The organism is Neisseria subflava (assembly GCF_024205745.1).
Classification (GTDB): domain Bacteria; phylum Pseudomonadota; class Gammaproteobacteria; order Burkholderiales; family Neisseriaceae; genus Neisseria; species Neisseria flavescens_B.
This window is the reverse complement of sequence record NZ_CP073117.1, coordinates 1,783,405-1,841,075: the sequence shown is the minus strand read 5'-3', so window position 1 is coordinate 1,841,075 and position 57,671 is coordinate 1,783,405. Positions and strand designations below refer to the sequence as shown.

Sequence of the window (57,671 nt, the reverse complement as noted above, 5' to 3'; positions counted from 1 at the left end):
AGCATGAAAAGCCAAATTATCGCTTCAGGCTACATTCCCAACGACGAAAGCATGGAAATGTTGGAAGAAATCGACGCCGTGTTCAAAAGCGGGCAAAGTATGCTGATTTTCCCCGAAGGCACGCGCACAGGTTGGGACGGACAGGTTAAAATGCACCGCGGCGCCGTATCGCTCGGTTTGCGCAGTGCATCAGTCATCACACCCGTGTGCATCAAGATGACGCCGCCCAATTTTAAAAAGGGGCAACCGTGGTACAAAATCCCGCCACAAAAAATTCATTATGAAATTACCGTCGGCGATGACATACTGCCGGAAGAATGGCTGGCAGAAAAACCCCTGCCCATCGCCGCACGACGTTTAAACGAATACCTGCAAGACTATTTTACAAGGAAAACCACATGAGCAATTTAGAAAACCAAATCAAACAATTAATCATCGACAGCTTAGGTCTGGAAGACATTACCGTTGCCGACATCGGCAGCGAAGATCCGCTTTTCGGCGACGACGGCCTGGGTCTGGATTCGGTTGATGCATTGGAACTTGGTTTGGCCGTACAAAAAACCTTCGGCTTCCAGCTCGATGGTGAAAACGACAACCTGCGCGAAAACTTCGCCAACGTCAAAACTCTGGCCGAGTTCGTCAAGAGCCGCCAAGCATAAGGGAGAAAGAAGATGACCGAACAAGAAGTACGCACCCTGCTGACCGATGCACTGGTTAACCTGTTTGAAATCGAACCGGAACGCATCAAACCCGAAACCAACCTCTACGAAGATTTGGAAATCGACAGCATCGACGCCATCGACCTTATCGACCACATCAAACGCGAAACCGGCCGCAAACTGCAAGCCGAAGACTTCCGCAATGTGCGTACCGTAGAAGACGTGGTTCAAGCGGTTTTGAAAGTACAACAAGATTCCTGATTCCGCTTTGAATCAGCATATTTTCAGACGGCCTTGTCAATCGGCAAGGCCGTCTGAAAATCAATCGCGACCATGAAAATACTAGGAAAACTCCTACTGACCCTTGCCAGCCTCGCCTATCCGCTCATATGGTATTACGGCAGGGAAAACGGCGCATTTTTCTGGCTTGCCGCGGTCATGTGTGTGTTATGGCTGATACGCGCCGCCATGTCGCAAACTGCAGCCCAACGCATTACGGCGATTATCCTTGCCGCTTTTTTTGCGGCGGTACTGGTTTTCAGACGGCCTGACTCGATGTATTGGTATCCCGTCGCCGTCAACGCGCTGATGCTTGCCGTTTTCGGTGGCAGCCTATTTGCCAAACAAACCGTCATCGAACGCATCGCCCGACTGCAACACCCTGACCTGCCGCCCGAAGGTGTGCACCACACTCGACGCGTTACGCGAATCTGGTGCGCGTTCTTTATCTTCAACGGCGCAACCGCCGCCATTTTGGCAGGCTTGCAATATTACGATTGGTGGGCGGCTTATACAGGCATCGTGTCGTATGTGTTAATGGGAATCTTATTTGCCGGAGAGTGGATTTATCGGAAATTGGTTTTGAAGGTTTAATCTATCTCTAAAATTATCAACTAAAATATATACTTAACCTTATTTCTACATTGGAGAACATAATGCTGAAAACTATATTATCTACGACATCAATACTGATTATTACGGCTTGCTCAACAACTCCAATTACAGTAAGTAATGGAAGCATCGTTCCTGAACATCTAATTTATGAAAAAAATATAGTTAAACAGAATGATGACCCATCAAAAGGAAATATCACAATACTTCGAGATGCCGGCTTTACCGGTGCAGCATGCTCATACGATATTACTCTAAATAATAAAAAAATTTTCAGTATTCAACAAAATCAATATTTAACTATTGCGCTTGAGCCTGGTGAATATTTTCTTGGTGCATCAACTGGAGGGGGATTATGTCCCAATACTCAATTGACGCAAGATGTGAATCTAAAAGCAGGAGAAAATAGAGAATACAGAATTAGTATTAGTTCAAACTTCCAACATATGTTTACAAGACAAAAATAACTTATGTACCTAACCCGAATCCTATCCCCCGACCTACCCCAACACGACATTATCGCCGCCCATCCGAATTGGACGCGTGCTGATTTCAACCGTGCGGTTTTCCATCTGTCAGGCCGTCTGAAACAGGCAGGCGTGCAAACTGCCGCGTTGTGGTTTGACGATGCCGCGCTGTTTGCCTGTTCCGTGTTGGCAGTGTGGCATTCTGGCGGAAAGGTTTTATTGTTGCCCAATTTGGCGCAAGACAATTTGGATTGGGGCAAAACGGCAGAAGTATTTTTAACGGATTCAACAGATAAAAAGCTGTCTTCAGACGGCCTGAACATCTGGCACTTGCCTGATGTATTAGCTAAAACAGATTTGGAAGGGCTACACACCTATCCTGAAAACCATCTGATTCCCGATCATGCCGAAGCATGGTTAAAAACATCAGGCTCCAGTGGCGAAGCGCAGATTATTGTGAAAACCGCCGCGCAAATGCAGGCAGAAACCCTGACTTTGGCAAATACGCTACCATTTGGACAACATGGTGAAACCGTGATTGGCAGCGTGATTCCGCAACACCTTTACGGCTTCACGTTCCGCTTCGCACTCGCGCTGACAATGGGTTGGACTATGGAACGACAGCAGGCTGTTTATCCGGAAAACCTGCTTTCCAGCACGGCCGCACATGATAAAGTGGTTTGGATTGCCAGTCCGGCCGTACTCAACCGCTTAGGTGAAAACCGCAACTGGCAAAGTATCGGCCATAAAATTGCAGGCATTGTCTCGGCCGGTGGTGCATTGCCCGCAGCCACGGCGGATTTGCTGCAACAGGCTGCCGTCCGCCCGTTTGAAGTCTATGGCAGTACCGAAACCGGCGTGATTGCCTCACGTTGCGAACGCCAAGAATGGCAGCCGTTCGAAGGCGTGGAAATCGGACAAAACGAAGAAGGCGCACTGTGGGCTTCTTCGCCTTGGTCGCCCGAGCGCCGTCAAACAGCCGATTTGATCGAGCCGCAAGATGACGGTTTTCTGTTACTCGGTCGCCAAGACCGCATTATTAAATTTGAGGACAAACGCGTGTCGCTGACCCAAATCGAACACGAACTTTTACAACACCCTTGGATTGCCGACGCCCACTGCGGCCGCCATCCGCAACATCAACGCATCGCCATATGGGCGGCATTGAACGCGGACGGTATCGCCGCCTTGCGTGAGAAAGGCCGTGCTGCGGTTGCCGATACGCTCAAACGCCATCTGGCCGCCACGCAGGACACCATCGCCTTGCCGCGCTACTGGCGTTTTACCGATGGCCTGCCGCGCAACGCCCAAGCCAAAATCGCCGCGGCGGATTTTCAGACGGCCTTTACCGTTGCCCAAACTTCGCCCGTTTGGTCGAAAACTTCATCTGACGATGAAACCAATACCGAAATTTTTATCGGGCGCGTGCCTTTGGATTTGGTTTATTTCGGCGGCCATTTTGCCACCTTCCCGCTGGTTCCCGGCGTGGTCGAGCTACAATGGGTGCGCAACCTGATCGCGCCCAAGCCATGGAGTAAACAGCGCGTCATCCGCATCGAAAATCTAAAATATCAGCAGTTTATCCGTCCTCACGATGAAGTGTCGGTAGAGCTGAAATTTGATGAAAGTAAAAACAAACTGAGCTTTAAAATCAACAACGGAGAGTATCCGTGTGCATCAGGACGGATCGTGTTTGAGGCCGTCTGAATATACTTATTAACTTTTTAGTGGAAAACCAACAATATGCAACTCTTCCCTGCCCTAGAACAACGCTATTCCCACGAACACCAGTCCGCAGGCGAGGCTCAACGTCTGGCTCAAGAAATCGCTTTTGCACCGATTGTATTCCAAGTTTCCCGCCTGATGGTGAAATTTGGCATTCTGGACTTGCTGAACGACCATCCAGACGGCCTCACTCAAGCCGAAATTGCTGAAAAAGCGAAAATCAGCAACTACGCGGCACAAGCCCTGCTGGAAGCCTCGCTGTCTATCGGCACTGTCTTGACTCGCAATAACCGCTATTTCATCAGCAAGGCCGGTTGGTTTGTCCTCAAAGACAAAATGGCCCGCGTCAATATGGATTTCACGCAGGAAATCTGCTACCAAGGCATGTTTGATTTGGAAAAAACCCTGCAAACCGGCAAGCCCGAAGGCCTGAAAGTATTCGGCGACTGGCCGACCATTTACGAAGGCTTGTCTTCATTGCCAAGCATCGCGCAGGAAAAATGGTTTGCATTCGACCATTATTATTCCGACAATTCCTTCGCCGAAGCACTGAACACCGTGTTCGCCAAACCGGTTAAAAAACTGCTCGATGTCGGCGGCAATACCGGCCGCTGGGCGGAGCAATGCGTCAACCACAATGCCGAAGTCGAAGTGACCATCATGGATCTGCCGCAACAAATCGGCTTGATGCGCGAAGCGACCAAAGGCAAAAACGGTGCGGACCGTATCCACGCCCATCCGGCCAACCTGCTTGATCCTGAAATTCCGTTCCCAACCGGTTTTGACGCGATCTGGATGAGCCAATTCCTAGACTGTTTCACCGAGGAACAAGCCACCAGCATTCTTCAACGCGCCGCTGCGTCTATGAGCGAAAACACCAGCCTCTACATCATGGAGCCTTTCTGGGACAGACAACGCTACGAAACCGCCGCCTACTGCCTGACCATGACCAGCCTGTATTTCACTGCCATGGCCAACGGCAACAGCAAAATCTTCCACTCTGAAGACCTGATCCGTTGCGTTGAAAAAGCCGGATTGAAAGTAGCGGAAATTTCAGACGGCATCGGCCGCGGCCACAGCATCTTGCGCTGCGTTAAGGCCGTCTGAACATTATCTTTTAAACCCTAAAAAGAAACCGACCCCAACAGCCATTTCAGCTATCGGGGTCGGTTTGTTTTTAGGTATCAGCCTTAATGCATCAGCCACGCAACATCCATACTGCGCACACCAAAGCAATCGCCACCAACAAAGCGGCAAACAGTTGTCCCATTCCGGCCAATTTAGGCTGCTGGGCATCGATGGTTTTAAAGCCGTTAATCATCGGCGTAATCAAATCCTGTTTTTTCACAAAGCGATACAGCAAAACAGCCGCGATATGTACGCCTGCTAAAACAGCTAAGACATTAAAGAAATTGACATGGATTTTTCGCGCCAGCGTACCGGCGTGTTCGCTGACCAAATGATTCAAAAAGCCGGAATTGGTAAACGTATTTTCATCGGCGGCAAATAAGCCTGTGGCCGTCTGAAAAAACAACGCGGCCAATAAAGCGATGACCATCAGCGCACCCAAAGGATTGTGGCCGACCAATTCGTCTTCAGACATTTGGCCTTGCGTATAGCGGCGGATTTCGGGAAACGGACGCACAAATCGGCTGAATTTTGCCGTATCGCTACCCCAAATTCCCCAACACAAGCGGAAAACCACCAAAGCCAGCATCAACAAGCCGCCACGCAAGTGCCATACCAGCATATCGCCGCCTTGGGTTGCGCTGTACCACATAAAACCCATCATTAGCACCAAGAGCCAATGGAACAGGCGCGTAGGTGCGTCCCAAACTTTTATTTTTTGCTTCATTACCTTTTACTTTCTGATTTAAAATTAAATTTCTTATCTTGGAAGGTTACGCCATGCAGCCCATCTACACGCTTCCCGAATCGCTTCAAGCTTTTCAGACGGCCTTAGCATTTCCCGACGTATTCCGCCCCCGCGCCCAAGAATCGCACAAAGGCACATACGGCACGCTTGCCATTATCGGCGGCGCAATGGGAATGAGCGGCGCGGTCGTTTTGGCAGCCACAGCCGCGATATATCTAGGGTGTGGCAAGGTTTGGGCAGGCTTCAACCAAGCCACGCTGCCCTTTGCCATTATTCCGGAACGCCCTGAAATTATGCTCGCCACTGCGACCCAACTGATGGAGCGCAACGATGTCAGCGCGCGGGTAATCGGCTGCGGCTTTGGCTTGGACGGATTATCAGAGCAGCTTCTGCCCCAAATCCTGTCTACACACCATAACCAGCCTTTATTGCTCGATGCAGATGCTTTGACACTGCTTGCCCGCTCTTCCGAATTGGCCGAACGCCTCAAATCGTACAAACATATCGTCCTGACACCTCATCCAGCCGAAGCCGCCCGCCTGCTCAGCACCGATACCCAATCAGTTCAAGCCGACAGGCAAAAAGCCGTAACCGAAATCAGCCGTAAATATGGCGCGACCGTTGTATTGAAAGGCCATCATACATTAGTGGCCACGGCAGACGGCATAGTCTATACCAACACCAGCGGCAATGCCGGTTTGGCCACCGCAGGCAGCGGCGATGTCTTGAGCGGCATTATCGGCAGCCTGCTGGCACAAGGCATTCCAATATTCCAAGCCGCCTGCGCTGGCGTATGGCTGCACGGAGCGGCAGCCGATGTCATCAAACACAGCGGCCAAATCGAAACCGGCATGCTTGCCGGAGAAATTGCACCCGCCGCCCGATGGCTGCGCAATATTTTATCAAAAGAATAATGCCGTCTATATAGCAAATACAAATCACAGGCCGTCTGAAAATCAATTCTTATCTTCAGACGGCCTTATTTATTCTAATCCATTTTGCAAATTAAGGTTAAGGCGTGTATCCTTGGTTTCCCTTAAAAACAACTTCACAACATATCATCATGAATACCCTCAACAAAATCAGTGATTTTATCGGAAAGACCTTTTCCCTCTGGGCCGCGCTCTTTGCCGGCATCGCTTTTTTCGCACCCGACACCTTCAAATGGGTCGGCCCTTACATTCCTTGGCTACTGGGCGTCATCATGTTCGGCATGGGCTTGACCCTCAAACCCTCCGACTTTGACATTTTGTTCAAACATCCCAAAGCCGTCATTATCGGCGTGATTGCCCAATTCGCCATCATGCCTGCGACTGCCTATCTGCTGGCGAAACTATTGAACCTGCCTGCCGAAATCGCGGTCGGTGTGATTTTGGTCGGTTGCTGTCCGGGCGGCACGGCCTCCAATGTAATAACCTATTTGGCGCGCGGCAATGTGGCTTTGTCGGTTGCCGTTACATCGGTTTCCACCCTGATTTCCCCATTGCTGACTCCTGCCATCTTCCTGATGCTTGCCGGTGAAATGCTGGAAATCCAAGCGGGCGGCATGTTGATGTCCATCGTCAAAATGGTTTTACTCCCCATCGTTTTGGGCTTGATTGTCCATAAAGTCTTGGGCAACAAAACTGAAAAACTGACCGATGCTCTGCCGCTGGTTTCCGTTGCCGCCATCGTGCTGATTATCGGCGCGGTTGTCGGTGCCAGCAAAGGCAAGATTATTGAAAGCGGCCTGTTGATTTTTGCCGTTGTCGTACTTCACAACGGCATCGGCTATCTGCTCGGCTTCTTTGCCGCCAAATGGACCGGCCTGCCTTATGATGCACAAAAAACGCTGGCCATCGAAGTCGGTATGCAAAACTCAGGCTTAGGCGCCGCGCTTGCCGCCGCACACTTTGCCGCCGCTCCGGTTGTTGCCGTTCCCAGCGCATTGTTCAGCGTGTGGCACAATATCTCCGGCTCGCTTTTGGCAACTTATTGGGCAGCCAAAGCCGATAAAAATAAAGAATCCTAAACGTCTTTAATCATAAGGCCGTCTGAACAGATTCCGTTCAGACGGCCTTTATTTTGAAATCAAGCAGAATTATTGTTTCACGGCTTCGATTTGAATATTGATGTTTACTTTTTTGCTCATACCGGCACCTACCAAATAATCCAAGCCCCATTTGGTGCGGTCGATGGTGGTATTGAAGTCGCCGCCACACACTTCTGCTTTTGCCATCGGGCTTTGGTAGCAGTTGAATTTATCGGCTTTGAGTTTTACCGGCGCAGTTTTGCCGTTCATGGTCAGATTGCCGTCAACAGACAGCAGTTTTTTGCCGTTGAAATTGAATTTGGTGGATACAAAACGGATTTCAGGGTATTTGTCTGCATTGAAAATATCGGCAGATTTCAAGTGTTGGGTAAAGTGGTCAGAACCGGTTTGCAGTTTGGACAAAGGCAATACGATATCGATAGAGCCTTGGCGTTTGGCACGGTCAAATTCCAAATTGCCGGTCAAACCATAAATACCACCGACGTTGGTGCTGGTGTTGAAATGGTCGATGGCAAAGCGGGCATTGGTGTGGAATTCGTCCACTTTATAAACAGCGGCAGACGCAGCAGAAGCCAACATGGCCGAACACAATGCAAACATGATTTTTTTCATCGTCTTATCCTTAAAAATGTGAGAAGTTCCCTATCATATCACTTTTTGATGCCAACATCTTTTGCAACTGAGAAAGACAGCGTTTCATTTTAAGAAAACTTCAGGCCGTCTGAAGGATTGAGCAGCAAATTCAGGTGAAGCAAATACAGTTTAGTTTTATTACAAAATAGCGTGCTTCATCGCTCGTAATTGGTATAAAATACCGAGTTATTTCTACAACGGGCCGCCAACCAACCAGCCTATTTCAGACGGCCTCAGCATAAAACAAAGGAACAAAAATGCCTGAATACCGCTCCAAAACCTCTACCCACGGCCGCAATATGGCAGGCGCGCGCGCATTGTGGCGTGCGACCGGCGTAATGGAAACCGACTTCGGCAAACCGATTATCGCCATTGCCAACTCTTTCACCCAATTCGTCCCAGGCCATGTGCACCTGCACAATATGGGTCAACTGGTTGCCCGTGAAATCGAAAAAGCCGGCGGCATTGCCAAAGAATTCAACACCATCGCCATTGACGACGGTATCGCCATGGGTCACAGCGGTATGCTCTACTCCCTGCCCAGCCGCGACCTGATTGCCGACTCCATCGAATACATGGTCAACGCCCACTGCGCCGACGCGCTGGTGTGCATTTCCAACTGCGACAAAATCACCCCGGGCATGCTGATTGCCGCTATGCGCCTGAACATTCCGACCATCTTCGTTTCCGGCGGCCCGATGGAAGCCGGTAAAGTTATCGGCGTGGCCAATATTCAGCCTGAACGCCGTTTGGACTTGATTGATGCCATGATCGAATCGGCTGACGACAATATCACCGACAAACAAGTAGAAGAAGTCGAACAAAACGCCTGCCCGACTTGCGGCTCCTGCTCCGGCATGTTTACCGCCAACTCCATGAACTGCCTGACAGAAGCACTCGGCCTTTCCCTGCCCGGCAATGGTTCATACTTGGCGACCCACGCAGGCCGCAAAGAATTGTTTCTCGAAGCCGGCCGTATAATTGTCGAAATCACCAAACGCTACTACGAGCAAGACGACGAAACCGTATTGCCACGCAGTATTGCCACTAAAAAAGCGTTTGAAAACGCCATGACCATGGACATCGCCATGGGCGGCTCTACCAATACCATTTTGCACCTGTTGGCCGTTGCCAACGAAGCCGGTGTCGATTTCAAAATGGCCGACATCGACCGCTTAAGCCGCGTTGTGCCTTGCATCTGTAAAACCGCGCCAAACAACCACGACTACTACATGGAAGACGTGCACCGCGCAGGCGGTATCTTCGCCATCCTGAAAGAATTGGACAAAGCGGGCAAACTGTACACTGATGTGTACACCATCCACGCGCCGACACTGAAAGACGCGATTGAAAAATGGGACGTAACCAACCCTGAAAACACCCATGCCATCGAGCGTTTCAAAGCGGCTCCCGGCGGCGTACGCACTACTCAGGCGTTCTCGCAAAACCGTATGTGGAAAACCCTCGACCTCGACCGCGAAAAAGGCTGTATCCGTGATGTCGAACATGCCTACTCGCAAGACGGCGGCTTGGCAGTATTGTTCGGCAACATCGCCGAGCGCGGTTGCGTAGTGAAAACCGCAGGCGTAGACGAGAGCATCCTCAAATTTACCGGCCGCGCCCGCGTATTTGAAAGCCAAGAAGACGCAGTAGAAGGCATTTTGGGCAATCAAATCGTGGCTGGCGATATCGTCATCATCCGCTACGAAGGCCCTAAAGGCGGCCCGGGCATGCAAGAAATGCTGTACCCGACTTCTTACCTGAAATCCAAAGGTTTGGGCAAAGCCTGCGCCCTCCTGACCGACGGCCGTTTCTCCGGCGGTACTTCCGGCCTGTCCATCGGCCACGCTTCGCCTGAAGCGGCAGAAGGCGGCGCTATCGGTTTGGTACACGAAGGCGACACCATCGAAATCGACATTCCAAACCGCAGCATCCACCTTGTCATTTCCGATGAAGAGCTTGCCGCACGCCGTGCCGAAATGGAAGCACGCGGCAGCAAAGCGTGGAAACCGGAAAACCGCGACCGCTACGTCTCCGCGGCCCTGCGTGCCTACGGCGCGATGGCAACTTCCGCCGACAAAGGCGCAGTCCGCGACGTATCGCAAATCGAACGTTAATTAACCTGACTTAAGGCCGTCTGAACGCTTTCAAGTGTTTCAGACGGCCTTCATTCAAATGGACAAATATGGACAAATTCATTTTAGCGATGATCGGCATGGCCATTGCCCTGTTGATTATTATTGGCGGCGGATTTATCGCTGTCGAATATTTCAAATCCCATCCTGAAGCATTCCAAGTCAAGCCGCTATCAAAATGATCATTTAACGGCATGAGTTTCAAGGGAAAAGAGCCGTAGCTCAAGGCCGTCTGAACGCAGTACATATAATGAAACACATTCTTTACTGGCTGGGTGGTTTTGCCGTCGCCCTCGGCATATTCCAATACTATGAAACCCATCGCTATTCCGAAGACCAGCTCATCTATGCCCAACCGCCGCAAAATCGTTCTGCCGTTGCCGATTTTGATGCTTTGGCGTATTTAAACTTCATCCGCGCCTCAGCCAATCTGCCCGCACTGGCGCACTCGGCAACACTCGAACGCGCCGCACGCAATCATGCCCGCTATCTGCTGCAAAACCCTGACGACGGACATGACGAACACAATACGCGCAATCCCTTTTATACAGGTCCACGCCCATCCGACCGCACGCGCAAAGCCGGTTATGCCTATAAAGGTGTGCACGAAAACGTCAGCACTAGCCAGCATCCGCCAAACGAAAAAATCAACGACCATCTACCTGCCCAACATCAGCTGGACAACCTAATGACGGCGATTTACCACCGTCTCTCCTTACTCGATCAAAATATCGACGAGGCCGGAGCCGCATTTGAATCGCAAGGCAAACAAATCGCGCTAAGCATCAATCAGGGCGACAGCAGATTCAACAGCCTCTGCCAAAAAAACCGCCCCCTATCCGATCTCAGCCGTTCGTTTTATCAAGATGCCTGTCATGGCCATGCCATTGTTTATGCGGATGAAATTTCCAACCGCAAAACCCGGCCTTACATCACCTATCCGCAAGGCAACTTCGCTTCGCCGGTTTTCCACGGCGAACGTCCCGACCCTATGCCACATTATGAAATGACCGGCAATCCGGTCAGCATCGCCTTCTCAGAACAATCGCCTCCGGTCAAAATGCGTTCGTTCAAACTGTATCAGGACACAAAAGAAATCAGAGACGTCAAAATCTTAGATAAAGATAATGACCCAAACCGCCTCTTGACCGAACGCCAATTTGCGCTGTTTCCTTTACAGCCATTGGAATACGACACCGACTACCGTGCCGTGTTCGAATACCGTCAAAACGGAAAAGACAGAACGGCCGAATGGACATTCAGCACGCAAAAACCCGATTACCCTTACTTCATCGTCAAAGGCGGCGAAACACTGGCTATCGAATCCGGACAAAAATATTTTATCCATTGGCAGGATTTTTGGTGCTTGAAGCAATGTGAACGCTACAACTACCGAACGAACCGCGACACACAAATCGACATTATCGAGCGGCAGGCGGGCGGCATCATTATCCGTGTCAACGGAAGCAAAGGCAGCAGCATCCGCTTAATGCCCGAAGGCGAAGACAGGCGTGCCATTACACTTTATTTATGGAAATAAAGCCGTTTTCAGACGGCATGAAGCACCAAAAAGCTGATAAAATACCGCCTCACCACCCTACGGCAAGCTATCCAATATGACCAAACATCCGCAAACAGCAGCCAATACCCGCTATGCCTTTGCCAGCATTGCCGCCATGTTGGCCACGTTTTTACTATTCGTGGCCGTGATGTTGCTGCCTTTGGGGCTGACGGCGGACACGCAAGTGATCCTGATACGGTTTTCACTCTACGCAATCGTGCTGTTTGCCGTACTTGGCGGTATTTTTTCTGTACGCGTTGCCTATTTGCGTAAAAAGAACGGAGCATGACATGACCCAAGCCGATAAAATTCCACAAGAAATCCGTCTCCAGCAAGAGCGGCGCGTACTGACTTTGGTCTATGTTGACGGTGCCAAAAGCCTTCCTGCCGAATACCTGCGCGTGTACTCGCCCAGCGCGGAAGTGCGCGGACACGGTCCAGGTCAAGATGTTTTGCAAACAGGCAAAGCCGAAGTCAGCATTACCGATTTGGACCCCGTCGGCCAATACGCATTGAAAATTACTTTTTCAGACGGCCATGACAGCGGCCTTTACGATTGGGACTATCTCTACCGACTGGCGCATAATCAAGATGCGCTTTGGCAAGACTATCTTGACCGCCTTGAGAAAGCCGGTGCGTCCAGAACGCCAAGTGCCGAAGATTTAAAACCCAAACACACACATTCCTGCGGTAGCGGCGGTTGCGGCGGAAAGGCCGTCTGAAAAAAGGCGAGACCGTAATATTGGACGACGGCAGAATCATTGACGGCAAAGCATTCCTTTCCCCGCCCAAAAAAGGATGGGGAGCGGCCATCTTCGGCGATACTAAGACCTGTCTGCAGGCAGTGCACGCCGCACAAAACGCAGACGTTTTGGTGCATGAAGCAACCTTTTCGGCAGGCGATGAAGAGACAGCTCCATTCAACCGTATCCGATGCAGCCAAGCTGGCTTTGCAAGCCAATGTGAAACAACTTTATCTGACCCACATCAGCGCACTTTATACCGAAGAAGAGCAACGCCTGATGCTGGAGCGACAGGCACAAACTATATTTCCCGCGTCGAAAGTGGTTGGCGATTTCGACGTATTCGATATCTGAATCCGTATTATTTTAAGAAGGCAGACACTATGAGCGACCACAAAACCCATTTCGGCTTCACGACTGTTGACGAAGACGAAAAAGCAGGCAAAGTTGCCGAAGTCTTCCACTCCGTGGCAAAAAACTACGACATTATGAATGACGTAATGTCCGGCGGTCTGCACCGTGTTTGGAAACATTTCACCATCAATACCGCCCGCCTGAAAAAAGGCGACAAAGTATTGGATATCGCCGGCGGTACTGGCGATTTGTCCCGAGGTTGGGCGAAACGTGTGGGCAAAGAAGGCGAAGTTTGGCTGACAGACATCAACTCCTCCATGCTGACGGTCGGCCGCGACCGCCTGCTCAACGAAGGCATGATTCTGCCCGTATCGTTGGCAGACGCTGAAAAATTGCCGTTCCCCGACAACTATTTCAATCTAGTTTCCGTCGCATTCGGTCTGCGCAACATGACGCACAAAGATGCCGCGCTGAAAGAAATGTACCGCGTATTGAAACCGGGCGGCACCCTGCTGGTGTTGGAATTCTCCAAAGTGTACAAACCTTTGGAAGGCGTGTACGACCTCTATTCTTTCAAACTGTTGCCGATTATGGGTAAACTGATTGCCAAAGATGCCGACAGCTACCAATACCTCGCCGAGTCCATCCGTATGCACCCCGACCAAGAGACCTTGAAACAAATGATGCTGGATGCAGGCTTCGACAGCGTGGATTACCACAACATGAGCGCAGGCATCGTCGCCCTGCATAAAGGCGTGAAATTCTAAGGCCGTCTGAAACAAACACAAAGGGCGTGATTGATAGACACGCCCTTTGTTTTTAAACCTTCCAAGCCAATCTGAGACAAACCAAAGGCCGTCTGAACAGCCGTAAAACGAAATCAAGCATTTCGATTACACCATTCAGACGGCCTTAATACGTTCAAATCAGCTTATGTCCCTGCTTTCACGCTTTGCCATTGACGGACCATAAATTTCAACGCCGCAGGTTGGATAGGCACCATGATAAAGCTGTTTTTCAAATCCTCATCGGTCGGGAAAATCGTATTGTCGTTTCTAAACTCTTCATCCATCAGCTCCTGAGCCGGTTTGCTGGACGGCGCATAAGTAACAAAATTGCCGTTTTTCGCCGCAACTTCAGGATCTAAGAAATCATTGATATACGCATGGGCATTGGCCACATGTTTGGCATCTTTCGGAATCACAAACGAATCCACCCAAATCCCCACGCCTTCTTTCGGCATCATCACACGGATTTTTTCTTTGCCGCCTGCTTCTTCGGCACGGCGTTTGGCAATGTTCAAATCGCCGCCAAAACCAATCGTTACGCAAGTATCGCCGCGCGCCAAATCATCGATAAAACCGGACGAGGTAAAACGCTTGATGTACGGACGGTTTTTCTTCAAGACTTCCGTAGCCGCCTTAATATCCGCCGTTTCGCTGCTGTTTGGATTTTTACCCATATAGTTCAACACCATAGGATAAATCTCCGCCGCGCTGTCCAAATAGCTGATGCCGCATTGTTTGAGTTTGGACGTGTATTCGGGGTTAAACACCAAATCCCATTGATTGTCCGGCAGCTGATCCGTGCCCAAAGCCTTTTTCACACGCTCGGTATTGATGGCGAAAGTATTGGTACCCCAATAAAATGGCACCGCATATTCATGCCCCGGATCGACGCCTTCCATCAGCTTCATCAACTGAGGATTCAAGTTTTTATAGTTGGGAATCAGGGATTTGTCTATTTTCTGATACGCACCTGCCTTAATCTGCCTACCGACAAACGCATTGGAAGGACCCACGATGTCGTAACCCGACTTGCCGGTCAATACCTTGCTCTCCAGCGTTTCATCGCTGTCATATACATCGTAAGTTACTGCGATACCGTGTTTTTTCTCAAACGCGGCAACCGTCTCGGGATCGACATATTCCGACCAGTTGTAAATACTCAATACCTTTTGATTATCGGTTTGAGCCGCCTTGTCGGCAGTAGTTTTGTCCGAGCCGCCGCAGCCGGCCAGTGCCAGCGCAGTCAGTACGATGAGGGGCAGATGTTTGGTCATTATCATTCCTTGCGTATCCGGTTGAAAATAGAGAGGCATTATAAAGCAGGCAAGCTCGAGCGGATAGGCTTCATTGTTAAAAGATATCGTCCCGCTTGAGGCCGTCTGAAAGACGGATTACTGCCAACTTAAAACCTTTCTGCCGATAGCTTGAAATATGGTTTTGCGGTAAGATAACGCCCATTCGTTTTTAATCGCAACGCGCCGTCCGGGCCGTCTGAAATCCTTGTAAAAAATTTATCGAGACATTATGAAAACCACCGAACTACGCCAAAAATTCCTGAAATTTTTTGAATCTAAAGGCCACACCATCGTCCGCTCCTCCTCGCTCGTGCCACACGACGACCCGACCCTGTTGTTTACCAACGCAGGCATGAACCAATTTAAAGACGTATTCCTCGGCTTTGACAAACGCCCCTACAACCGCGCCACTACCGCGCAAAAATGCGTACGCGCAGGCGGTAAACACAACGACTTGGAAAACGTAGGCTACACCGCCCGTCACCACACCTTCTTTGAAATGATGGGCAACTTCTCCTTCGGCGACTACTTCAAGCGCGACGCGATCCACTTCGCTTGGGAATTCCTGACTTCCCCGGAATGGTTGAACATCCCTAAAGACAAACTCTTGGCGACCGTTTACGCAGAAGACGACGAAGCCTACAACATCTGGTTGAACGAAATCGGTATGCCTGCAGAGCGCATCGTCCGCATCGGCGACAACAAAGGCGCAAAATACGCGTCCGACAACTTCTGGCAAATGGGCGACACCGGCCCTTGCGGCCCTTGCTCCGAAATTTTCTACGACCACGGCGAAGAAATCTGGGGCGGCATTCCGGGCAGCCCTGAAGAAGACGGCGACCGCTGGATCGAAATTTGGAACTGCGTATTCATGCAGTTCAACCGCGACGAACAAGGCAATATGAATCCGCTGCCTAAACCATCCGTCGATACCGGCATGGGCTTGGAGCGTATGGCCGCCGTCATGCAGCATGTCCACAGCAACTACGAAATCGACTTGTTCCAAGACCTGCTCAAAGCCGTTGCCCGCGAAACCGGCGCGCCTTTCAGCATGGAAGAACCAAGTCTGAAAGTCATCGCCGACCACATCCGCTCCTGCTCGTTCCTGATTGCAGACGGCGTATTGCCTTCCAACGAAGGCCGCGGCTACGTATTGCGCCGCATTATCCGCCGCGCTGTGCGTCATGGCTACAAACTGGGTCAGAAACAGGCGTTTTTCTACAAACTCGTGCCCGACTTGGTGAAAGCAATGGGAGACGCCTATCCCGAGTTGAAAGAAAAACAGACGCAGATTATGGAAGCCTTGCGCGCGGAAGAAAGCCGCTTCGGCGAAACGCTGGAAAAAGGCATGGGCTTGTTCAACCAAGTGTTAAACGGCATGAAATTCCTGAAACTGGAAAGCCTACTGCCGCAAGATGGTGCGGGCAAACCACTGGCATTGAAAACCGCAGAGGGTGTGGAATTCACCGCCGCCTCCCGTGCCGCTTCGGGCAAAAAGCAAATCGTTATCCGTCCCCAAGTGCCAGGTAGCCTGAACGAAGGCATGTATATCGATTTGCAGGCTGCTTTGGAAACCGCCCATATTCCCGACGCGGAAAAACCGTTTGCCGAAACCTTGAATGCCTATTTGATGGACAACATTGCCAACAGCAAACTCGTTATCGGTGGCGAACATATCTTCAAACTCTACGACACCTACGGCTTCCCCTACGACCTGACCGCTGACATGGCGCGTGAATTAGGTATCGATTTGGACGAAGCAGGCTTCAACCGCGAAATGGAAGCCCAACGCGCACGCGCACGCGCCGCACAAAGCTTCAAAGCCAACGCCCAACTTCCTTACGAAGGTCAAGACACCGAGTTTAAAGGTTATAGCGAACGCCAAACCGAATCCAAAGTCCTCGCCCTCTACAAAGACGGCGAGCAAGTCAACGAATTGAACGAAGGCGATGAAGGTGCCATCGTTATCGACTTTACCCCGTTCTATGCAGAATCCGGCGGTCAAGTCGGCGACGTCGGCTATATCTTCGCAGGCGAAAACCGCTTTGAAGTACTCGATACCCAAAAAATCAAAGCGGCCGTATTCGGCCAATTCGGCGTACAAACTTCAGGCCGTCTGAAAGTCGGCGACAGCGTTACCGCCAAAGTGGATGACGAAATCCGCAATGCCAATATGCGCAACCACAGCGCGACCCACTTGATGCACAAAGCCCTGCGCGATGTATTGGGCGAACACGTTGAACAAAAAGGCTCTTTGGTTACCGCCGAATCCACCCGTTTCGACATTTCCCATCCTCAAGCGGTAACTGCCGAAGAAATCGCCGAAGTCGAACGCCGCGTCAACGAAGCCATTTTGGCCAACGTTGCCGTTAACGCCGCCATTATGAGCATGGAAGATGCCCAAAAAACCGGCGCCATGATGCTCTTCGGCGAAAAATACGGCGACGAAGTCCGCGTACTGCAAATGGGCGGTTTCTCTACCGAATTGTGCGGCGGTACACACGTTTCACGCACCGGCGACATCGGCCTCTTCAAAATCATCAGCGAAGGCGGTATTGCCGCAGGCGTGCGCCGTATCGAAGCCATCACCGGCCTGAACGCACTCAAATGGGCGCAAGAACAAGAGCGTTTGGTGAAAGACATCATTGCCGAAACCAAAGCCCAAACCGAAAAAGACGTACTGGCAAAAATCCAAGCAGGCGCGGCACACGCCAAAGCATTGGAAAAAGAATTGGCACGCGCCAAAGCCGAACTCGCCGTCCATGCAGGCGCCAAACTCTTGGATGATGCAAAAGACTTGGGCTCAGCCAAACTCGTTGCCGCACAAATCGAAGCCGATGCCGCAGCCCTGCGCGAAATCGTTACCGACTTGACCGGCAAATCAGAACAAGCCATCGTATTGCTCGCCTCAGTCAACGACGGCAAAGTTTCCCTGTGTGCAGGCGTATCCAAACCGTTGACTGGCAAAGTCAAAGCAGGCGATCTGGTTAAATTTGCAGCCGAACAAGTCGGCGGCAAAGGCGGCGGCCGTCCTGACTTGGCGCAAGCCGGTGGCACAGATGCCGACAAATTGCCTGAAATGCTGGTAAGCGTGGAAGGTTGGGTTAAAGAGAAGCTGTAATGTAGGAAAGTGCAGGCTGCCTGAAAGTGGGTTTCAGGCAGCCTGCACTATAACTTGCCATGTTCAAAACCAAATTAAATTTGATAAACCACAACAACTACTATTTTCTATTTATGAAATGAAGGATGTAACTATGATTCAAACTGCAGCTCAGACTACCGTAAAAGCTTTGTTAAGTGAAAACAACGGCGCGAAATATCATTATGTTATTCCGCCCTATCAACGCGAATATGCATGGACAAAAAACCAATGGGATAACCTATTTGATGATTTAACCGATAACGATAAAGGTTATTTTCTCGGTTCGCTGATTTGTATTTTAGACGGCAACGTAGGAGATAGCATAGAAGCCACCGTTATTGACGGGCAACAGCGTTTAACCACTTTGAATTTATTACTACTTGCGTTGTATGAAAAAATAAAACCATTAAATGAAAATCGCAAAGTAATAGAAAACGATGATTATCAGGAAGCGCGCCTTGCATTTAAAAAATATTTTCTCAACCATTCCGACAATAAATTACCACGCCTCACCCCATCTATCCAAAACAACAATCAGGCTGATTATACGTATTTGGTACGTAAAATCGTGCACGGCAATGATAGCAACGAACCGCGAAATTGTGGCAACCGCCGCATTACAAAAGCATTCAATCATTTTAAAGAGCGCATTAAACACTATGCTGGCGATGATGTGGATACTTTGTTTAAGCTGCTGGATAAAATTACGGCTGCCTGTGTGGTGCGGATTGATACGCAAGATGCGGCATCTGCATTTATCCTGTTTGAAAGCATCAACAACCGGGGCGTGCCGCTTACACCGATGGATTTGATTAAAAACAGCATGATTAGCAGCCTGAAAAACCAATCAGCCGAACAGACCAACGAAGAATGGCAGCAAATCATCAATAATCTGAACGACTATGACGTGCAAGTCCGCTATTTGCGCCATTTCTATCAAGCGTTTAAACCTGTTGGTTTGATTTGGGATAAAGACAAAGGTAAAGACAAAATTACCAAAAATGACCTAATCCAAACTTATACAGCAGCCATCAAACAACAACCCGAAAACGTACTTCGAGAACTAATCTCAAAATCAAAAATTTATCATGCTCTATCATTCCCAGAAGATATTGCAGCAAACAGTGCATGTGTTCGTTATCAAAACAAGTTAGTTGATTTGAAAAAACTTGGCATCGCACCTGCCTATACATTATTGCTGTTTTTGTTTGACCAATATCCGCAACAAGATTTTTCTGGTTTATTAAACTATATAGAACAATGGTTTATGGTGCGCCATTTAACCAATATTCCCGCAACCTCCCGTACAGATGATATTTTTATTACTGCCACAAAGACCCAGCATGAAAAATATGATGAAGCCGCACTGATTGCCCAATTACAACAAGCTTTGCCTGATACCAAATATATAAAACAATCTTTGGAAAACAAATATTTATATGAAGATAACGTCAATTTAACACGTTATATCTTGGTATATTTGGAACAAAAACAGCGAACGGACGAAAATGCGGTAGATTTTTGGGCAAACACCGATAAAGGCAAACCTGTTTGGTCAGTGGAACACATTTATCCGCAAAAACCCAAAACGGGGGAATGGCCGGATGATTGCAAAGAATGGCTGCATTCGTTGGGCAACCTAACTTTATCTGCATATAACAGCAATCTGCATAACCGCTCATTTGCTGGAAAATCGCAAGTAATTGATGAAAATGGCAACGATATCGGCCTGAAAAGTGGTAACGTCAAAATTAACGATTACCTGTGTGATAAAACCGAATGGAATGCAGAACATATTAAAAAACGTGGTGATGAATTGATTAAAGCATTTCTAAGCTCGTTAAAATAAGATAATGTGAATATTTGTAGCAAGCCGTAGCCTGCATTCCCACCAACCGCGTGCGTGGCTACGCCACACACCCTACCTGCGGGCGACGCAAACCTTAAGATTAAGGTGTAGGGTGTGTGCGGTACGCACGCACGCGGTTTTTGTTGTTACCAAATGATCCCAAACCATGCCGTAATTCAGTCGGCAGCAAACGCTGCTTGGGTCATGTACCAACAAAACTCAATATCAAAGGCCGTCTGAATTTCAGACGGCCTTTCTGTTTTCATTTCAAGCTAATATTTAAGCTTTTTATTCAATCATCTAACAATCAATCTTTCTCAACCGTAAAAAACAGTTCTTCCTGTTTCAAAGTATTGCCGTCTACATCAGTTAATGCAGCTTCTGCTGCGGAAAACTTGATAACGGCAAGGCTTAGGCTGCCTTGCTCAGTCAGTGCCGTGTTAAGGATGACGCCTGCTTCTTCCTCGCCGACTTTGACGGCAATACCGGCAGCTTCTAAAGAATCGCCGCTTAATACGGCCAGACCGCGTTTGACTTGGCCTCGGTATTGGGCGCGGGCGATGATTTCTTGGCCGGGGTAGCAGCCTTTACGGAAATGGACTGCGCCGATGATGTGTTGGTTGAGCATTTGGGCAACAGCCGCTTCTTTGGTTGCGGCGCAAATCCACGGATAGCCGCTGCGGATTTCGTGCAGGTTCCACGCGTTTTCGGCTCCTGCTTGATATTCGGCTGCGTCTTCGGCTGCTGAAATTTTCAGACGGCCTGTGTGCGGCAAGGCAATTTCTACGGTGTTTTCTTGAATTTGAGCTGGGAAAGACAGTTGCGGTTCGGCAGCAGGATGAGGTTCTGTATTGTCAGCCAACTCGCCGCTGACTGCTAAATCAGGCATAAGCTCGAAGACGACTTTTGCACGCAAGACAAACATTCTCAGGCGTTTGACGATGGCTTCGGTCAAATCTTGCGCCATGACCAACAGTAAATCTTCTCCGCGATTGACGACCAACATATTCGCCAACACACGGCCTTTAGGCGTATTGTATGTGGCGTAACATGCCTGACCGGAAGCTAAATTATTAATATCATTGGATAATTGACCATGAAGAAATGAAGCCCTGTCTTCACCGCTGACACGGACAACACCGAAAAAAGGCAGGCGGGTTTGCATAATCGACTCCTTAAATTGTGGATACTGAATTATCGCCCAAATTGCTACTTATTATCAAATAAATAAATTCAGGCCGTCTGAATGTTTCAGACGGCCTGTTGTTTGGGTTCAAACAAGCAAAATTATTTGATGCTGACTTTGCGGATAATCACGGCTTCGGTTGGAACGTCTTGGTGGAAGCCGCGTGTCGCCGTTTTCACTTTGCTGATTTTACGGACAACGTCCATGCCGGAAGTAACTTTACCGAAAACGGCATAGCCGTAGCCTTGAGGGGTTTTGCTTTTGAAATTCAAAAAGTCGTTGTCGGCCGTATTGATAAAGAACTGGCTGGTTGCGGAATTCGGATCACCGGTACGCGCCATGGCGATGGTGCCGACGTTATTTTTCAAGCCGTTGTCTGCTTCATTAGTGATGGCTTTATCGGTGGATTTTTGTACCATATTCTCGGTAAATCCGCCGCCTTGAATCATAAAATTGTCGATAACGCGGTGGAAAATCGTGTTGTCGTAAAAACCTTTTTTGGCGTAATTGACAAAGTTTGCCACGGTTTTCGGCGCTTTGACTTCATCCAATTCCAGTTGGATGTTGCCCATATTGGTTTCAATCACGGCGTGGGTAACCGCTTGCGCTTGCACGGAAAGTGAGAGTGCGAGGGCGCACAGGGTGAGTTTGATGGACTTTTTCATATGTCTTCTCGAATGATGTATTGTGAAAATGGAATATTAACCTTGTTTCGCGTGAAATCCATAAAAAACATGTAAGATTTTTCAAGCAAAAAACATAAGGCAATCAAATCAGGCCGTCTGAAAAGGGATAAAAAACAAATTTTTGCTTTTTATCATTCCCTTTCAGACGGCCTGCTATTACGGTCAAACCGAAATCAGATCAGAAATCCAATTCCGCTTTCAGCCAGTAAGTACGCGGCATACCGACAACGGCGAAGCTGCGGTCGTATTGGCCGCGCTGTACCTGCCAGTAGTTTTTGTTGAACAGGTTTTCTACCGAGCTACTGACGGTCAAAGTATTTTTGCCGAGCTTGGTTTTGTAGCGCGCGCCTACGTCAACCAAGGTATAGGACGGGAAGGCGTATTGTTTTTGCGTGTCTTGGTAGGATTTACCGAAGTACGAAACGTTGCCGTTTAAAGTCAAGCCTTTGGCAAACGGGGTATCCCACTCCACGCCCGCTTTGGCAATCACGCGCGGATTGGCAACTTGTACGCCGCTAACCAACATATCGCGTGAATTTGGGTAGTCTTTCACGGTCGATTGCAGATACATCAGGCCCAAAGTCGGACGCAATGTATTGTTGAGCAAGTTCGCGTAGGTGTTGAACTCGATACCGCGGCTGCGCTCCATGCCTTGTTCATCTCCGGCTGCACCGCCCAAGGCTTTATACGCCGCGAAGTCTGTTTTGCTGGTGGTAGAACCGCGCCAGTAGCCCGGACGTTTGATTTGGAACGCGTTTAACGTGGTCACGAAATTGCCCCAGTTTTTACGCACGCCCACTTCAAACTGACGGCTGACACGCGGTTTGGACATGGTGGTATTGCCGTCATCGTCGGTTTTGATATCCGCAGGCTCTAAGTCTTCCATGTAGTTGCCGTAAACGACCAAATCAGGTTGCGGTACCCATGCAGCCATCAGCATCGGGCTGAAGCGTTTGGAATCCCCGCTTTTACCTTCTTTTTTATTGGTGTATTCAACCGCTTGGAAACGTCCGCCCAAAGTCAGACGGTATTTGTTGTCGGCAAAGCCCAGTGTGTCGGACAAGGCCAGGCTGTTGACTTTGATATTGGCATCCAAGTTTGCTGAGCTTTCCCAGCCTGTCGCGTAATTAGGAACAAAAGAAGCCAGTTGATTTTCAATATTGCCGTTTGCATCAACCTCAACGCGGCTTTTACCTGCAGCCGAACCACGGACAGTCGCACGCTGACGAATGATACGGTCAAAAGCAGTACTCCAGTTATGCGTTACCGGGCCGGTTTCAAATTCGCCGCGCGCGGATAAATTCATACTCAAAGTACGGAAATATTGGTCAGTCAGGCGCGCCGTGCCGGTGTGGTATTGGTTGGCACTTGAGCAGGTTGCGGTTTGACTGCTTGCACCATTTTTACCGCATATGGTCGGAGAAATCAGCGTGCCGTAATAGCGCGCTTTGTTGTAGCCGATACCGCCGGTAATTTGGGCATTTTCAAACGCATCCCATTCAAAGGTCAGCATATTGGTTTGGCCGACGGTATTTTGCCAGTTCCAACTTGGTAGCAAATTCACTTTGCCTTCAGGCGCATCAAACAAGCGGCCGTTGGCGTTTTGAATGTCCTGCATACGCGCGCGACCGCCGTTGGTTTTGCGTTTCGCGTAGATGGAATCGAACGCCACACGCACTTTTTCGCCGCGATAATCAGCATTCAATGCAAATTCTTTGTTGTCCTCGCTGTAACCGTGGCGCGGGGTGTCGCCATGGCGCAGTTTGCCGTTGGCGCGCACGCCAAATTCTTTGTTTTCGCCGAAGCGTTGACCCAAGTCGAACGTACCTTGGGCACGGTTGTTGCTGAACCAGCCCAAACCGATTTTGCGGTTGCCTTCATCGGCGGCTTTTTTGGTTTCGATATTGACGGAACCGGATACCGCGCCTTCAGGATCCATGCCGTTTACGGCAGTGGACGCGCCTTTAATCAGTTGCGCGGAACCGACTTGTACACTGGCTGTGCCTTGCGTACCATACATGCCTGCCAAACCGTTGACGCTGAATTGGCGCGCATCAAGCTGATAACCGCGGAAATACAGGCCGGTCAGCGTGTTGCTTTCGCCGCCGAACTGCCATACGGAAGCATCTTTTTTCGCTACGGCATCCACTAAAGTACGCGCTTCGGTGTTGTTGAGGGCTTGTTCGTCGTAGTTGACAACGGTAATCGGCGCGGTAAAGGCGTTGGCTTTGCCCAATACGCCCAAGTTCACGCGGTCGCGCAAGTCGCCGTCGCTGGCGATAGAATAAGAACGGGCGGCTTTGACGCGTTTGGCGTCAGCGCGGACATTGACTTCCTGCAACTGCTGTTGCACAGGGGTTTCGGGTGTCGCTTCATCGGCGGCATAAGAAAATGCGCTCATAATCAAAAGCGGCATCAGGGCTAATTTGCTGTTCATAAAATACCTTCTGGTTTGAAATATTAATAATTCTTATATCGAGTAAAAAATTACAAAGTAATTTAGTTTTGCGATTATATTTGATAAGATTTCCGCTTTCCATAAAAACAAATAAGAACCGTTTGTAAATATAAAAAATACAACAGTTCAGAAAACTATTATTACAGTTACCATAGTCAAATAAATTTGCCGTCCTTTCAGACGGCCTTTACTTCCTTTCAGAGAACACCCCATGCAAAAATGGCAAACCGAGCTTTATTCCACACCGTCTTGGCTATTGCAGACCTTATTGATGGTCGCTGCAGCCTCGGCGGTCATTCTGTTTTTTGCACGCAACACACGCTTTGGGCGCGAGTTTAGCTATATCCTGCGCCTTTGCCTGACGCCAAAAAGCGCGGTCAAAGTCTTGCTGCTGATTACGGCGATGATTACGCTGCTGCTGACCGAAGTCCGGCTGAATGTGTTGAGCACCTTTATGTCCAAAGGGCTTTACGACTCGATGCAGGATTTGAACGCCTCCGCGTTTTGGATGTTTGCAGCGATGAACGCGGGCGTGGTGTTGATACGGGCGTTTAACAACGTCGTCAACGATTTTCTCGATCAAGGTTTGGCGATTAAATGGTCGGAGCGGCTCAATGAAATTTTGACAACGCGCTGGCTTGCCGACAAAAACTACTACCGTCTGCAAATGCGCCGCCATGCGCCGGACAACATCGACCAGCGTATCCAACAAGACGCGCAGGATTTCATCGCTTCGACCATAGAATTTGTGCGCGGCATGGTCAATTCGGTCGTTACCTCGCTGGAATTTGCCGTTGTTTTGTGGGGCTTGGCAGGCATCCTGACCGTGTTCGGCTTTGACATTCCGCGCGGCATTGTTTGGTTCGTCTTTATCTTTGTGATTTTAGCGACCTTTATCGCCATGTGGATAGGCAACCCGTTGATTCGTTACAACTATGAAAACGAAAAGCTCAACGGCGACTACCGTTATTCCCTCATCCGCGTACGCGACCACGCCGAAAGCGTGGCGTTTTACAGCGGCGAAAAACACGAACACGACCAGCTTTCCGACCGCTTCAAAGCCATTATCCGCAACCGTTGGCGCATTGCGCGGCAAAGCGTCTGCCTGAGCGGCTTTAACGATATGTTCACCAACGGCATCAAGCTTTTTCCCATTATTTTGCAAGCTCCACGCCTGTTTGCCGGGCAAATCAAAATCGGCGATATCCAGCAGACCGTCCAAGCCTTCGCACGACTGCAAAACGCGCTGTCTTTCTTCCGAATGTTCTACAACAAATTCACCGCCTACCGCGCCCGACTGGAGCGTCTGTACGGCTTTTTGCTGAGTACGGAAGAAAAACACACCGCACGACAACCCGACCTTACCGAAGTTTCAGACGGCCTGATCTTGGAAAACGTTGCCCTATACCGCCACAACGGCGAAGTTTTATTAGACGGTATCAATATCAACCTCAAAAGCGGCAACTCCCTGCTGATACGCGGCCCGAGCGGTTGCGGCAAAACTTCGTTGCTGCGCGTGCTGGCAGGGCTTTGGCCTTTCGGCAGCAGCGGTAAAGTCAACCATCCGCCGCATCAAGAGATTCTCTTCCTGCCGCAACGCCCGTACACGGCACAAGGCAGTCTGCGCGATGCGATTTGTTACCCCGACATCGACAAACAACATCCGGAACTAATCGAAGCCATGAATACCTGCCGATTAGGTTATCTGGTTGATAAATTAGATAAAACCGATGACTGGCAGCACAAACTCTCCCCGGGCGAACTGCAACGTGTCGCCTTCGTCCGCGCCCTGCTCTCGCAGCCCAAAGTCATCCTGCTCGACGAAGCTACCGCCGCCTTGGACGAACCGACCGAAGCCATGCTCTACCGCGCCTTAAAGCAAAAACTGCCCGACAGCATCATCATCAGTATCGGACACCGCAGTACGCTCAATGAGTTCCATGATTTATGCCTCGATGTCGGTCATGTACAATGCTGAATTAATGGCATATAAAAGGCCGTCTGAAACAGTGAAAAACGAAATCAAACGATTTTGTCCTCGCCGTTTCAGACGGCCTTTTCAAACGCCATGGCATGTTTATTTGCTATACTCTGCATTGTGTTAACGTCGTCTAAAAAATATTTATGAAAACCCTGGCCCTTATTCCACATTACAACCACCCGACCACCATCAGCCACGTAGCCCAAACCATGCGCGGCTTCGGTTTAAACGTTTTAATTGTAGACGACGGTTCACGCGAAGAATGTAAACCTGTATTGCAGGCTTTGGTTTCAGACGGCATTGATGTCCTTTACCGCCCCATCAACGGCGGCAAAGGCGCAGCGGTTAAAACCGGCTTGGAATACGCTCAAGAACACGGTTATACCCACGTTTTGCAGGTTGATGCAGACGGCCAACACTGCTTGAACGACACGCCCAAACTCCTCGCTGCAGCAGAGCAAAACCCCGAAGCCGTTGTTTGCGGCTGGCCACAATACGGCGATGACGCGCCCAAAGCACGGCTTTACGGACGCAAAATTACCGATTTCTGGAATATGCTGCACACTTGGTCATGCGACATCAAAGACGGTATGTGCGGCTTTCGCCTCTATCCGCTTGCACCCGCGCTATCCGTCGTCCGCGAAGAAACCGTAGGCGACCGCATGGACTTCGATACGGAAATCCTTATCCGCCTCTACTGGCGCGACGTCAAGCCGGTTTGGATTAAAACGCCCGTCCAATACGCCGCCGACGGCGTGTCTCACTTCGATGCCTTTGCCGACAATGTCCGCATCAGCAAAATGCACACACGGCTGTTTTTCGGTATGTTGAAACACCGATTGGGTAAAGTTTTCGGAAAGGCCGTCTGAAACCATGACCGATAATAAACAAACCCATTGGGCGGCGCAGCCCGAACGCGGCAGCCGCTTGTTTCTCGCTCTGACAACATTGATGGTGCGCTATCTGCCGGCTTTTTTCATGAGGCCGTTCATTTGGTTTGTGGTGCTGTATTTTTATGCAACCGCGCCCAAACCGCGCCGTCATGTTTTACGCTATCAAACCCGTCTTCAGACGGCCTTTCCCCATATCGTCCTGCCGAAACATAGCGTATTCAAACAATTCGTCGCATTTGGCGAAGCGGTTTGCGACCGTTTTGCCGTGTGGCAACGCAAAATCCGTTATGAAGATTTGGTGATTGAAGATCCGGACGACATCTATTCGCAAGTCAAGCGCAACGAACGCGGCCAGATTTTTGCCTGCTCACACTTGGGCAATACTGAAGTTTGCCGTGCGCTGGTGTCGCACCATAAAAATTTCAGGCTCAATGTATTGGTGCACAGCAAACACGCACAGGCATTTAACGAGGCATTGCAAAAAGCCGGCGCAGATCATATCCGTCTGATTCAAGTAACAGATTTGGACACCACCCTGATGATGGAATTAAACCGCCGTATCGAAGACGGCGAATGGATTGCCATCGCGGCCGACCGCGTGCCTGTACGCGGCGAGAAAACCGCCGATATTAATTTCTTAGGCCATACCGCCCCTATGCCGCAAGGTGCATGGCTATTGGCTTCGCTTTTAAAAACGCAGGTAAACACGTTGTTTTGCGTCAAACAAAACGGCCGCTATCATTTGAAACTGCGCCGCTTTACCGATACTTCCAGCTGGAAACGCGGCAACCGCGAGGCTGCCGTCAAAGACGCGATGCAGGGTTTTGCCGACATTTTGGCGCAAGAATGTGCGCAAAATCCGCTACAATGGTTCAATTTTTATGATTTTTGGGGCGAAGACGCCGTCTGAAACCATCACACTTACTCTTTTAAACCATGAAAAAACACATCTACTGCCAACACAGCTTTGAAACCGAAGTTCCTTTTTTTGACGTAGATGCCATGCACATCGTGTGGCACGGCAACTATGTCAAATACCTTGAAACCGCACGTTGTGCTTTTCTGTCTTCCATCAGTTATGACTACAACGAAATGGGACGGCAAGGGTACAGCTGGCCGATTGTGCAGATGAACCTCAAATACATCCGCCCTGCCCGTTTCGGCCAAAAAATCCGCATTGATATGGACATCGTTGAAATCGAAAGCTGCCTGCGTATCGATTACACCATTTACGATGCCGAAACCAACGAAAAACTGACCCGCGCTTCGACTACCCAAGCCGCGGTTTCGCTTTCAGACGGCCTGATGCAGTTTCAAACGCCGGACAGCTGGTTGGAAGCAGTAAAAAGACATCCGACTTTTAAGGCCGTCTGAAAAATTTCGCGATTAAACAACATATTGCCTGTTTATCAGCTTTACCCTTTATAATTTTAAGTTTTCGTTTCAGACGGCCTTTATCCTCAATCCACATACAATTATGCTACTGAACCTCAACCGCTTTGCCTTTCCTGTTTTCTTAAAAGAAACCTGCCTGCTTACTGCCCTCGCCCTGCCTATGCTGTTGGCGCAAGTGGCGCAAGTGGGTATTGGTTTCGTCGATACGGTGATGGCCGGCGGCGCAGGTAAGGAAGATTTGGCCGCGGTGGCTTTGGGCAGCAGCGCGTTTTCTACGATTTACATTACCTTTATGGGCGTGATGGCGGCGTTAAACCCGATGATTGCCCAGCTGTACGGCGCAGGTAAAACCGAAGAAGTCGGCAAAACAGGAATGCAGGGCATTTGGTTTGGCTTGTGTTTGGGCGTATTCGGCATGCTGTTGATGTGGGCGATGATTATGCCTTTCCGTCATTGGCTGACATTGAGCGATTATGTCGAAGATACGATGGCGCAATATATGTTCTTTACCAGCTTGGCAATGCCGGCCGCCATGATACACCGCGCCCTGCATGCTTATGCATCCAGCTTGAACCGCCCACGCGTGATTATGTTGGTCAGCTTTGCGGCGTTTGTGTTGAATGTGCCACTGAACTATGTGTTTGTTTACGGCAAATTCGGTATGCCTGCTTTGGGCGGCGCAGGTTGCGGCGTGGCAACGGCAGCGGTATTTTGGTTCAGCGCATTGGCTTTGTGGCTTTATATTGCCAAAGAAAAATTCTTCCGTCCGTTTGGCTTGACGGCAAAAATCGGCAAACCTGATTTGGCGGCTTTCAAACAGATTTGGAAAATCGGCGCACCCATCGGCTTGTCTTATTTTCTAGAAGCCAGCGCGTTTTCGTTTATCGTCTTTTTAGTGGCGCCATTCGGCGAGGATTATGTTGCTGCGCAACAAGTCGTCATCAGCCTGTCGGGCATTTTGTATATGGTTCCGCAAAGCGTTGGCTCTGCAAGCACGGTACGCGTAGGCTTTTCTCTCGGGAGACGCGAGTTTTTGCGGGCGCGTTATATTTCAGGCGTTTCGCTGGTGTTGGGCTGGGTACTTGCCACCTGCACCGCGCTGCTCTTGGTCATCTTTCGCTTTCAATTAGCCAGTATGTACACCGACGATGCGGCAGTATTAGGCATTGCCGCGACCGTTTTATTTTTCGCCTCCCTATTCCAACTGGCAGACGCCACCCAATGTATCGCTTCATATGCGCTGCGCGGCTATAAAGTGACCAAAATGCCGATGTTCATCCATGCCGCCGCTTTCTGGGGCTGTGGCCTGTTGCCCGGCTACCTGCTTGCCTATCATGTCGATATGGGCATTTACGGCTTCTGGACCGCGCTGACCGTTTCACTGACGATTGCTGCTATCGCATTGGTATGGTGCTTGGAGCTTTGCAGTAAAGAGATGGTCAAATCGCATAAGGCCGTCTGAAAAATACAAGCAGTCTTTCTCCAATGATTACGCTATTTAATCAACGAATTCCTATTTTAAAGTTAAACCCATGCAACCCATCCAATACCAAACCGACCTTACCCCTTACAACACTTTCGGCCTTCGCGCCCAAGCCCAAGCATTTGTCGCACTCAAACATGCCGACGAGTTGCGCGACATCATCCGGCTACCCGAGTTCAACCGAGATACTGTTTTATGGCTCGGCGGCGGCAGCAATATCCTTTTGATGGAGGACTACGCCGGTCTGGTTGTGCATATGGAAAACAAGGGAATTCGTGAAATTGAGCGTTCAGACGGCCTGGTTTATATCGAAGCGCAAGCCGGGGAAATTTGGCATGATTTTGTTTTGCATACGGTTGGACTGGGTTTAAGCGGGCTGGAAAACCTGAGCCTGATTCCGGGTACAGTCGGCGCGTCTCCGGTACAAAATATTGGCGCATACGGCGTTGAAGCGAAAGATGTTATCCATAGCGTACGCTGCTTTGATTTGGATACGGAAACCTTTGTCGAGCTTTCCAATGCCGACTGTGACTTTGCCTATCGTGAAAGCCTGTTCAAACAGGAAGGCAAAGACCGTTATGTGATTGTTTCGGTTGTATTTGCGTTAAAAGAGCATTTTGTGCCGAACTTGGGCTATGGCGATTTGGCGGCAGCGGTTGCCGAACTGAGCCAAGGCCAAGAAGCAACAGCCAAAGATGTTTCCGATGCAGTGTGTGCAATCCGCAACAGTAAACTGCCTAATCCTAACGTGCTTGGTAATGTCGGAAGTTTCTTTAAAAACCCTGTTGTCAGCGCTGAAAAAGCTGCCGATTTGTTGCAGCAATACCCCAATATGCCACGCTATCCGCAGCCTGACGGTTCTGTCAAACTCGCGGCCGGCTGGCTGATTGACCAATGCCGTCTGAAAGGCCATCAGATCGGCGGTGCGGCAGTGCATGACAGACAGGCTTTGGTTTTGGTGAATAAAAACAATGCGTCCGCTCAAGATGTCCACCAGCTGGCTCAATATGTTTGTAATACAGTATTTACTCAATTTCAGGTAGAATTACACGCCGAACCCAATTGGCTGCCCGCTTCGTTCAGCCTATAAATCTAAGGAGTATGCCCGTGACCCGCATTGCAAAAACCAATACTTACACCCGCATCATCGACGCCAGCCTGACGCTTTTCAACGAGGAAGGTGAGCGCAACATCAGTACCAACCATATTGCGGCACATTTGGGCATCAGTCCGGGCAATCTCTATTACCACTTCCGCAACAAAGACGAAATCATCGTCCAACTGTTCAAACGTTACAGCGAAGCCCTGCTTGCCTACCTTAACGAAGCCGTATTGCCGTCTAATGTGGAAGACTCCATCAACTACATGGCCGGTATTTATGATGTCATGTGGGAATACCGCTTCCTTTTCAGCGATGTGAATACCCTGCTTGCCCGCAGTGCCGAATTATTGGGCGAGCACAATACCTTCACCCAAGCCAAAGTCTCCCCGCTCTTGGTCAACCTGCTCACCCAGCTCAACGGTCTGAACATCATCCAAGCCGACCAAACCGCCATGAACGACCTCGCCGTCAATATGTGGATGGTAACGAAATACTGGTTCGACTTCGACAGCTCCCTGCGCGGACGCACCAAGCTGACCGAAGATTCCAAAGTACGGGGCATCAGCCGCACACTCAGCCTGTTGCGCCCTTACCTCCTGCCGGAACACCGTGCCGAATTCGACCAAAAAATCGGCAGCAACCATTAATTTTTCCATACAAAGGCCGTCTGAAAACGTGGCTTTAACTAAGTTAAAGCTATTTTCAGACGGCCTGTTAATTTTCGGATGCTTTATTTATGCACCTTCCCGATATTTCCATTCTCGGCCTAGGCTATCTCGGCCTGCCGCTGGCACAAAAATTTTATGAGCAAGGCAGTCAGGTAGCCGCCGTCAAACGCAACCTGACCTCCGACGACATCAATCTGCCGATTGAGCTCGACATCATCGATTTGAATCAAAACGATCTTTTTCACAGTTCGGCCTTGTGGCAAAACCACATCAACAAGCCGACATGGTTTTGCCTGCTTCCGCCTTCGTCATTAAACCATTACGCCGAGACTCTGAAAAAATGGATTCAGCTTGCCGAGCGATGCAAGGTACAACACATCATCTTTACCGGCAGCACCAGCGTATATGGCAACCAAGCACGCATATGCGATGAAACCACGCCGCCCGATCCGCAAACCGAATCCGCCCGTCAAATCCTCGCGGTTGAGCAAGCCTTGCTGGAAAGCGCCGTCCCCCATATCGACATATTGCGACTGGGCGGACTTTATTCTGCCGACCGTCATCCTGTTACCAAGCTGGTTCAAAAAACACGCATTCAAGGCGGCAACCAACCCGTCAATATTCTTCATAAAGACTTGGCCGTCCAAGTCCTTTTGCAGACGGCCTGCCAAGCAGACGGCAAACGTATCCGCAATATTGTCGAACCTCGCCACCCAAGCCGGACCGAATTTTATACTGCCGAAGCAGCCAAACTCGGCCTGCCGGCTCCTGATTTCATCGTTGATGATGAAAGCAACGGCAAAATTGTAAATACCGTTTGCGCAGACGGGCTAAGCCTGTAAAATTGCGACTCAACCCATTAATCCGTTTCAGACGGCATTTAGAGTAAACCATGTCCGCCCTATTTCCCATCATCAACCACCTGATACAGCAAAATCCGGAGCAACAGCGCGAGCTGTCTGAATTTGCAGGCAGCATCATCTGCATCAGCCTGACCGGTTTCAGACTGACCGGACGCATCAGCGAACAAGGTTTTCTAGAAACCGCAAACGACACCGCCGACACCAACATCACATTCCACAACAGCGCCATCCAAAAAATCCTCCAAGGCGGCCAGCCCGGCGTGGGCGACATCAGCCTTGAAGGCGACTTGGTATTGGGCATGTCCGTCCTTCCTATTTTGGGCGGACTGCGCTATTATCCGAGCGAAGATTTGGCGCGGATATTCGGTCATGTGGCCGCAGAAAGCATCAGCTCGCGCGCCGGCGACATCGGCCGCACCATGAAAAAAATCGGCAAAAGCATTGCCGAGCAAATCAGTGACTTTTCACGCGAACCCGAATCCCCTGTTATCGACCAAGCCACGCTTGCCGCATGGCTGGAAGAAGTGGACAAACTGCGTGACGACGTTGCCCGCCTAAACGAACGCCTCGACCGCCTCGAGCGCGATATCTGGATAGATTAAATACTTAATTTCAGACGGCCTATTACATGAAAAGCCCATTTAAAAACATCGGTATCGTTACGCGTCCCAATACGCCCGAGATTCAAGATACCGTCCACACATTGGTTTCTTTTCTACGCGAAAACGGCTTCACCATCTATCTGGATGAATTGAGCGTAGAAGAACACTGCGTCTATATCCAAGATTCCGCCTACTGCGAAACCGTCAACAAAGCCCAATTGGGCAAATACTGCGACCTCGTCATTGTGCTCGGTGGCGACGGTACCTTCCTCTCCGCCGCCCGCGAAGTCGCCCCCCGCGCCGTCCCCATTATCGGCATCAATCAAGGCCACTTGGGCTTTCTTACCCAAATCTCACGCGACACCATGGTTGAGGGCATCCGCCCCGTACTGGAAGGCAAATATCTGCCCGAAGAGCGCATCCTCATCGAAGCCAGCATCATTCGTGACGGCGAAACCATCGAACGCGCCCTCGCCCTCAACGATACCGTACTGTCTCGTGGCGGCGCAGGCCAAATGATTGAATTTGAAGTATTTATCAATCAAGAATTTGTCTATACCCAACGTTCGGACGGCCTGATTATTTCCACACCGACAGGTTCGACCGCTTACGCACTTGCCGCCGGCGGCCCCATCATGCAAGCTGGTCTGCACGCCTTCACGCTTGTGCCTATCTGTCCGCAATCCATGACCAACCGTCCGATTGCCATCTCCGACACCAGCGTGATCGAAATCCTCATTACCAAAAGCGGCGACGCACGCGCACATTTTGACGGACAATCCCATATCGACGTGCAAAACTTCGACCGCATCATCATCCGCCGCTATCACAACCCCTTGCGCGTCCTCCATCCCACCGATTACCAATACTTCAAAACCCTGCGCCAAAAGCTGCACTGGGGCGAACAATTGATTTAAACACCACTTCAATAAATAGGCTTACCATGAAAACCATTTCCCAAACCTTAATCATCGCACTGTGCGCCCTTTCCTCCCTCTCCGTCTCCGCACACGGCATGCACAAAAGCAAACCCTTGTCCTTTGAAGAATTGCCGAAAATCTGCCAGCAATACTTTACCCGTGCGGATGCGTGTTACCAAAAAGCAGGCGATAAAGCATCGTTCCAACGCGACAACACAAAATACCTGCGCCAAATCCTGCCCGCCGCCGACGTAGGCCAACGTGAACGCATGTGCCAAATTGCCATGGATACATTCGCCGAAAAAACAAAAGGCTTAAATTGCGAATAAAGACCTCTGTCTTAGCTCTAGCAATTTTTAATTTCATAAAAAGGCCGTCTGAAACATTGGATTGTTTCAGACGGCCTGATTACAAGGTTCTTACCTATTAAGAAGAAACCACGAAATCCACTGTATGCGCTTCACTGTAATCAGGAATTTCTAACTTTTCTATCATACGGTGCAACACATCATTCGGCACAGAATATTCGCGGTTACGGTTTTGCGATAGCAATTGCGTGTAAGGCACTTCCAAATAAATGAGATGCACGCGGGCGCCGTAATCGGCAAACATCGGCAGCCATTTGCTGCGCAGGTCGCGGTTAAGATTGGTCGCATTAAAGACAAACGACGTACGGGCACGCAGGTATTCTTTTGCCTGCTCTTTACCCAAACGCACTGCTTCGGCGGTATGTTTGGAATCTGCGGGATCAAGTTTGCGCTCACGGCGAATCTCATCCAACGACAGCATGGGCAGATGGGCAAGATGTTGCCTGATGTAACTGTCTTTGCCGCTACCTGCTATGGCGCACATGGCGTACACATCAAAGGTCCGATCATCAAATGGCTGATAATCCGGCATTTCGCTACGGCCGTTAAGATAGAGATAGCGTCCGTAGTCGCTGGTGAAAGTACGTGCCTTACCCCAACAAGCATTTTCTTCACAGAGTTCACGAAACAAATCAATGCGCAGCAAAATATCCTGTTGGTCGCAACATATACGGCCTAAAACATCGGCTTTAGCAAGCATGGCAAGATGCGCAGTGTTGACCTGCAAACTGGCCGCTATGACGGCTCGCTCAGGATTAGGCTTGTTAATCGCCCATAAGGGCAATCCGTGCAAGCGCACGAGTTTGGCGATTGCTTCTCTTACGGCAAACGGAGCGGCAAGTTCGGTATACAGCAAAGTACGGACGGTATGTTCGCCTTTTTTTGCGTGATGCGGCGAGACAATCCGCTCTTTGCCATTTTCAATTTCACGCTTGGTCGTACTGCGTTTTTCCACATCATGCAGCATGGCGGCAGCAAACAGAATATGCTGCTCCTGTTCATCAAGCGCTTGAAACTCGGGCAGTTGTAAAAGGGCTTCGCACACCATTTTGGTATGCGTAAATACATCGCCTTCGGCATGCCACTCAGGGTCTTGCGGAACGTCCTTCATATCGGCAAACCAACTGAAACGACGTTCTAAGGCTTGCCAATCAGGAAGTTGGCCGGGTATGTAATATGGGAATGTCCACATAATTGTCTTTCTTATTATTGGATAATTGGACTTCAGGCCGTCTGAAACTGCCAGCTTTGCCAATGGTATTTGTCGTAATCGATAAGACGGGCAGGCTTCCAAGTTTTCGTCCAATGGACGTCGGTTTTAACGTGTTTGGCTCGTACCAATTTGAAAAGATTGTCGAATTCATTGGATTGAACAGGCAGGTTGCCGTTGTTGGTGGCAAAATCAGTGGCGTTACGGATAACGAAACCTTCACTGCACGCTGCTCCTGTATTCGGATCGTAGCCGCCAAGCTTACCGGCAGTTTGTACGCTGTCCGTCCACGGCTCTCCCAAATTGGCGGCAAGCCATTGCGCTAAAGCAATATCTTCATTGGCGTATTTTTGAGTGAAATCTGCAAGCGGCTGGACAACGGGGATTTCTGGCACAGTCGGAAAATCAAACAGCTGCGCATAAAATTTAACCTCTTCCCATGAAAGCCAATGTCCGCTACGGCGGACTGCAAACAGGTAAAAATAGCTTTCCAGTTGCGAATAGGCAATCGAATGAATGCCATACATATTCTCGCCAAAAAGTTCAAGGTCGCCTAAATCATCTTTGATTTGCTGCCATCGTTGCAGCAAAGGTTTATCCCACGGATGCTGTGTAGGCGCAGCATGACTACGGGCATAGAGGCCGTGCGCGGCAAAGCAGTTGTTTTGCCCATCTAATTTTTCGGTTAAAACCAATTTCGGCAACGAGGCAAAATATGAAAGAAAGCCGCGCGGCATAAAGCGGTCGTCAGAGGTGGTACCGAGGCTGATGGGCGCGTGCAGGCTGCGGGCGTATTTTGAGGTTCGGTTGTCGTCATAATATTTTTTCCTTTTTATTTATTTTTTAATTTTCTTTTCAAGTGTTCCCAGCTACTTGTTACATTTTCCCCACCATATTTCCTTGTTTGGAAACCAAAAGTTGGTCGATTTTCAAATTTTCGGTATCGATGATTTCAAATTTATAACCGGCATACACCAGAAAATCCGTACGCTTCGGGATTTTGCGCAGGGAATACATCATAAAGCCGGCGATGGTTTCGTAGTTTTCCGAATTAGGAAACTCTTCAATATCCAGTGCGCGCATAACATCGGTAAGCGGCGTGGCGCCATCTACCAACCATGTGTCTTCGGTACGGCGGATGATTTGCGGCTCTTCTTCGGTATTAACCAGCTCGCCCATCACAATGCTCATCACGTCTTTCAGCGTTACTACGCCGACCACGAGTGCGTATTCGTTTACCACTACGGCAAAGTCTTCGCCAGAAGTCTTGAAGCTCTCCAATACATCATAAAGCGACAGTGTGTCTGGGATGAACAAGGCTTTACGCAACACGCGCTTGTCGGTCAGGCGGACGTCTTTTTCTTTTAAAAACAAGGTCAGCAGCGTATGTGATTCGATATAGCCGATAACGCGTTCCAAGTCGCCGTCGCATACGAGGAATTTATTATGCGGTTTGTCGGACATCATTTCCAACACGGTATCGCTGTCGTCGTGTTTATCGAAATAGGCGATATATTCGCGCGTGCTCATGGTGGAAGTAACCGTACGCTCCTGCATATCGAAAATGTTTTCAATCAGATAGTGTTCTTGTTCTTTCAATACACCAGCCTGCGCACCGGCATCAACAACGGCATAAATATCTTCCGAGGTCAGCTGCTCCTGACGGACGGTTGAGATTTTGAAGAGTTTGAATATTGCATTTGCCAATCCGTCAAAAACCCAGACAAGGGGTTTTAAGATAAAAATCAAAAACATCATCGGACGGACAATACGTACCGCCACCGCTTCGGGATGGGTCATTGCCATGCGCTTAGGCATCAGGTCGGCAATTAAAATAAAGCTGCCTGTAACCAGCGAGAAAGTCAGCAAAGAGGCAACTGTGCTGCCCCAACTGCCTGCGTTCTCCAAAAGTTTGCCAAAATACGGACGTATTGCCGCCTCGCCGACGATACCGGCAAGAATGGCGACGGCGTTCAAACCAATTTGGACAACGGTAATAAAACTGCCCGGCTGCTGCTGCATATTGATTACATCAAGCGCGCGCGTATCGCCGCCGTCTTTCGCCATGACCTGCAATTTGATTTTGCGTGCCGAAGCAAGCGCGAGTTCGGAACAGGACACAAACGCGCTAATGACAATCAGCAGGCACAATAATAGTAAGGCTTCAAAAATATTCATAAAAATGTGTGTGTATGGTATCGGTTAACAATATTCAAACAGCAAAGGCCGTCTGAAAAATTCAATTTGATCTTAGATTTGTATTATGTACATTTATTGTTTTAATCATCCAACGCTTCTTCATCCAAGGATTTCAACCATTTCAGCTTTTCGCCAATTTTGATTTCCAGCCCGCGCGGAACGGGTTGGTAGAAATCGGGTTCGTCCAAGCCGTCGGGCATATAGCTTTCGCCAGCGGCGTAGGCATTCAGCTCGTCGTGTGCATAGCGGTATTCACGTCCGTAGCCCAACTCTTTCATCAACTTAGTCGGCGCATTGCGTAGGTGGACGGGCACTTCGTCGCTGGCATTTTCTTTGACGAAACGGCGCATTTGGTTGTATGCCTTATAGCCTGCATTGGATTTGGCAGCGGCGGCAAGGTACAGCACGGCTTGTGCCAGCGCAAGTTCACCTTCGGGCGAGCCTAAGCGCTCATAGGTAGCGGCGGCGTCATTGGCAATCGTTAAGGCACGCGGATCAGCAAGTCCGATGTCTTCCCATGCCATGCGGACAATGCGGCGGGAGAGATAGCGCGGATCGGTGCCACCGTCGAGCATACGGCAGAACCAATACAATGCCGCATTGGGATGCGAACCGCGCACGGATTTGTGCAACGCGGAGATTTGGTTGTAGAAACTCTCGCCACCCTTATCAAAACGGCGGATTTGCGCACCCAAACTATCGGCAAGAAATTCGGCGGTTAAGGTTTTCAGACGACGTGTGTCGGCGGCGCGTAAAAGTTGTTCCAACAGATTCAGCAATCTGCGCGCATCGCCGTCAGCGGTATTGACAAGTAGCTCCTGCGCATCCGCTTCAATCGTAAACTCTTGGTATTCAGGCAACGCCAATACTTTGGCAATCAGCTTTTTCAGGTCGTCTGAAGACAAAGATTGCAAAACATACACCTGCGCCCTGCTGAGCAATGCCGGATTGACTTCAAATGACGGGTTTTCCGTCGTCGCGCCGATAAAGGTCAGCAAACCGCTTTCGACATAAGGCAAGAATGCGTCCTGCTGCGCTTTGTTGAAGCGGTGTACCTCGTCAACAAACAAAATCGTCGCGCGTCCCTGCTGCAAAGCAATTTCTGCCTTGTCGATTGCCTCGCGTATGTCCTTCACGCCGGAAAATACGGCGGAAACAGGCAGAAACTGGGCATTAAAACTCTGCGCCAAAATCCGCGCCAACGTCGTCTTGCCCACGCCCGGCGGCCCCCACAGCAACATAGAATGCGGCTTTCCTCCCTCTACAGCCACGCGCAAAGGTTTACCTTCACCGATTAAGTGCAGCTGCCCGATGACATCGTCTAGGGAATGCGGGCGCAGGCGTTCGGCTAAAGGGGCTTCGGGTTGGCGGGCGAAAAGATCGGACATAGCGGCTTTCGTGCTGGCTGATTGAAAAGAAAACTCGCTAGCATTATACGGCAGTTTCGCAAACTCACATATCGGGCCGCATTACGGTATAATACATGCTATTTTGAGAACTCTTCGGGCGTTTCAGACGGCCTTGCTTACAGGAAACATCATGACTTCAAAAACTCTTTTGGCAGCTGTTACATCAGCTTTCTTATTGGGTGCATGCGCTACCGGCGGCGACTCTTTCGGCGGTTTGGGCAGTGGTACGGGTATCGGCAGCAGCGTAGTAAAAATGGCGGTAGACAGCCAATGCCGTACCGAATTGAACAAACGTAACGAATGGCGCGTCATTGCTTTAGCTATGAGCGCGGAAAAACAAGCCGAATGGGAAAATAAAATCTGCGGCTGCGCCAGCGAAGAAGCGCCAAATCAATTGACTGCAACCGAAATGATGCAAGTATTGAGCCCGGCAACCCGCGAGCAGGCCATTGCTTCCGTTACCGCGAAAACGGTTACCGCCTGCTTCAAACGACTCTACAAATAATCATTCAGACGGCCTTTTTTAATATCGAGGCCGTCTGAATTCGTTTTTACTTTCTATTTGAATTTTAAATACATAGAGAAGAAACCATGAAATACATCAGCACCCGCGGTGCAACCGCACGCAAGCAATTCAGCGAAGTTTTATTGATGGGTTTGGCTCCTGACGGCGGTTTGATGCTGCCTGAGCAATACCCTCAAATCGACCGTGCTACCTTAGACCAATGGCGCACACTCAGCTATCCTGAGCTGGCGTTTGAAGTCATGAGCCTGTTTGCCACCGACATCCCTGCTGATGATTTACGCGACATCATCAACCGCACCTACACCGAAAAAGTATTCGGCACCAAAGCCATTACTCCGGTGCGCACACTTTCAGACGGCATTAAAATCCAAGCCCTGTCCAATGGCCCGACTTTGGCATTCAAAGACATGGCCATGCAATTCTTGGGCAATGCGTTTGAATATGTATTGAATAAAGAAGGCAAAGAGCTCAATATCTTGGGCGCCACCAGCGGCGACACTGGTTCTGCAGCCGAATATGCCCTGCGCGGTAAAAAAGGCGTCAATGTCTTCATGCTATCACCGGAAGGTAAAATGAGCGCATTCCAACGTGCGCAAATGTTCAGCCTGCAAGATGCCAACATCCACAACATCGCTGTTGAAGGTATGTTTGACGACTGCCAAGACATCGTCAAAGCCGTACAAAACGATGCCGAATTCAAAGCCAAATACCATATCGGCACAGTCAACTCCATCAACTGGGGACGCATCGTTGCCCAAGTCGTGTATTACTTTGCCGGTTATTTCAATGCCACTTCAAGCAATGACGAAAAAGTCAGCTTCTGCGTGCCAAGCGGCAACTTCGGCAATGTCTGCGCCGGTCATATCGCCCGCCAAATGGGTCTGCCTATCCACCGCTTGATTGTTGCCACCAATGAAAACGACGTATTGGACGAATTTTTCAAAACCGGTGCATACCGCCCACGCAGCAGCGAACATACCCATGTCACTTCCAGCCCGTCTATGGATATTTCCAAAGCCTCCAACTTCGAGCGTTTTGTGTTCGATCTGATGGACCGCGATGCAGACGAAATCAAAACCTTATGGGCTGAAGTAGGCTCCGGCAAAGGTTTCAATTTGGAATTTATGTTAAACAAAGTACATCAACAATATGGCTTTGTTTCCGGCAAATCGACTCATGCCAACCGCCTTGCCACCATCAAACAGGTTTACGAACAAGACCGTGAATTGATTGATCCGCATACTGCTGATGGCATCAAAGTAGCGCGTGAAGTACGCGAAGCCGGCGAAACCATTGTCTGCCTTGAAACCGCGTTGGCTGCCAAATTTGAAGCCACCATCCACGAAGCGGTCGGCGAAGTTGCCATCCCCCGTCCGGCCGCATTGGAAGGCTTGGAAAACCTGCCGCAACGTGTCCGTGTTGTCCCTAATAATGCAACGACAGTAAAAGACTTCATTAAGGAAGCTTTGGCTTAATCGACTGTCTTTGACGACTGAAGAGGCCGTCTGAAACTTTTTCAGACGGCCGCAACTGGTGTTTGAGAAGTGAGCAGCGTTATTGCCAATTCTACCTCATCACAGTCGTTCCCATTATAAAATCAAGGCGTTAAAACAATACCAACTCCTTTCGACTTTCAATTGCAAACATTGTAATGACAGATATTTTCGTTTAGAATTGCATGTTTGCTCTAAATCTGGATTGATATGCAGACAACACAAGCCACATCCAACTGGGAGCTGTACAAGCGTTTGCTTGGATATTTAAAAAGCTATTGGAAGATGTTTATCATCTCCGTAGTGGCCATGCTGATTGTCGCCGGTACGATGCCGGCTTTCGGTTACTTGCTCAAGCCTTTGATTAATGAAGGTTTTGTCGATAAAAACATGAAAAGCATGTCATGGTTGCCGCTGGCAATTGTGGCGCTATTTTTCGTTCGCGGCCTGTTCAACTTCATTAACGAATATTGCACGACTTATCTGTCCAGCCACTTGGTGCAGCGTTTACGCGGTGAAATGTTCAACAAAATGATGCACCTGCCGACTTCGTACTTCAGCAGCAATACCGGCGGCCGTCTGATGTCGCGCATTTTAAACGACGTCAACCAAATTACCGATGCAGGATTTAACGTCATTACCGTGATCGCCAAAGACGGCGTGAGCGTGGTCGGTCTGTTAGGCTTGTTGACTTATCTAAACTGGCGTTTGACCCTGATTACTTTTATTATTTTGCCGGTCGTCGCCGTATGTATCCAAACGGTCAGCAAACGCTTGCGCAAATTGTCTGCCAACAACCAAATTTATCTTGGCCAGCTGATGCAGGTTTTGGGCGAAAGCATTAATGGTGAACGCGTTGTAAAAATCTACGGCGGTCAGGATTATGAAAACCGCCGCTTCAACCGTATTGCCGACGATGTGCGCCGCAACCTGATCAAACAGGTTTCCGCCAGCTCTGCCGGTACTGGCATTACGCAATTGATGGCTTCGGTTGCTTTGGCCGCGATTATTTACGCAGCGGCTCGTCAAGCAGGGCTTTCCGGCTTTAGCGCAGGAGATTTTATGTCGTTTTTGTCCAGCATGATCATGATGTTTGACCCAATCAAACGCATGACCGGCGTGATGCAATCCCTACAACGTGGTTTGGCGGCGGCAGAAAGTGTCTTCACCTTTTTGGATCAACCCGAAGAAAGCAACGAAGGCAAACAGATCCTCAGCCCAAACCCTGGCGATATCGAATTTTGCGATGTTGTACACCGCTATCCTGAAGCCGAACGCAACAGCTTGAACCACATCAACCTGCTTGTACCACAAGGCAAAGTGACTGCATTAGTCGGCGCATCAGGCTGCGGTAAAACCACCCTGGCCAATATGTTGCCGCGCTTCCTTAATCCGGATGCAGGCAAGGTCTTGATTAGCGGCGTCAACATCAATGAATATACACTAGAAAGCCTGCGCAGCCGCATGGCATTCGTCAGCCAAAACGTTGTCCTGTTTAATGGTACGATTGCTGAAAACATTGCCTATGCTCAAGCTGACAAATTCAGTGAAGAAGAAATTATCAATGCTGCAAAAGCCGCGAATGCTTGGGAATTTATCCAAAAAATGCCGCAAGGCTTGTACACTGAAGTTGGCGAAAACGGTTTAAAACTGTCCGGCGGCCAACGTCAACGCCTCGCCATTGCGCGTGCGCTTTTGAAAAATGCGCCGATTTTGATTTTGGACGAAGCCACCAGTGCATTGGATAATGAATCCGAACGTTTGGTACAAACCGCATTGGAAAACCTGATGCAAAACCGTACCACATTGGTGATTGCCCACCGACTTTCGACCATCGAAAAAGCCGATAACATCGTTGTGATGCATGAAGGCAATGTAGTCGAACAAGGCACTCATCATGAATTGATTAGCGCAGGCGGACGCTATTCCGACCTGCACAGCCTCAGCGAAAAATCAGCCAAACCGGCAAGCAAGTAGCTGAACACCATATTCCATTCTTTTTATTAACCTTGGCCGCCCCGACCTATCCTTTTCAGACGGCCTTATCCGACAGGAAATATCAATGGCAGCATTCAACACCCAGAAAGTCTTGTCCGTACACCACTGGACCGACGCTTACTTCACTTTCACCTGTACCCGTGACGAGTCTTTGCGCTTTGAAAACGGCCAATTCGTCATGGTCGGCCTGATGGTAGATGGCAAACCGCTGATGCGTGCATACAGCGTGGCTTCTGCCAACTGGGAAGAGCATCTGGAATTTTTCAGTATTAAAGTACAAGACGGCCCATTGACCAGCCGCCTGCAACACCTTAAAGTCGGCGACGATGTCCTCATCAGTAAAAAACCGACCGGCACATTGGTTGCCGGCGACTTGAATCCAGGCAAACACCTCTACCTCTTGAGCACCGGTACCGGTATCGCACCTTTCTTGAGCATTACCAAAGACCCTGATGTTTACGAGCAATTCGAAAAAATCATCTTGGTTCACGGCGTACGCTACAAAAAAGACTTGGCATACTACGACCGCTTTACCAAAGAATTGCCTGAACACGAATACTTGGGCGACTTGGTTAAAGAAAAACTGATTTACTACCCAATTGTTTCACGCGAAGAATATGTACATCAAGGCCGTCTGACCGATTTGATGCGCAGCGGCAAACTCTTTGAAGACATCGGTCTGCCTAAAATCAATCCGCAAGACGACCGCGCTATGCTGTGCGGTAGCCCAGCCATGTTGAAAGATACCTGCAGCGTCTTGGACGAATTCGGCCTGACCGTTTCTCCAAAAACCGGCGTTCGTGGCGACTATCTGATTGAGCGTGCATTCGTCGATCAATAAGCTGTGCTAGTAACAGGCCGTCTGAAATTTTCCTTTCAGACGGCCTAAAACCTTAATAATTTATCCCACATTATGCCTACCCTACTCATCATCCGACCGTCCAACCGTCCGCAACAAGATATCCAAACCTGCCATGCAGCCGGTTGGCAGGCTCAGGTATTGAGTCCGATTGAAATAGAGGCGGATCGTTCGACGCTAAAAAAACTTCCCGAGCAATTCAAGCAAGCCGATGTGGTGTTTTGGGTCAGCCCGACCGCTATTGAAACCGCAGCGCCTCATCTGAACTTTTCAGACGGCCCCAGAGCACACATTACCGTCGGCCAAACCAGCCAACATACTTTGGCGCAATTCTCCCCTTATCCCGTATTCTCACCCGAAGATGGAAACGACAGCGAAGCCGTCTTGAGAATGCCTATTTGGAAAAACCTGCCACCCAACGCCCGAGTTTTAATCATTCGAGGCCATGGCGGCCGTGATTTTCTGGCAGACAAACTGACCGAACTGGGTTTCCAAATCGACATCGCCGAAATCTATTTCAGACGGCCACACGCCATCGATTGGCGGAACTTTAAAACCGAAGACATCGCCGCCGCCTACGTCACATCCGGCGAACTCGCGCGCGAATTTTTCCATCAGATTCCGCCGCAATTTTCCCGATTCTTCGAATCCTTGCTATACTTTACCCATCATCCGCGCATTGCCGATGCGCTTCGCATCGTCGGTGCCAAACATGTAGAAACCGTCACTTCTTTATCCGCTGCACTTTCATCCACACCACAAAGGAGCCAAGCAGTGAACCCAGTCGAAGACAATAAAGATACCCAACAAGTTGCCAATACGGCAGCTCCAGCGCCTGAACATTCTGAAAACACCAGGCCGTCTGAACAAACCAAACCTACCCAACCTCAGCGAGTGGAGGCGAGCATGCCCGAGTCCAACAATCTCCCACAAAACAACGCCCCTGTTATCATCAAACAATCTGGCGGCAAAGCCTTGGCCGCAGGTGCGACCGTCTTGGCACTGCTTGGCTTGGGCGCAAGCGGATTCCTGTTTGTACAGGGTCAAAATGTTTTAAAAAACCAAGAGCTCGAATTCAACCAAAAAATCGACAAAGCTGCGTTGGGCGAATCTGAAAACGCCAGCCTTTTAAAAGACAACCTCAACCGCCAAACCGCTATTCAGGCCGAGTTAGACCGCCTGAATAACGGTCAAAAAAGCAATAGCGAGCAAATCCTGCAAATGCAGAAAGCTTATCAAGAGTTACTCAAAGGCCGTATCAACTGGCTGGTCGACGAAGCCGAATCCATGTTGAACACTGCTTCGCAACAATTGATGCTGTCAGGCAACCTTCAAGGCGCGGTCAGCGTATTGGAACACATTGACAGCCGCTTAAGCCGTTTTGAACAGCCTGAGCTTATCCCCATCAAGCAAGCCATCAGCAATGATTTGGCCGCGCTGAAAAACCGTCCTTATGTCGATATTTCCGCCACTGCCTTGCGTATCGACCGTTTGGAAACCGGTATTTCAGGCCTGCCTTTGGTTTTGGACGGCGTATTGAAACCAGGTGCCGCGCCTGTCGAAGCCGCCAATTCAGGAACTTGGTGGGAAAACACATGGGAAAAATCCCTCAATGCCCTCAAAGGCTTGGTTGAAGTCCGTCATCTGGACAGCAACGACGCCATGTTGATTTCACCCGATCAAACCTACTTCATCCGTGAAAACCTGCGCCTGCGCCTTTTGGATGCGCGCATTGCCCTGTTGCAACACAACGGTGAAGTGTATCAAAGCGATTTAAACAACGTTGAAGCAACTGTAAAACAATACTTCGATAGCAAATCCCCTGCTACCAAGTCATGGTTGAAAGAGTTGGCCGAACTCAAAGCCCTTGATGTCCGTATGATTTCAGACGACAGCCTGAAAGCCAGCTTGAGCGCCGTTCGCGCTTATCAAGAAGGTTCGCGTACACAAATGACAACCGAGGAAGCTGCACAAACCCAAGCTGCCGAGCAAACCGCTTCCGCTCCGGCTGCGACTACCGAACAAGCCACAACTTCCGCACCGGCTGCCGCTTCTGCCCCTCAATCTCTGGAAGCACCTGCATTGCCGTCTGAAAACAAAAAAGAACCGGCCGCTGAAGCTGCCAAACCACAAAACCAAACCAAGCCTGCTGCCAAAATTAAAGGAGAGCAAGCATGAAAACCGTCGTTTGGATTGTCATTCTGTTTGCCGCTGCCGTCGGTTTAGCCTTGGCTTCCGGCATTTATACCGGCAACGTGTATGTCGTGGTTGAGCAAACCATGCTGCGTATCAATCTGCATGCCTTTGTTTTAGGCCTGCTGTTGAGCGTATTCGTCTTGTATTTCCTGATTAAATTCGTGTTCGGCCTCTTGAACATTCCCGCGCGTATGCAACGCTTCGGCATTGCCCGCAAAGGCCGTCAGGCTTCTGCCTCTTTGAACAGCGCAGGTCTGGCATATTTTGAAGGCCGTTTTGAAAAAGCCGAACAAGAAGCCGCCAAAGTCTTGCAAAATAAAGAAGCAGGCGACAACCGCACCCTGGCTTTGATGTTGGGTGCACACGCGGCCGACCAAATGGAAAACTTCGAATTGCGCGATCGCTACCTGCACGAAATCGAACACCTGCCACAAAAACAACAGCTTTCCCGTCATCTTTTGCTGGCCGAATCTGCACTGAGCCGCCGTGATTATCCGACTGCCGCACAAAACCTTGAAGCAGCAGCAAAAATCAATAGCAACTTAAGCCGTCTGGTCCGCCTGCAATTACGTTATGCCTTTGATCACGGCGATGCTTCAGATGTCTTGGCAAAAGCGGAAAAACTGGTCAAAGCCGGCGCCATCAACGATTACGAAGCCGAACAGTATCAAAATTGGGCATATCGCCGCCTCTTAAGCGAAGTAACCGATGCACGCAGTCTGAAAGCTTGTTTGAAACACATTCCAGAAAGCTTGAAATCAGGCGAATTATGTGTCGCGATTGCCGAAAAATACGAGCGTTTGGGTTTGTATGCCGATGCAGTCAAATGGGTTAAAACCCATTATCCGCAAACCCGTCAGCCTGAGCTTTTGGAAGCATTTGTCGAATCCGTACGTTTCCTAAGCGAGCGAGAGCAACAAAAAGCCATCGACTTGGCAGACTCTTGGCTGCAAGAACAACCCGACAATGCACCGCTGTTGATGTATCTTGGCCAACTGGCTTACGGCCGTAAACTTTGGGGCAAAGCCCAAGGCTACCTCGAAGCCAGCATTGCCCTGCAACCCAGCGTATCCGCACATTTAGTCTTGGCCCGCGTGTTTGATGAAACAGACCAACCACAAAAAGCGCAAGAACAACGCAATCTGGTTTTGGAAAGCGTGGCCGAAGAAGAACATCCGTCAGCCCTTCCTCAATCCAATTAATGTGCTGATTTCGCATTAAGCGACAATATGAAATCCACAACAGAACCAACTATTTAATCATTTCAGACGGCCTCAACACATATCTAAGGCCGTCTGAACTTTGTCCAACACACCAAATCAGAAAGCCTATTTATCATGACTGCTCTGAAAAACGACACTTTCCTCCGCGCCCTGCTCAAACAGCCTGTCGAATACACTCCCATCTGGATGATGCGCCAAGCCGGACGCTATCTGCCTGAATACAAAGCTACGCGCGCGCGTGCAGGCAGCTTTCTCGATTTGTGCAAAAACACCGAGCTGGCAACCGAAGTCACCATCCAGCCTTTAGAACGTTTTGATCTGGACGCGGCAATTCTGTTTTCCGATATTCTGACCGTTCCCGATGCCATGGGTTTGGGCCTGTATTTTGCCGAAGGCGAAGGCCCGAAATTTGAACGCGCCTTGCAACACGAAGCCGACATTGCAAAACTGCAAGTTCCCGACATGGAAAAACTGCAATACGTCTTTGATGCCGTAACTTCCATCCGTAAAGCACTGGACGGCCGAGTTCCGCTGATCGGCTTCTCAGGCAGCCCGTTCACACTCGCCTGCTACATGGTTGAAGGAGGCAGCAGCAAAGAATTCCGCACCATCAAAACCATGATGTATTCGCGCCCTGATTTGCTGCATAAAATCCTCGACACCAATGCCCAAGCCGTTACCGCTTATCTCAACGCCCAAATCGATGCCGGCGCACAAGCCGTACAAATTTTCGACACTTGGGGCGGCGTGTTGAGCGATGCAGCATTTAAAGAATTCAGCCTGAAGTACATCCGACAAATCGTTGCCGGACTCAAACGCGAAAGCGAAGGCCGCCGCGTGCCTGTTATCGTATTTGCCAAGGGCGGCGGCTTATGGCTGGAAAGCATGGCAGAAATCGGCGCAGACGCATTGGGCCTGGACTGGACATGCAACATCGGCGAAGCCCGCCGTCGCGTCGGCGAACAAGTTGCCTTGCAAGGCAACTTCGACCCGTTTGCCCTCTTCGGCACACCGGAATCTATCCGCACCGAAGTCGCACGCATCCTTGCCGACTACGGCAACGGCAGCGGCCATGTATTCAACCTCGGCCACGGCATCAACCAACACGCCGATCCGGAACACGCTAAAATTTTGGTCGATACCGTACACGAATTATCCCGTCAGTATCACCGTTAATTAAAGCAACTCAAAGGCCGTCTGAAAGCAAAAATACGATTATCGAGTAAATTTGCTTTCAGACGGTTTTTCTATATACTTAATATCTGAAGCTTATCAGCTGACACCTTCAAACTTAAAAACACATCCACTCCCGCTACCGAATATGAATTTTTTAAAAGACATCACCTGGACCGAAATTTTCATCTTCGCCCACACCTGCGCCGCACTCGTCTGCATGCTGCGCGTGTTGTACAAACAAAAAAACATCGGTTCAACTTTTGCCTGGCTGATTATCCTATTCCTTTTCCCCGTATTCGGAACCATCGCCTACATCCTTATCGGAGAACCTCGTCTCGGCACTGCCCGTGCCAAACGTACCGGCGAAATGAACCGCTTCTACAGCAACTTTGCCACCACCCATCTAGCCGATATCTATCTCGACATTGCCGACCAAGTCAAATCACGTTACCACGGCATCAGTAAAGTTGCCGAAAAAGGAACGGGGCTGGGTGCAACCAAAGGCAATGCCATGAGCCTGCTCTCAACCACCGATACCATCATCGACAGCATGCTCGCAGACATACGCGCCGCAACCCATTCCTGCCTGCTGGCCTTTTACATTATCGAACCCAAAGGCCGCATTGAAGAAATTCTAAATGAAATTCTTGCCGCCAAAGCCAGAGGCGTAGACTGCTCCATACTGGCCGATGCCGTCGGCAGCAGGAGCTTTTTTGAAAGCGATTGGGTAGAGATACTGCGCCAAGCAGGCATTGAAGTACATACCTCATTACCTGTCGGCATCTGGCGTACATTATTCACGCGCACCGACCTGCGCAACCACCGCAAAATCCTCGTTATCGACAGCAAAATCGGTTACACCGGCAGCTTCAACCTTGTCGACCCACGCTATTTCAAACAAAACTCTGGCGTCGGAGAATGGATAGATGCCATGATGCGTTGCACAGGGCCTATGGTACTGGAACTGTCAGCCGTCTTCTTCGCCGACCTTGCCGTCGAAACCGATAAAAACCTCCAAAACGTACAAACATACCTCAACCAAGCAAAAAACCTGCTGCCCCAAATCCTTCCCGAAAAAATGCAGCAAGGCAATATTGTTGCCCAAATCATTCCCTCCGCCCCGAGCAAAGCAGCTTCGTCATCTACGAAACCATCATCAGCGCCATCTATGCCGCCACCAAACAAATCACGATTACCACCCCCTACTTCGTCCCGACGAGCCGCTTCTCATGGCGTTAACCGTTGCCGCCAAACGCGGCGTCAAAGTAACCCTGATACTGCCTGCCAAAGTCGATTCACTAATGGTGCGCTATGCCTCACGTGCCTACTACCCTATGTTGCTGGAAGCCGGTGTCAAAATCGCCATGTTTGAAGGTGGGCTTTTACATGCCAAAACCTTGACCATAGACGAAGACTACTCCCTCTTCGGTACGGTCAATATGGACATGCGCAGCTTCTTCCTCAACCTCGAAATCAGCCTCGCCATCTACGATCGCGACACCACCAAACAAATCTGCAACCTCCAACGTGACTACCTCAAAAACAGCAGCTACATTGCCATCAAATCATGGCAACAACGCTCCAAACTCCGCGGCCTCGTGGAAAATGCCGTCCGCCTGATGAGTCCTTTACTGTAAAACATAAATATTTAGGCCGTCTGAAAAGTACTTTTCAGACGGCATTTTTATACGGAAATAGTTTAATCGGCTATGCAAACTCATAAAAACAAAGTCCGGTTTATTTTCAAATCTGTCTGAGATATCCCATTATGTTTTAATTACTATAAATAATTTATCTTGTTTTTACAGCCCGGCTTTCTACCCAATTAGATTAATAGGATAGAATACGGATAATTTTCATATTATCTAACATATTCAAACTGTTAACCCATTAAATTATCTCAGGAGCAATTATGTTCAAAATAAAATTTAAATTGTGGCTGCCAATGCTGTTGGCTGCAATTTTGGCTGCTTGTTCTCAACAATCCCCCTCGTCCGAAGCTCCTGCCACAGCCGAATCAGAAACGGCCAACCAAAGCGTAGAAACAGCAGAAAAACTAGGAACCAGCTGGGGAGATGAAGTACAGTCTTCCGTTCATTCCGTAGATTTGCGCCGTGTTACTAAAAACCCTTTGGCAGAAGGTGTATTGAATTACTCTGCTAAAGATTATCGCGGTAAAAAAATCAACTCGATTTCATTAGCCGCAGGTAAAGTAGAATTATCCGTGCAATCTGATAATGGCGACCTGTTTCCAATCTTCCGCGACGGCAGCAACTACTTTTTACAAGGGAAAGACGGTCAGTCATACCGTTTGGTTTATAAGAACAATAGCAATAAAACTTTGGAAATCGTAGCCAGCGTAGATGGTTTGGATGTCGTCTCTGGTCAAGCAGCCAGCAGATACTCAGATGGCTATGTTTTGTACCCACATGATTCGCTGGTAATCGAAGGTTTCCGTAAAAGTGACGATGCTGTAGCATCTTTTGTATTCAGCAATCCAGAAGACTCTTACGCCGCAAACTCGGATAAAGGCTCCATCAAAAACACCGGTGTAATTGGTACAGCAATTTTTGAACTGTACGACCCGACACAAAAAACCAGCGAACCCGACGCATTTCCAGCCGATAACGGATATGCCCAACCACCTTCCAAATAAAAAGGGGCTGACGTAGATTAGCTCTAAATTCCACACCAATCCCGCAGGATTTTAAGCTGTTGAGACGGTGTGCCGAAGTTAAATCGAAATTCGCATTCTTTCAAGAACAGCGGGAACGATTTGCGATCGATTCCGTTGTATTTGCGTAAGACGCGTTTTGCCTGATTCCAAAAGTTCTCAATGCCGTTGATGTGGTTCTGGCGGTCTGCAAATTCCTTGGAATGGTTGATGCGGTAATGAATAAAACCGCTTACGTCCAACTTGTCGTAGCTGCTCAGGCTATCCGTGTAAACAATGCTATCCGGCATAATTTTCTTTTTAATGACAGGGAGTAACGTTTCAGACTTGGCATTATCCACCACAACGGTATAGACCCGTCCATTGCGTTTCAGAATGCCGAAGACAACCACTTTTCCTGCCGCACCGCGACCACGTCTGCCTTTACTCCGTCCGCCGAAATAGCTTTCGTCCAACTCGACAGGGCCCTCAAAAACCTCATCGGCAACCAAGGCCAGATAATGGCTGATAACCATACGAATTTTGCGATAGAACAGAATAGCGGAGTTGGGCTGAATGCCCAAAATATCGGCAGCGGAACGGGCGGTAACTTGGAGTACAAAAAATTCAAGTAGTTTCTTTTGAACTCTCTTGCTTAATTTACAATTGGTTATCTGCATTTTCGCAGCCTAGCATAACTGCTAATCTACGTCAGCCCCAATAAAAAAGCCCCCTCGTTTACATACTCACAAACTGTATAACCGAGCTTGTTAAAACGCAAAGGCCGAAATTCAGTTTTCAGACGGCCTTTTTTATATATGAAACTTTAATCGTTCCTTTATTTTAAATCAAATACTTAAACCATCATTTATACCAACCAAACAAACCAATACCTATCCCTATTTCAAACTGCATAGTTATAAATAATTTGGCAAAGTCATTTTTAGGGATATAATATTTCTTATATGTGATTTTTGTTATATATATTTATTTATAGATAATTTATTCTTAAACAAGGAGCAATAAAATGAAACGAAACTTGGGTACTTTGGATCGCGTAATCCGTATTGTGATTGGCGTAGCGCTGATTGCTGCAGCCGCTACCGGACACATTGGCTGGTGGGGTTGGCTGGGCATCATCCCCTTGGGTACAGCACTGATTGGCAACTGCGCACTGTACAGCTTATTGGGTATCAACACCTGCCGCATCAACAAAAAATAACGAAGGCAAAACATGAGTACGGTCGGACAATTCCTGCGAATTACGCCTTCCGAAGCAATGGCAAAAATCCGTGAGGGCGCGCTGGCAGTCGACATCCGAAGCCAAGCCGAATATCGGGGCGGGCATATTGTCGGTGCATTATCCCTTCCGCCTGAACAGCAGCGAGACAAACTGCCCGATGATACAGCCCCATGCCTGATTTTTTATTGTCTGAGCGGTAAACGTACAACACGGGCAGAAACAATATTGTCAGTGCTTGGCCAAGGTCGAGAATGCTATATTCTGGAAGGCGGCTTACAGGCATGGAAGGCTGCAGGGCTTCCTATTGTTACCGACCATGCCGCACCGGATATCATGCGGCAGGTGCAAACCATTGCGGGCAGTTTGATTCTGTTGGGCATGCTGGCAGGTTGGCTGGTATCGCCTTGGTTTTATCTGATAGACGTGATGGTCGGCGCAGGCCTGTTAACTGCCGGACTAACCGGATTCTGCGGCATGGCACGCCTGCTGGCCAAAATGCCATGGAACCATTAAGCAAAGGCCGTCTGAAAGTTGCTGCTGAGGCCATTATGACTGATAATTCGACCTCCTCATTTGCCGAAAAGCGTGAAAAATGACCATTGCCGACAATCAACCGCCCTACGAAGAAGCCACCGCTTTTCTCAAACTTCTGGCCAATCCCAACCGTCTCGCCGTATTGTGCAAACTACATGAAAGGCCGCACAATGTAACCGAGTTGGCTGAATCATCCGGACTGCCGCAAGCGGCAATGTCCAGCCAATTAGCGCTACTGCGTGAAGCCGGTTTGGTAGCGTTTGAAGTGAACCATCGGGAACGGCAATATTACATTGCCGACCCGAGGGTAACCGAGATGATACAGTTGCTGTATTCCTTTTTCTGCGCAGAAAAATCTTGAAATATTGCCGAAATAGGATAGCCAAAAAATCTATCCATTTATAATTTTTTTAAAGGCCGTCTGAATCTTTTTCAGACGGCCTCTACTATAATTTTTAGTCTTGCCATATCATCTCGTGTTTAGAACCATAAGTAATCTTCTTGATATTGCTTTCAAGAACAATTTCTTTATCTAATGTTCCTGAGTATTCCGAACCTGCTAATTTTTGAAATAAAGTAATATTCAGCTCATCGTTGTGGCTAGTTGTTTTGATATCTGAAATACCAATTGCGCTATTGCCTAATAAGCCTGTCAAATGAACCTGTCTATAACCCTTAGCTTCATTGACTGTAATTTTAAAATTCTGAATATCTTCCAACTTAATTTCATCAGTGAAAAAGCAGCCGGATAATATCAAGCCTGTTACTCCCAGCATCATTACCCTCATTTTCATAATAACTCCCTGATCGATTTAGCAGCCTTAGACTCAATTTTCAATCGCCGACAGTTTCAGTATTTTCAGACGGCCTTTTCTTAACCTCTCTACTTAACCATCACCCTTTCTTTCAAAGTCTTCAATACGTTCTTCACTGTATTAATCCGCACTTCGATATTTTCCATCTCCGCGGTAAATCGCAGCTTATCCGCGCCGGCAAGGCGATATCTTTTGTCGCTCTGAATCAGTAGAATGATTTCGGTTGGATCGACATTGTTGTTTTTGCCAAAGGTTACCGTTACCGCTTCGCTGGTCGCATCAATGGCATCGATGCCCAGTTCTTTTGCCGCAAGCCGTAAGTGGTGGCTTTCGATGAGGGTTTTGACAGGTTGTTCGGGCAGGCCGAAGCGGTCGACGAGTTCTTCGTGTATGGCGTTGATTTGCTGCACGGTTTCGCAGACGGCGAGGCGTTTGTAGAGGACGAGGCGCTCGTGAATGTCGGGGCAGTAGTCTTCTGGCAATAATGCCGGGCTGTGCAGTTTGATTTCTGTGGTAATGCCCAATGGTGCGTCGAGGTCGGGCTGGCGGCCTTTTTTGAGGTCGCGGACGGCTTGTTTGAGCATTTCGGTGTAAAGCGTGAAGCCGACCTGTATCATTTCGCCGGATTGTCCTTCGCCGAGGATTTCGCCTGCGCCGCGGATTTCCAAATCCTGCATGGCTAGGGTGAAACCCGCACCGAGTTCATCTGCCGCCGCGATGGCGTCGAGGCGTTTTTCTGCGTCTTTGGTGATGTATTCGGGCGTAAGCAGGTAGGCGTAGGCTTGGTGGTGGCTGCGGCCGACGCGCCCGCGAAGCTGGTGAAGTTGCGCCAGTCCGAATTTGTCGGCGCGGTTGATGATGATGGTGTTGGCGTTGGGGATGTCGATACCGGTTTCGATGATGGTGGAACAGAGCAATACGTTGAATCTTTGCTGCAAAAAGTCGCGCATGACTTGTTCCAGTTCGCGCTCGCGCAGTTGTCCGTGCGCCACGCCGATGCGGGCTTCGGGCAGCAGGGTTTCGAGCCGCTCGCGCATGTTTTCGATGGTATCCACTTCATTGTGCAGGAAAAATACCTGCCCACCGCGTTTGAGTTCGCGCAATACGGCTTCGCGCACGCTGCCTTCGCTGAAGGGTTTGACAAAGGTTTTTACCGCGAGGCGGCGGCTGGGCGCGGTGGTAATGAGCGAGAAGTCGCGCAGGCCTTCGAGCGCCATGCTGAGGGTGCGCGGAATCGGCGTGGCGGTCATGGTGAGGATGTCGACATTGGCGCGCAGGCGTTTGAGCTGCTCTTTCTGGCGCACGCCGAAGCGGTGTTCTTCATCAATAATCACCAGTCCTAAGTTTTTGAATTTGATGTCATCCTGCACCAATTTGTGCGTGCCGATAACGATATCGACCGTGCCGTCCGCCATGCCTTCCAGCGCGGCTTTGGTGGCTTTACTGTTGTTGAAACGCGAAAGGCTGGCGACTTTTACAGGGAAATCGGCGAAGCGGTCGGCGAAATTTTGCGCGTGCTGCTCGACCAAAAGTGTGGTCGGGGCGAGTACGGCGACCTGTTTGCCGCCCATCACCGCCACAAACGCGGCGCGCAGGGCGACTTCGGTTTTGCCGAAACCGACATCGCCGCACACGAGGCGGTCCATCGGCTTCGCCTGCGTCAGGTCTTTAATCACGGCGGCGATGGCGGCGGCCTGGTCTTCGGTTTCTTCGTAGCCGAAGCCGTCGGCAAACGCCTGATAGTCCAACTCGTTGATTTCAAACTTGTGTCCCGATTGGGCGGCGCGTTGGGCGTAGAGATTGAGCAATTCGGCGGCGGTGTCGCGCGCTTTTTCTGCAGCTTTGCGCTTCGCCTTGTTCCACGCGCCGCTGCCGAGCTTGTGCAAAGTAACGTTTTCATGCGCCTGACCGGAGTAGCGGCTGATTAAATGCAGTTGCGAAACAGGCACATAAAGCTGCGCTTCGCCTGCGTATTCAAGCAACATCATTTCGTTGGTTTCATCGCCCAAGTCCATTGTGACCAAGCCCATATATCGGCCGATGCCGTGTTCTTCGTGTACAACAGGATCGCCGATATTGATTTCGGCAAGGTCGCGCAACAGGCCGTCTGAAACGGCGGCGTGTTTCTTACGATGATGTTTGCGCGAGCGGGCGACATATTGATAAAGATCGGATTCGGTAATGACCGCGATGTTTTGATCTTCTAATTTAAACCCGTAAGTCAACGGCGCCACTGTAATCATCAGCGGCTCATGCGCCGACAAAAAGCCCTGCCAGTCGGACACGCTTTTGGCTTTTAAGCCGTTTTGCTGCAAGAAACCGAGCATGGTTTCGCGCCGTCCCAAACTTTCGGCGCACAGCAAAATTCGTCCGTCAAAGGCCGTCTGAAAATCTTTCAATGCCTGCAACGGTTCATCTGCTTGACGGTTGACGGCAAGGTCGGGCAGAGTATGTTCCTTGCCGGAAACATCGGGCAGCACCTGTCCGTAGTTTTTCAGAAGGCCTGCAAAAACATCAGCAGAGAGATACAAATGCTGTGGAAGCAAAGGCGGATAGGTTTCGTCGCCCTGAGCCATGGCGTAACGCGATTTGACGTCGCTCCAAAAGCGGTTCGCCTCGGCGTGAACATCGCCCAAAGAGACAAACAGCGCATCTTCGCCGATATAGTCAAACAGCGTTTCCAGCTCGTTTTCAAAAAACAGCGGCAGATAATATTCCACGCCCGCGCCGAAGTGGCCGTTGCTGACGGCTTTGTACACAGCGGCATCGTTCGGATTGCCATCGACTTCCTCACGAAAGCGGCTGCGGAAAATCTTTTGCGCCTCGCTGTCGGTGGGGAACTCATGTGCTGGCAACAGGCGGATTTCGGAAACGGGAGAAATGGTGCGTTGCGTTTCGGTATCGAAAGTTTTGATGCTGTCGATTTCATCGTCGAACAAATCTATGCGGTACGGCATCTCGCTGCCCATCGGGAACAAATCAACAATGCCGCCGCGCACAGCAAACTCGCCCGCCGCGACAACGTGGGAAACATGGTTATAACCTGCATCCACCAAATCGCTTTTCAGACGGCCTATATCCAAAGTCTGTCCTGTTTTCAGCCAAAACGTGCGCCCTGCCAGAAACAGCACAGGCGACAGCTTCTGCATCGCCGTGGCAACCGGTACGAACAACACGTCCGCCGCGCCGCTCTTAATCTGCCACAACGCCGAGAGCCGCTCCGACACCAAATCCTGATGCGGCGAAAAACGCTCGTAAGGCAGCGTTTCCCAGTCCGGCAGGAACACAGCCGTATCGCGCGGACGGAAAAACAGCCAGGCCGTCTGAAGGCGTAGCGCCTGTTCCGCATCTTGGGTCAAGACAACCTTGAGCTGCTTATGCG

53 protein-coding genes and 2 pseudogenes (2 of these 55 only partly in view) are annotated in these 57,671 nt (G+C 49.6%); 42 read left to right on the top strand and 13 right to left on the bottom strand.

Going from position 1 to position 57,671, the window contains the following annotated elements:
* The 7 genes from KCG55_RS08770 to KCG55_RS08740 all read left to right on the top strand — a co-directional run.
* Positions 1 to 402, top strand: the 3' portion of a protein-coding gene (locus tag KCG55_RS08770; RefSeq protein WP_003746415.1) for a lysophospholipid acyltransferase family protein. The gene continues 357 nt to the left of window position 1, outside the view; 402 of the gene's 759 nt are visible here — the last part of the coding sequence; its start codon lies beyond the left edge, outside the window; the stop codon is at positions 400 to 402.
* Positions 399 to 659: a phosphopantetheine-binding protein gene (locus KCG55_RS08765; protein WP_003680822.1), complete on the top strand. Its 261-nt coding sequence runs from the start codon at positions 399 to 401 to the stop codon at positions 657 to 659. The genes KCG55_RS08770 and KCG55_RS08765 overlap by 4 nt, the downstream gene beginning before the upstream one ends.
* A gap of 12 nt (positions 660 to 671) precedes the next feature.
* Positions 672 to 920: an acyl carrier protein gene (locus KCG55_RS08760; protein ID WP_003680823.1), complete on the top strand. Its 249-nt coding sequence runs from the start codon at positions 672 to 674 to the stop codon at positions 918 to 920.
* 72 nt (positions 921 to 992) lie between these two features.
* The gene (locus KCG55_RS08755; RefSeq protein WP_254322790.1) at positions 993 to 1,532 is read left to right on the top strand and encodes a hypothetical protein; all 540 of its coding nucleotides are present in this window, start codon (positions 993 to 995) and stop codon (positions 1,530 to 1,532) included.
* Positions 1,533 to 1,594: 62 nt separating this feature from the next.
* A complete protein-coding gene (locus KCG55_RS08750; protein WP_254322789.1) occupies positions 1,595 to 2,017 on the top strand; it encodes a DUF2846 domain-containing protein in 423 nt (140 codons plus the stop codon).
* A 3-nt stretch (positions 2,018 to 2,020) separates the two neighbouring features.
* Positions 2,021 to 3,724: an AMP-binding protein gene (locus tag KCG55_RS08745; RefSeq protein WP_254322788.1), complete on the top strand. Its 1,704-nt coding sequence runs from the start codon at positions 2,021 to 2,023 to the stop codon at positions 3,722 to 3,724.
* Between the two features lie 36 nt (positions 3,725 to 3,760).
* Positions 3,761 to 4,849, top strand: a complete 1,089-nt coding sequence (locus KCG55_RS08740) for a methyltransferase (RefSeq protein WP_254322787.1) — start codon at positions 3,761 to 3,763, stop codon at positions 4,847 to 4,849.
* 91 nt (positions 4,850 to 4,940) lie between these two features.
* Here KCG55_RS08740 and KCG55_RS08735 read toward each other — a convergent pair whose 3' ends face one another.
* Positions 4,941 to 5,597: a cytochrome b/b6 domain-containing protein gene (locus KCG55_RS08735; RefSeq protein WP_254322786.1), complete on the bottom strand. Its 657-nt coding sequence runs from the start codon at positions 5,595 to 5,597 to the stop codon at positions 4,941 to 4,943.
* Positions 5,598 to 5,650: 53 nt separating this feature from the next.
* Here KCG55_RS08735 and KCG55_RS08730 point away from each other — a divergent pair, with 53 nt between their 5' ends.
* Both KCG55_RS08730 and KCG55_RS08725 read left to right on the top strand, forming a co-directional pair.
* The gene (locus KCG55_RS08730; protein WP_254322785.1) at positions 5,651 to 6,532 is read left to right on the top strand and encodes an NAD(P)H-hydrate dehydratase; all 882 of its coding nucleotides are present in this window, start codon (positions 5,651 to 5,653) and stop codon (positions 6,530 to 6,532) included.
* Between the two features lie 149 nt (positions 6,533 to 6,681).
* A complete protein-coding gene (locus KCG55_RS08725; protein ID WP_254322784.1) occupies positions 6,682 to 7,629 on the top strand; it encodes a bile acid:sodium symporter family protein in 948 nt (315 codons plus the stop codon).
* A gap of 69 nt (positions 7,630 to 7,698) precedes the next feature.
* Here the strand turns inward: KCG55_RS08725 and KCG55_RS08720 are convergent, their stop codons facing one another.
* Positions 7,699 to 8,262 (bottom strand): YceI family protein, encoded by a 564-nt coding sequence (locus tag KCG55_RS08720; protein WP_254322783.1) that lies wholly within the window; start codon positions 8,260 to 8,262, stop codon positions 7,699 to 7,701.
* Between the two features lie 278 nt (positions 8,263 to 8,540).
* Between KCG55_RS08720 and ilvD the strand changes: the two genes are divergently transcribed.
* The 7 genes from ilvD (at position 8,541) to ubiE (ending at position 13,843) form a co-directional block, all read left to right on the top strand.
* A complete protein-coding gene (gene ilvD, locus KCG55_RS08715; RefSeq protein ID WP_254322782.1) occupies positions 8,541 to 10,400 on the top strand; it encodes a dihydroxy-acid dehydratase in 1,860 nt (619 codons plus the stop codon).
* Between the two features lie 68 nt (positions 10,401 to 10,468).
* Complete coding sequence (locus tag KCG55_RS10590) at positions 10,469 to 10,600, top strand: hypothetical protein (protein ID WP_256388404.1); 132 nt, start codon at positions 10,469 to 10,471, stop codon at positions 10,598 to 10,600.
* A gap of 68 nt (positions 10,601 to 10,668) precedes the next feature.
* Positions 10,669 to 11,958 carry a CAP domain-containing protein gene (locus KCG55_RS08710; protein WP_254322781.1) on the top strand — a complete coding sequence of 430 codons (1,290 nt, stop codon included), beginning with the start codon at positions 10,669 to 10,671 and terminating at the stop codon, positions 11,956 to 11,958.
* A gap of 76 nt (positions 11,959 to 12,034) precedes the next feature.
* Positions 12,035 to 12,268, top strand: a complete 234-nt coding sequence (locus KCG55_RS08705; RefSeq protein WP_254322078.1) for a cytochrome b6 — start codon at positions 12,035 to 12,037, stop codon at positions 12,266 to 12,268.
* Between the two features lies 1 nt (position 12,269).
* Positions 12,270 to 12,701 (top strand): gamma-butyrobetaine hydroxylase-like domain-containing protein, encoded by a 432-nt coding sequence (locus tag KCG55_RS08700; RefSeq protein WP_063075864.1) that lies wholly within the window; start codon positions 12,270 to 12,272, stop codon positions 12,699 to 12,701.
* Between the two features lie 156 nt (positions 12,702 to 12,857).
* On the top strand, positions 12,858 to 13,076 hold the full coding sequence (locus tag KCG55_RS08695; protein ID WP_254322780.1) for a hypothetical protein: 219 nt from the start codon (positions 12,858 to 12,860) through the stop codon (positions 13,074 to 13,076).
* A gap of 29 nt (positions 13,077 to 13,105) precedes the next feature.
* Positions 13,106 to 13,843 carry a bifunctional demethylmenaquinone methyltransferase/2-methoxy-6-polyprenyl-1,4-benzoquinol methylase UbiE gene (ubiE, locus tag KCG55_RS08690; protein WP_003746386.1) on the top strand — a complete coding sequence of 246 codons (738 nt, stop codon included), beginning with the start codon at positions 13,106 to 13,108 and terminating at the stop codon, positions 13,841 to 13,843.
* 164 nt (positions 13,844 to 14,007) lie between these two features.
* Here ubiE and KCG55_RS08685 read toward each other — a convergent pair whose 3' ends face one another.
* Complete coding sequence (locus KCG55_RS08685) at positions 14,008 to 15,138, bottom strand: polyamine ABC transporter substrate-binding protein (protein ID WP_254322779.1); 1,131 nt, start codon at positions 15,136 to 15,138, stop codon at positions 14,008 to 14,010.
* 250 nt (positions 15,139 to 15,388) lie between these two features.
* On the opposite strand from KCG55_RS08685, the gene alaS reads away from it, so the two are divergent.
* Positions 15,389 to 18,280 (top strand): alanine--tRNA ligase, encoded by a 2,892-nt coding sequence (alaS, locus tag KCG55_RS10650; RefSeq protein ID WP_254322778.1) that lies wholly within the window; start codon positions 15,389 to 15,391, stop codon positions 18,278 to 18,280.
* A gap of 133 nt (positions 18,281 to 18,413) precedes the next feature.
* Complete coding sequence (locus tag KCG55_RS08675) at positions 18,414 to 20,150, top strand: DUF262 domain-containing protein (RefSeq protein WP_254322777.1); 1,737 nt, start codon at positions 18,414 to 18,416, stop codon at positions 20,148 to 20,150.
* Between the two features lie 307 nt (positions 20,151 to 20,457).
* On the opposite strand, the gene KCG55_RS08670 is transcribed toward KCG55_RS08675, so the two are convergent.
* The 3 genes from KCG55_RS08670 to KCG55_RS08660 all read right to left on the bottom strand — a co-directional run bounded on the left by KCG55_RS08670 (position 20,458) and on the right by KCG55_RS08660 (position 24,459).
* Positions 20,458 to 21,315: a YgfZ/GcvT domain-containing protein gene (locus KCG55_RS08670; protein WP_254322776.1), complete on the bottom strand. Its 858-nt coding sequence runs from the start codon at positions 21,313 to 21,315 to the stop codon at positions 20,458 to 20,460.
* Between the two features lie 122 nt (positions 21,316 to 21,437).
* Positions 21,438 to 22,001: a peptidylprolyl isomerase gene (locus KCG55_RS08665; protein ID WP_254322775.1), complete on the bottom strand. Its 564-nt coding sequence runs from the start codon at positions 21,999 to 22,001 to the stop codon at positions 21,438 to 21,440.
* A gap of 199 nt (positions 22,002 to 22,200) precedes the next feature.
* Positions 22,201 to 24,459, bottom strand: coding sequence for a TonB-dependent siderophore receptor (locus KCG55_RS08660; RefSeq protein WP_254322774.1), 2,259 nt, complete (start codon positions 24,457 to 24,459; stop codon positions 22,201 to 22,203).
* Between the two features lie 232 nt (positions 24,460 to 24,691).
* On the opposite strand from KCG55_RS08660, the gene KCG55_RS08655 reads away from it, so the two are divergent.
* From KCG55_RS08655 to KCG55_RS08605, 11 genes are all read left to right on the top strand, one after another.
* A complete protein-coding gene (locus tag KCG55_RS08655) occupies positions 24,692 to 26,458 on the top strand; it encodes an ABC transporter ATP-binding protein/permease (protein WP_254322773.1) in 1,767 nt (588 codons plus the stop codon).
* Positions 26,459 to 26,604: 146 nt separating this feature from the next.
* Positions 26,605 to 27,330 (top strand): glycosyltransferase family 2 protein, encoded by a 726-nt coding sequence (locus tag KCG55_RS08650; protein WP_254322772.1) that lies wholly within the window; start codon positions 26,605 to 26,607, stop codon positions 27,328 to 27,330.
* 4 nt (positions 27,331 to 27,334) lie between these two features.
* Positions 27,335 to 28,264, top strand: coding sequence for a glycosyl transferase family 2 (locus tag KCG55_RS08645; RefSeq protein WP_254322771.1), 930 nt, complete (start codon positions 27,335 to 27,337; stop codon positions 28,262 to 28,264).
* A 26-nt stretch (positions 28,265 to 28,290) separates the two neighbouring features.
* On the top strand, positions 28,291 to 28,728 hold the full coding sequence (locus tag KCG55_RS08640) for an acyl-CoA thioesterase (protein ID WP_254322770.1): 438 nt from the start codon (positions 28,291 to 28,293) through the stop codon (positions 28,726 to 28,728).
* Between the two features lie 103 nt (positions 28,729 to 28,831).
* Entirely contained in the window at positions 28,832 to 30,211 is a 1,380-nt protein-coding gene (locus KCG55_RS08635) for an MATE family efflux transporter (RefSeq protein WP_254322769.1), read from the top strand.
* Between the two features lie 70 nt (positions 30,212 to 30,281).
* A complete protein-coding gene (gene murB, locus KCG55_RS08630; RefSeq protein ID WP_254322768.1) occupies positions 30,282 to 31,322 on the top strand; it encodes a UDP-N-acetylmuramate dehydrogenase in 1,041 nt (346 codons plus the stop codon).
* An 11-nt stretch (positions 31,323 to 31,333) separates the two neighbouring features.
* Positions 31,334 to 31,981, top strand: a complete 648-nt coding sequence (locus tag KCG55_RS08625; protein WP_254322767.1) for a TetR/AcrR family transcriptional regulator — start codon at positions 31,334 to 31,336, stop codon at positions 31,979 to 31,981.
* A gap of 89 nt (positions 31,982 to 32,070) precedes the next feature.
* On the top strand, positions 32,071 to 32,844 hold the full coding sequence (locus KCG55_RS08620) for an NAD-dependent epimerase/dehydratase family protein (protein WP_254322766.1): 774 nt from the start codon (positions 32,071 to 32,073) through the stop codon (positions 32,842 to 32,844).
* Between the two features lie 50 nt (positions 32,845 to 32,894).
* A complete protein-coding gene (locus tag KCG55_RS08615) occupies positions 32,895 to 33,467 on the top strand; it encodes a ubiquinone biosynthesis accessory factor UbiJ (protein WP_036491154.1) in 573 nt (190 codons plus the stop codon).
* A gap of 26 nt (positions 33,468 to 33,493) precedes the next feature.
* Entirely contained in the window at positions 33,494 to 34,384 is an 891-nt protein-coding gene (locus KCG55_RS08610) for an NAD(+) kinase (RefSeq protein WP_036491160.1), read from the top strand.
* A gap of 26 nt (positions 34,385 to 34,410) precedes the next feature.
* Entirely contained in the window at positions 34,411 to 34,716 is a 306-nt protein-coding gene (locus tag KCG55_RS08605; protein WP_003746349.1) for a hypothetical protein, read from the top strand.
* Positions 34,717 to 34,813: 97 nt separating this feature from the next.
* Here the strand turns inward: KCG55_RS08605 and KCG55_RS08600 are convergent, their stop codons facing one another.
* The 4 genes from KCG55_RS08600 to KCG55_RS08585 form a co-directional block, all read right to left on the bottom strand.
* Positions 34,814 to 35,947 carry an AAA family ATPase gene (locus KCG55_RS08600; RefSeq protein ID WP_254322765.1) on the bottom strand — a complete coding sequence of 378 codons (1,134 nt, stop codon included), beginning with the start codon at positions 35,945 to 35,947 and terminating at the stop codon, positions 34,814 to 34,816.
* Between the two features lie 32 nt (positions 35,948 to 35,979).
* Complete coding sequence (locus KCG55_RS08595) at positions 35,980 to 36,702, bottom strand: RNA ligase family protein (protein WP_254322764.1); 723 nt, start codon at positions 36,700 to 36,702, stop codon at positions 35,980 to 35,982.
* 139 nt (positions 36,703 to 36,841) lie between these two features.
* Positions 36,842 to 38,143, bottom strand: a complete 1,302-nt coding sequence (locus KCG55_RS08590) for a hemolysin family protein (protein WP_254322763.1) — start codon at positions 38,141 to 38,143, stop codon at positions 36,842 to 36,844.
* Between the two features lie 101 nt (positions 38,144 to 38,244).
* Positions 38,245 to 39,552: a replication-associated recombination protein A gene (locus tag KCG55_RS08585; protein ID WP_254322762.1), complete on the bottom strand. Its 1,308-nt coding sequence runs from the start codon at positions 39,550 to 39,552 to the stop codon at positions 38,245 to 38,247.
* 151 nt (positions 39,553 to 39,703) lie between these two features.
* Between KCG55_RS08585 and KCG55_RS08580 the strand changes: the two genes are divergently transcribed.
* The 10 genes and pseudogenes from KCG55_RS08580 (at position 39,704) to KCG55_RS08535 (ending at position 51,700) form a co-directional block, all read left to right on the top strand.
* Complete coding sequence (locus tag KCG55_RS08580; protein WP_254322761.1) at positions 39,704 to 40,078, top strand: hypothetical protein; 375 nt, start codon at positions 39,704 to 39,706, stop codon at positions 40,076 to 40,078.
* An 86-nt stretch (positions 40,079 to 40,164) separates the two neighbouring features.
* The gene (thrC, locus tag KCG55_RS08575; RefSeq protein ID WP_254322760.1) at positions 40,165 to 41,574 is read left to right on the top strand and encodes a threonine synthase; all 1,410 of its coding nucleotides are present in this window, start codon (positions 40,165 to 40,167) and stop codon (positions 41,572 to 41,574) included.
* A gap of 228 nt (positions 41,575 to 41,802) precedes the next feature.
* On the top strand, positions 41,803 to 43,569 hold the full coding sequence (msbA, locus tag KCG55_RS08570; protein WP_254322759.1) for a lipid A export permease/ATP-binding protein MsbA: 1,767 nt from the start codon (positions 41,803 to 41,805) through the stop codon (positions 43,567 to 43,569).
* Between the two features lie 85 nt (positions 43,570 to 43,654).
* The gene (locus KCG55_RS08565; protein ID WP_003679792.1) at positions 43,655 to 44,431 is read left to right on the top strand and encodes a ferredoxin--NADP reductase; all 777 of its coding nucleotides are present in this window, start codon (positions 43,655 to 43,657) and stop codon (positions 44,429 to 44,431) included.
* Between the two features lie 72 nt (positions 44,432 to 44,503).
* Positions 44,504 to 45,142 (top strand): annotated as a pseudogene (locus KCG55_RS08560) (uroporphyrinogen-III synthase); the annotation flags it as partial.
* A 213-nt stretch (positions 45,143 to 45,355) separates the two neighbouring features.
* Positions 45,356 to 46,627, top strand: a complete 1,272-nt coding sequence (locus tag KCG55_RS08555) for a uroporphyrinogen-III C-methyltransferase (RefSeq protein WP_254323656.1) — start codon at positions 45,356 to 45,358, stop codon at positions 46,625 to 46,627.
* Positions 46,624 to 47,847, top strand: a complete 1,224-nt coding sequence (locus tag KCG55_RS08550) for a heme biosynthesis protein HemY (protein ID WP_254322758.1) — start codon at positions 46,624 to 46,626, stop codon at positions 47,845 to 47,847. The genes KCG55_RS08555 and KCG55_RS08550 overlap by 4 nt, the downstream gene beginning before the upstream one ends.
* Before the next feature lie 135 nt (positions 47,848 to 47,982).
* Positions 47,983 to 49,044, top strand: coding sequence for a uroporphyrinogen decarboxylase (gene hemE, locus KCG55_RS08545; RefSeq protein WP_254322757.1), 1,062 nt, complete (start codon positions 47,983 to 47,985; stop codon positions 49,042 to 49,044).
* Between the two features lie 145 nt (positions 49,045 to 49,189).
* Positions 49,190 to 50,681, top strand: a pseudogene (gene cls / locus KCG55_RS08540) (cardiolipin synthase).
* 275 nt (positions 50,682 to 50,956) lie between these two features.
* Positions 50,957 to 51,700 carry a hypothetical protein gene (locus KCG55_RS08535; RefSeq protein ID WP_254322756.1) on the top strand — a complete coding sequence of 248 codons (744 nt, stop codon included), beginning with the start codon at positions 50,957 to 50,959 and terminating at the stop codon, positions 51,698 to 51,700.
* A 23-nt stretch (positions 51,701 to 51,723) separates the two neighbouring features.
* Here KCG55_RS08535 and KCG55_RS08530 read toward each other — a convergent pair whose 3' ends face one another.
* A complete protein-coding gene (locus KCG55_RS08530; RefSeq protein ID WP_254322755.1) occupies positions 51,724 to 52,377 on the bottom strand; it encodes an IS1595 family transposase in 654 nt (217 codons plus the stop codon).
* A 347-nt stretch (positions 52,378 to 52,724) separates the two neighbouring features.
* Here KCG55_RS08530 and KCG55_RS08525 point away from each other — a divergent pair, with 347 nt between their 5' ends.
* The 3 genes from KCG55_RS08525 to KCG55_RS08515 all read left to right on the top strand — a co-directional run bounded on the left by KCG55_RS08525 (position 52,725) and on the right by KCG55_RS08515 (position 53,835).
* Positions 52,725 to 52,919 (top strand): YgaP family membrane protein, encoded by a 195-nt coding sequence (locus tag KCG55_RS08525; protein WP_036491196.1) that lies wholly within the window; start codon positions 52,725 to 52,727, stop codon positions 52,917 to 52,919.
* 12 nt (positions 52,920 to 52,931) lie between these two features.
* Positions 52,932 to 53,453 carry a rhodanese-like domain-containing protein gene (locus KCG55_RS08520; protein ID WP_254322754.1) on the top strand — a complete coding sequence of 174 codons (522 nt, stop codon included), beginning with the start codon at positions 52,932 to 52,934 and terminating at the stop codon, positions 53,451 to 53,453.
* A 79-nt stretch (positions 53,454 to 53,532) separates the two neighbouring features.
* Complete coding sequence (locus tag KCG55_RS08515) at positions 53,533 to 53,835, top strand: ArsR/SmtB family transcription factor (RefSeq protein ID WP_254322753.1); 303 nt, start codon at positions 53,533 to 53,535, stop codon at positions 53,833 to 53,835.
* Between the two features lie 94 nt (positions 53,836 to 53,929).
* Here KCG55_RS08515 and KCG55_RS08510 read toward each other — a convergent pair whose 3' ends face one another.
* Positions 53,930 to 54,253: a hypothetical protein gene (locus tag KCG55_RS08510; RefSeq protein WP_254322752.1), complete on the bottom strand. Its 324-nt coding sequence runs from the start codon at positions 54,251 to 54,253 to the stop codon at positions 53,930 to 53,932.
* A gap of 104 nt (positions 54,254 to 54,357) precedes the next feature.
* On the bottom strand, positions 54,358 to 57,671 hold the 3' portion of the coding sequence (gene mfd / locus KCG55_RS08505) for a transcription-repair coupling factor (protein WP_254322751.1). It continues 91 nt past the right edge of the window; only the last 3,314 of its 3,405 coding nucleotides appear in the window; the start codon falls outside the window, past its right edge; it ends in the stop codon at positions 54,358 to 54,360.

Excerpts from the sequence above, each read along its gene's own strand:
- KCG55_RS08765 (WP_003680822.1), top strand. The coding sequence starts at position 399 with ATGAGCAATTTAGAAAACCAAATCAAACAATTAATCATCGACAGCTTA.
- KCG55_RS08760 (WP_003680823.1), top strand. The coding sequence starts at position 672 with ATGACCGAACAAGAAGTACGCACCCTGCTGACCGATGCACTGGTTAAC.
- KCG55_RS08755 (WP_254322790.1), top strand. The coding sequence starts at position 993 with ATGAAAATACTAGGAAAACTCCTACTGACCCTTGCCAGCCTCGCCTAT.
- KCG55_RS08750 (WP_254322789.1), top strand. The coding sequence starts at position 1,595 with ATGCTGAAAACTATATTATCTACGACATCAATACTGATTATTACGGCT.
- KCG55_RS08745 (WP_254322788.1), top strand. The coding sequence starts at position 2,021 with ATGTACCTAACCCGAATCCTATCCCCCGACCTACCCCAACACGACATT.
- KCG55_RS08740 (WP_254322787.1), top strand. The coding sequence starts at position 3,761 with ATGCAACTCTTCCCTGCCCTAGAACAACGCTATTCCCACGAACACCAG.
- KCG55_RS08735 (WP_254322786.1), bottom strand. The coding sequence starts at position 5,597 with ATGAAGCAAAAAATAAAAGTTTGGGACGCACCTACGCGCCTGTTCCAT.
- KCG55_RS08730 (WP_254322785.1), top strand. The coding sequence starts at position 5,651 with ATGCAGCCCATCTACACGCTTCCCGAATCGCTTCAAGCTTTTCAGACG.
- KCG55_RS08725 (WP_254322784.1), top strand. The coding sequence starts at position 6,682 with ATGAATACCCTCAACAAAATCAGTGATTTTATCGGAAAGACCTTTTCC.
- KCG55_RS08720 (WP_254322783.1), bottom strand. The coding sequence starts at position 8,262 with ATGAAAAAAATCATGTTTGCATTGTGTTCGGCCATGTTGGCTTCTGCT.
- ilvD (WP_254322782.1), top strand. The coding sequence starts at position 8,541 with ATGCCTGAATACCGCTCCAAAACCTCTACCCACGGCCGCAATATGGCA.
- KCG55_RS10590 (WP_256388404.1), top strand. The coding sequence starts at position 10,469 with ATGGACAAATTCATTTTAGCGATGATCGGCATGGCCATTGCCCTGTTG.
- KCG55_RS08710 (WP_254322781.1), top strand. The coding sequence starts at position 10,669 with ATGAAACACATTCTTTACTGGCTGGGTGGTTTTGCCGTCGCCCTCGGC.
- KCG55_RS08705 (WP_254322078.1), top strand. The coding sequence starts at position 12,035 with ATGACCAAACATCCGCAAACAGCAGCCAATACCCGCTATGCCTTTGCC.
- KCG55_RS08700 (WP_063075864.1), top strand. The coding sequence starts at position 12,270 with ATGACCCAAGCCGATAAAATTCCACAAGAAATCCGTCTCCAGCAAGAG.
- KCG55_RS08695 (WP_254322780.1), top strand. The coding sequence starts at position 12,858 with ATGAAGCAACCTTTTCGGCAGGCGATGAAGAGACAGCTCCATTCAACC.
- ubiE (WP_003746386.1), top strand. The coding sequence starts at position 13,106 with ATGAGCGACCACAAAACCCATTTCGGCTTCACGACTGTTGACGAAGAC.
- KCG55_RS08685 (WP_254322779.1), bottom strand. The coding sequence starts at position 15,138 with ATGACCAAACATCTGCCCCTCATCGTACTGACTGCGCTGGCACTGGCC.
- alaS (WP_254322778.1), top strand. The coding sequence starts at position 15,389 with ATGAAAACCACCGAACTACGCCAAAAATTCCTGAAATTTTTTGAATCT.
- KCG55_RS08675 (WP_254322777.1), top strand. The coding sequence starts at position 18,414 with ATGATTCAAACTGCAGCTCAGACTACCGTAAAAGCTTTGTTAAGTGAA.
- KCG55_RS08670 (WP_254322776.1), bottom strand. The coding sequence starts at position 21,315 with ATGCAAACCCGCCTGCCTTTTTTCGGTGTTGTCCGTGTCAGCGGTGAA.
- KCG55_RS08665 (WP_254322775.1), bottom strand. The coding sequence starts at position 22,001 with ATGAAAAAGTCCATCAAACTCACCCTGTGCGCCCTCGCACTCTCACTT.
- KCG55_RS08660 (WP_254322774.1), bottom strand. The coding sequence starts at position 24,459 with ATGAACAGCAAATTAGCCCTGATGCCGCTTTTGATTATGAGCGCATTT.
- KCG55_RS08655 (WP_254322773.1), top strand. The coding sequence starts at position 24,692 with ATGCAAAAATGGCAAACCGAGCTTTATTCCACACCGTCTTGGCTATTG.
- KCG55_RS08650 (WP_254322772.1), top strand. The coding sequence starts at position 26,605 with ATGAAAACCCTGGCCCTTATTCCACATTACAACCACCCGACCACCATC.
- KCG55_RS08645 (WP_254322771.1), top strand. The coding sequence starts at position 27,335 with ATGACCGATAATAAACAAACCCATTGGGCGGCGCAGCCCGAACGCGGC.
- KCG55_RS08640 (WP_254322770.1), top strand. The coding sequence starts at position 28,291 with ATGAAAAAACACATCTACTGCCAACACAGCTTTGAAACCGAAGTTCCT.
- KCG55_RS08635 (WP_254322769.1), top strand. The coding sequence starts at position 28,832 with ATGCTACTGAACCTCAACCGCTTTGCCTTTCCTGTTTTCTTAAAAGAA.
- murB (WP_254322768.1), top strand. The coding sequence starts at position 30,282 with ATGCAACCCATCCAATACCAAACCGACCTTACCCCTTACAACACTTTC.
- KCG55_RS08625 (WP_254322767.1), top strand. The coding sequence starts at position 31,334 with ATGCCCGTGACCCGCATTGCAAAAACCAATACTTACACCCGCATCATC.
- KCG55_RS08620 (WP_254322766.1), top strand. The coding sequence starts at position 32,071 with ATGCACCTTCCCGATATTTCCATTCTCGGCCTAGGCTATCTCGGCCTG.
- KCG55_RS08615 (WP_036491154.1), top strand. The coding sequence starts at position 32,895 with ATGTCCGCCCTATTTCCCATCATCAACCACCTGATACAGCAAAATCCG.
- KCG55_RS08610 (WP_036491160.1), top strand. The coding sequence starts at position 33,494 with ATGAAAAGCCCATTTAAAAACATCGGTATCGTTACGCGTCCCAATACG.
- KCG55_RS08605 (WP_003746349.1), top strand. The coding sequence starts at position 34,411 with ATGAAAACCATTTCCCAAACCTTAATCATCGCACTGTGCGCCCTTTCC.
- KCG55_RS08600 (WP_254322765.1), bottom strand. The coding sequence starts at position 35,947 with ATGTGGACATTCCCATATTACATACCCGGCCAACTTCCTGATTGGCAA.
- KCG55_RS08595 (WP_254322764.1), bottom strand. The coding sequence starts at position 36,702 with ATGCCGCGCGGCTTTCTTTCATATTTTGCCTCGTTGCCGAAATTGGTT.
- KCG55_RS08590 (WP_254322763.1), bottom strand. The coding sequence starts at position 38,143 with ATGAATATTTTTGAAGCCTTACTATTATTGTGCCTGCTGATTGTCATT.
- KCG55_RS08585 (WP_254322762.1), bottom strand. The coding sequence starts at position 39,552 with ATGTCCGATCTTTTCGCCCGCCAACCCGAAGCCCCTTTAGCCGAACGC.
- KCG55_RS08580 (WP_254322761.1), top strand. The coding sequence starts at position 39,704 with ATGACTTCAAAAACTCTTTTGGCAGCTGTTACATCAGCTTTCTTATTG.
- thrC (WP_254322760.1), top strand. The coding sequence starts at position 40,165 with ATGAAATACATCAGCACCCGCGGTGCAACCGCACGCAAGCAATTCAGC.
- msbA (WP_254322759.1), top strand. The coding sequence starts at position 41,803 with ATGCAGACAACACAAGCCACATCCAACTGGGAGCTGTACAAGCGTTTG.
- KCG55_RS08565 (WP_003679792.1), top strand. The coding sequence starts at position 43,655 with ATGGCAGCATTCAACACCCAGAAAGTCTTGTCCGTACACCACTGGACC.
- KCG55_RS08555 (WP_254323656.1), top strand. The coding sequence starts at position 45,356 with ATGCCCGAGTCCAACAATCTCCCACAAAACAACGCCCCTGTTATCATC.
- KCG55_RS08550 (WP_254322758.1), top strand. The coding sequence starts at position 46,624 with ATGAAAACCGTCGTTTGGATTGTCATTCTGTTTGCCGCTGCCGTCGGT.
- hemE (WP_254322757.1), top strand. The coding sequence starts at position 47,983 with ATGACTGCTCTGAAAAACGACACTTTCCTCCGCGCCCTGCTCAAACAG.
- KCG55_RS08535 (WP_254322756.1), top strand. The coding sequence starts at position 50,957 with ATGTTCAAAATAAAATTTAAATTGTGGCTGCCAATGCTGTTGGCTGCA.
- KCG55_RS08530 (WP_254322755.1), bottom strand. The coding sequence starts at position 52,377 with ATGCAGATAACCAATTGTAAATTAAGCAAGAGAGTTCAAAAGAAACTA.
- KCG55_RS08525 (WP_036491196.1), top strand. The coding sequence starts at position 52,725 with ATGAAACGAAACTTGGGTACTTTGGATCGCGTAATCCGTATTGTGATT.
- KCG55_RS08520 (WP_254322754.1), top strand. The coding sequence starts at position 52,932 with ATGAGTACGGTCGGACAATTCCTGCGAATTACGCCTTCCGAAGCAATG.
- KCG55_RS08515 (WP_254322753.1), top strand. The coding sequence starts at position 53,533 with ATGACCATTGCCGACAATCAACCGCCCTACGAAGAAGCCACCGCTTTT.
- KCG55_RS08510 (WP_254322752.1), bottom strand. The coding sequence starts at position 54,253 with ATGATGCTGGGAGTAACAGGCTTGATATTATCCGGCTGCTTTTTCACT.